This window comes from Streptomyces sp. MUSC 14, assembly GCF_001866675.1.
Classification (GTDB): domain Bacteria; phylum Actinomycetota; class Actinomycetes; order Streptomycetales; family Streptomycetaceae; genus Streptomyces.
The window spans coordinates 1-55,738 of sequence record NZ_MLYN01000013.1 but is presented as its reverse complement, the minus strand read 5'-3'; the positions used below and the strand labels follow the sequence as shown (position 1 = coordinate 55,738).

The following is a 55,738-nucleotide window of genomic DNA, read 5'->3' as shown; positions in this document are numbered from 1 at the left end:
GTCGCGCCCGAACGCCTCGACGACGGGGTCGTCCTGCCCGTCACCGAGCGGGAGGGCACGGCCCTGCTCGACAGTGCGCTGCGCCGTGCGGAGCCGGTGCTGGTGCCGATCCCGCTGGACCTCGCGGCGGCGGACGGCGGCCCGGGCACGCCGGCCGTCCTCGCGGACCTGCTGCCGGAGCCGGCCGGCCGACGTGAGGGGACTGGCACCGGCGTACCGACCGCGGCGGCCGTCGCACAGGTGCCGGGTGCGTGGCGCGAGCGGCTCGCGGGCGTCGCGGCGGGCGAACGGGAGGCGGTGCTGGCCGAGTTGATCCGTGTCGAGGTGGCCGCGGTGCTGGGTTTCCCGGACCCGGCCGCGCTCCCCTCCGACCGGGCCTTCACCGAGCTGGGCTTCGACTCCCTCACCGCCGTCCAACTCCGCAACCGGCTCGGCGCGTTCACCCGTGTACGGCTGTCCCCGACCGCCGTGCTGGAGCATCCCACCCCGACCGAGCTGGCGGCGCACGTCCATACCGCGCTGGTCGAGGCGGGCGCGCTGCCGCGCGCCGAGACCGGCGGCGCCGAGGACGCCGAAGCGGCACGGACCGGTGCCGGCTCCCCTGCCGCCGGTGTCGGCGCGTCGTACCGCTTCAGCCGCCTGTACCACCAAGTCCTGCGTGAGAAGGGACCGTTGGAGGCGATGGGGCTGCGCTACCTCGCGTCGTACGCTCTGCCCGCCTTCACCGAGGCCGAACGCGCCCGGCACACGGTGGCGCCGGTCCGGCTCGCGCGGGGCAGCGGCACCCCGCTGGTGTACCTCCCCGACTACCTCACACCGCGGCACCGCGTGCCCACCGCGGTCGCCGACCGGTTCGACGGCGAACGCGACCTGTTCCTGCTGGAGCATCCCGGCTTCGGCACGTCCCGGCGGGCCGTTCCGGACGGCATGGCCACGCTCGCGCGGACGCACGCCGACACCGTACGGTCCCTGCCCCTCGGCTCGGCCCCCGTCCTCGTCGGCTACTGCGCGGGCGGCGCGGTCGCGCATGCCGTGGCCCGGCGGCTCGCGCGGGAAGGACAGCCGCCGGCCGGTGTGATCCTGATCGACTCCCACGCGGGACTGCTGCGCCGCGACGACCCGCGCGGGCTGGCGCTCATGTCGGCGGGTGCCGATCTGCCGGACGAGCTGGTGGACCTGCTGGACGACGCGGTGCTGATCACCGGGGGCGGTTACGCCCGCGTCCTGGAGAACTGGCGGCCCGAGCCGTCACCGGTCCCGGCGCTGCTGCTCCGCGGCCGCCCCACCGCGCACATGCGGCGGATCGACCCAGACGGGGACTGGCGGCCGCACTGGCCGCTCCCCCACGACAGCGCGGACCTCCCCGGCGACCACTACTCGGCACTGCACCGCGACGCCGACGGCACGGCCGCGGCGATCCGTGCCTGGCTGACCGACCGGCCGGCCGCGTGACCGGCCCGGTGACCGCGGACGAACAACCGGACATGAAACCCGGACACGAGAACAGGAGCCTGCGGATGACCTCCGAGTACGACCTCGTCGTGGTGGGCGGCGGGCCGGCCGGCGCGACCGCCGCGACCGCCGTGGCCCTGCGGGGGCACCGCGTGCTCCTGCTGGAGCGGGACACCTTCCCCAGGTACCAGATCGGCGAGTCGCTGCTGCCCGCCACCGTGCACGGCGTGTGCCGCCTCCTCGGCGTCGCCGACGAGGTCGCCCGGGCGGGCTTCACCCCGAAACGCGGCGGCACCATGCGCTGGGGTCGCGACCCGAAGCCCTGGCGGTTCTCCTTCTCCATGACGCCACGCCTGCCCGAACCCACGGCGACCGCCTTCCAGGTGGAGCGCTCCCGGTTCGACGAGATACTGCTGCGCAACGCCGAGCGGGTCGGCGTCGAGGTCCGCGAGGGCAGCCCCGTGCGCCGCGTGCTCAGTGTGGGCGGGCGGGTGCGCGGCGTCGAGTACACCGACCGGGACGGGACCGCGCACACGGCACAGGCCCGGTACGTCGTCGACGCGTCCGGCAACACCAGCCGGATCCACAGCCGGGTCGGCGGGGCGCGGGTGTACTCCGACTTCTTCCGCAACCTCGCCGTGTTCGGCTACTACGCGGGCGGTCGCCGGCTCCCCGAACCGGACAGCGGGAACATCTTCTGCGCCGCCTTCGACGCCGGCTGGCTCTGGTACATCCCGCTGCGCGACGACCTGACCAGCGTGGGCGCCGTGATCGCGCCCGAGCACCTCGCGGCCGTCCAGCGCGATCCGCGCGGCGCCTGGCAGGACATGATCAAGGCCTGCCCGGAGGTCGGCCGGCTGCTGACGGACGTACCGCTCGCGACCGAGCCGCCGTACGACCGGATCCGGGTCCGCAAGGACTACTCCTACTGGAAGACGTCGCTGTGGGTCCCGGGGATGGCTCTGGCCGGCGACTCCGCCTGCTTCGTGGACCCGGTGCTGTCGTCGGGTGTCCATCTGGCGACGTACGGCGCCCTGTTGGCCGCCCGCGCCGTGAACTCCGCGCTGGACGGCAGCGTTCCCGAGGAGCGCGGCTTCGCCGAGTTCGAGGCGCGCTACCGCCGCGAGTACGGCGTGTTCTACGAATTCCTCATCGCCTTCTACGACATGGAACGCGGCGAGGACTCGTACTTCTGGTCGGCGAAGAAGGTCACCCGGGTCGACCTCGACGAAGCCGCCGCCTTCGCCGAACTCGCCGGCGGACTGGTGTCCGGCGACGCGTCGGTGCTCGCCGCCGAGCGCGGTGCCGCGGTGGCCGAACTGGGCGAGGCGGTGGCCCGGTTGGCGGTCGGCCCGGAGCGCGTCAACCCGCTGCTGTCCACCCGGATCGTCGCGGACACCTTCCGCACCGGCAACGACCTCCAGGAACAGGCCCTGTACGGCGGCCCCCTCGACGCCCCGGCCGCGGCCGGTTCCCTGACGGTGGCGACGGACGGACTGTCCTGGCTCGGGCCGGCAGCCTACTGAACCGCCGGGCGGGTGAACCCGTGGGCACGCTCGACCTTGGCCACGTGGAGCGAGAACGAGGAATACCAGTGCTCGCGTCCGCGGGCACGGGCCAGGGTGTGCTCCGCGTGGTCCCGCCACGCGGCGATCGAGTCCTCGTCCCTCCAGTACGACACCGTGATCCCCAGGCCGTTCGCACCGCGGGCGGAATCGACGCCGAGGAATCCCGGCTGGTCGGCTGCCAGTTTCCACAACCGCTCGTCCGTCTCCGCATAGCCGTTGTCGCCGGCGGTCCGCACGGCGGTGAACACCACTGCGTAGTAGGGCGGGTCGGGCAGCGCCGCGGGCGCGGGTTCGGTCACGGAGGTCCTCCACCATGCGACACCAGCAGTATCACCTCGAACGATCTCGTACCCCGCCCGAACGCACAACCCTGCCGGCAGGCGGGTTTCGCAGTGACCGGCGATGTGCGGTTCCGGCTCGGCCCGCGGCATGACGCGCTGCGGGCCGCGATCGGCGTCGAGTCGGACGGACTGACGGGCCGCGGTCAGCGGACTGTCGGCCGTCGTCGGGCGAGCGGCTCACTCCGGACGTGCCGCCCGCCTTCCTTCGGCCCCCACCAGCCCGCGTCTCACAGCGACGCAAGCGTCTCGGCCAGGTCCGTGAGGCCGAGCGAGCCCAGTGTGAGTGCCTTCGTGTGCCAGGCCCGCAGGTCGAAGGCGGTGCCGAGGCGGCGCCTGGCGGCTTCGCGGCCCTGGAGCCAGGCGCGTTCGCCGAGCTTGTACCCGATGGCCTGGCCGGGCCAGCCGAGGTAGCGGTCGATCTCGCTGGTGCGGCGGGCGGGGCCGCTGCCGTGGTGTGCGGCCATGAACGCCGTCGCGAGCTCCGGGGTCCAGCGTTCGCCCGGATGGAAGCCGGAGCCGGCCGGGACGGTCAGTTCCAGGTGCATGCCGATGTCGATGATCACGCGGATGATCCGGAGCATCTGCTTGTCCAGGTACCCGAGGCGGCGGGCGGGGTCGGTGAGGAAGCCCAGCTCGTCCATCAGCCGTTCGGCGTACAGCGCCCAGCCCTCCTTGTCCGCGCTGACCGCGCCGAGGGTGATCTGATAGGTGCTGAGCCGGTCGGCCTCGGCGGTCCAGCGGGCGGTCTGCAGGTGGTGCCCCGGCACGCCCTCGTGGTACCAGGTGCTGACCATCTCCCAGGTGGGGAAGGTCTGTTGGCCGAGGGTGGGGAGGTAGGTGTATCCCGGGCGGCTGAAGTCCAGGCTGGGGCCGGTGTAGTAGGGGGCGCCCGAGCTGCCCGCGGGTGCGATGCGCGTCTCGACCCTGCGGATCGGTCCGGAGAGGTCGAAGTGGGTGCCGTCGAGGGCGTCGATCGCCTCGTCCGTGATCTGCTGGAGCCAGGCGCGGATGTTCTCCTCGCCCGTGACGGTGTGGCCGTGCCGGTCCAGGTGGTCCATGGTCGCGCGGACGTCGGCGCCCGGGAGGATGCGTGCGGCCTCGGCCCGCATCTCGGCGCGCGTGCGGTGGAACTCCTCCCAGGCCCAGGCGTAGGCCTCGGCCGGGTCCGGGGCGGCGCCGACGGCCCAGCGCGCCGCGCGCAGGTAGCGCTCGCGGCCGACGGGATCGGGGGTGCCGTCGGCGGCGGGCAGGTAGGCGCCGCGCAGCCAGTCGCGGAAGTCGGCCACGGCGCCCGTCGCCCGCTCGGCGGCGGCGTCGAGTCCGGGCCTGAGCCGGTCGGGTGCGGCGGCCACGAAGGCGGCGAACCAGCCGGCCCCGCCGCCGTCCTGGCCGGTCCAGGCCGCGAGCTGGCCGAGTACGGCGGTCACCTGGCGGGGCGCGCACAGCAGCCCGCGCGCGATGCCCTCGGACAGAGTGGCCCGGTACCCGTCCAGGGCGTCGGGCACGTGCCGCAGCCGGCCCGCGACGGCTGCCCAGTTCTCGTCGGTCCCGGTGGGCATCAGGGTGAAGACGCCGCGCACCTGGTGCAGGGGCGAGTTGACGTTGCGCAGTTGGCGGAACTGGTCGCCCGCCTCGTGCAGGGCGAGTTCGGCGGTCAGCCGTTCCCGCAGGAGACGGGCGCAGTTCCGCTCGGCGTCCGCCCACACCGTGCCGTTCTTCTCGCCGTACCGCTCGGCCGCGTCGAGCGCCGCGAGCGTGCGCCGGGCCACGTCGGCCAGTGCCTCGAAGCCCTCGGGCGACAGGTCCGCCTGCCGGTCGTCCCCGGGGTGGAGGCCGAGCCGGGTCGAGGTCACGGGGTCGAGGGCGGCGACCTGTGCAACGTGGTCGTCGGCGATACGACGCGGAGTACTCGGTGTGCTCGGTGTGCTCGGTTCGTCGGCCATGCGGACCATGCTGACGTCCCGTCACGAGGACTGTCAGCAGGGCGTGTTCCCTTTCGGCCGCGGTGGCTGGTCGCGGTGGCTCGGTCGCTCCGGCCGGCTCAGCAGTACGGCGGCTGGTTGGTCAGGGACGCCGCCACCCGCATCCACACGACGAACTGCCGGTAGAGACCGGGCAGCGGGCCGCGTGCCTCGACGGTGCGGGAGTCCGTCGAGACGACTCCCGGAATTCCCGGCAGGGTCGCGGCCACGGAGGCCGACTGCCAACGAACCCTGAGTGTCGCCGGGTCGGCCGTCACCGCCGGTGTGGGCAACGGCGCGGAGAGTCTCGCGGTGACCGCCTCCTGGATCGCCGCGCGTGCCTCCTCGGCGGGACGCAGCTCGGCCGCGAAGCGGTCGCGGGCGTACTTCACCGGCACCGTGGTGACCTCCGGGTCCCACTCGGCGGTCTCCGCGCAGGCGCGGTCGTCGCCGGTGAGGACCACCGTGGGAACGCCGAGGGCCGCCGCGGTGGCATGGGCGAGCCCGATCTCGCCCACCGGCCTCCCGTCCAGCCAGATGTCCTCGATCTCGTGCCCCATGAAGCTGTGGCTCAGCACGCCGAGCGCGCCGGCCCGTGCGTGATAGCCGACGCAGACCATGGCGTCGTGCTCGGGCGTGAGGCCTTCGAGCATGCTCATCTGCTTGGGCTTGCCCCGGATCAGGCGGGCCGCCGGGTCCAGGTCCTCGGGGTGGATGTTGCGCATGGGGCCGTGCGCGTCGTTGACGAGGATGTCGGTGGCCCCGGCCGCGACGGCGCCCCGTACGGCGGCGTTGACGTCCTCGGCCATCATCCGCCGGCCGCGCTCGTAGTCCCGGCCGCCGGGCTGGACGTCATGGGCGTCCACGAGTCCGGTGACGCCTTCCATGTCCACGCTGATGTAGATCGGCACCGTGTGCACTCCTCAGGCTTGATCGTTCGGGAGACGTCCGCGGACCGGCCTTCGGTTCCCCCCTCCTGTCAATCGGCCTCCGGCGCCTCGGCCGTGGACTGCTCCAGGACCCGCCGGAGCCAGCGTGTGCGGGCCTCGCGCGCGTCTCGGCTGAGGGCCGCCCGGGGTGCGAAGGTGTCGAACCCGTGGCACGCGCCGGGCCATACGTGCAGTTCGGCCTGGCCCCCGGCCTGCCAGAGGGCCTGCGCGTAGGCCACGCCCTCGTCCCGGAACGTCTCGGCGGCACCGACCTCGATGTAGGCCGGGGGCAGTCGTGACAGGTCGGTGGCGCGGGCGGGCGCCGCGTACGGCGGCAGGTCCGCGGCGCCGCACCGGTCGCCCAACAGGGCCTGCCAGGCCGTCGCGTTGGAGGTCCGGTCCCAGAGGTCGACGCCGGCCATCTGGTGGCTGGAGAACGTGTCGTTGCGGTCGTCCAGCATGGGGCAGACGAGGAGTTGCCCGATCGGGGCGGGGCCGCCGCGGTCCCGGGTGAGCAGGGCGAGCGCCGCGGCCAGTCCGCCACCGGCGCTCTTTCCGCCGATGACGACGCGGTCGGCGTCGATGCCGAGTACGTCCGCGTGCCCGGCCGCCCACACGAACCCGGCGTAGCAGTCGTCCAGCGGTCCCGGATACCGGGTGTGCGGCGCCAGCCGGTACTCGACCGAGAGGACGGCCAGCCGCAGCGGGAGCGCCCATGCGCGCAGCACCTGCGGAAGCACGGACCAGGCGTTGCCCATGATCATGCCGCCGCCGTGCAGGTAGTACAGCAGCGGCAGCGGGCCCGTGAGCCCGGCGGGCCGTGCGCTCACGAGCGTGACGTCCGGTGCGCCGGGCGCTCCCGGCACCCGTAGCTCCGCCACCTCGAAACGGCCGCCGTCCGCAAGGTCCCGGACCGTCGGCCGGGGCCGGTTCGCGGCGTCCCGCGCCTGCCGCGCAGCCAGGTTCTCCGGGGTGAACGGCTCCCTCGCCGCCTGCCCCAACGCGGCGATCGCCGCGCCCAGTTCGGGGTCGAGCGGCGGTGCCGTACCGGGCGTCGAGGCCGAAGTGAAGTCCATGCGGCCCAGTCAACCACCCGCCCTGGGGCGCTGTTACGGACCTGTGACACCGAGCGGACCGTCCGAAGATCGAAGCCTGTCAGCCTCTGTCGTACCCGTCCTTATTTCTGGGGGATTCAGCCATGACCGACCGAACCCGCCTCATCACCGCCGCCATCGCCGTGGCCGCCTCCGTCACCGGCACGGCGCTGCTGGGCGCCTCCGGAGCCGCATCGGCCGCCACCGGGTCCGCGCACGGGACCCTGACCGTCAGCAACGGCACCGCGTACGTGCTGATCGGCGGTCACCGGGTGAACTTCGGTGTACCCGTCCGGGACCTCGCCTGGTCCCCGGACGGCGCCCACGCCGCGTTCATCGACGGCTCCGGGAATCTCGACATCGCCCGTCCGGACGGCAGTGGCCGGGTGGTCGTCGCGAAGAACCCCGGCAACCAGAACTGGTCCCACCCGACCTGGCAGGTGGCCGCGAAGGACGCGCAGAACGGCATCCCCGCCAAGGACAACCTCATCTTCGCGGCCCGCGACAAGGGCGTCTCGCGCCTGAAGTACGTCTCCGCCAAGGCCGTCCACGGCACGCCGAAGGCGCTGTCCCTGAACGGCGACCCGGGCCCGGGCGGGGCGCTCCCGCAGACCGGCAACGTCTGGCCCGACGCGGCCGGGCACTACGGCACGTCGGTCTACTCCAACGTCGACACCGGCGCGGTCTACATCCGTGACGACTACCTGCGCCAGCAGGGCGGCAAGCTCACCAGGGGCGCGCAGCCCGCGCTGTCCCCGAACGAGGAAGAGGTCGTGTTCGTGCGCTCGGTCGCCGGCCACGACCACGTCCTCGTCGAGGACTTCATGCACGGCAACCGCGTCAAGGACCTCACCCCGCACGCGACCACCGACTACACCGAGCCGGCCTGGTCCCCCGACGGCAGGACCCTGGCGGTGCGCACCCCGTCGGGCACGGTGACCCTGCCGGCCGACGGCACGGGCCGCCCGGCCAGGGTCACGTCGACGGCGGGCCTGGCGGCGTACCGCCCCTGACGGCGGCCGACGCGGCGGGCCGGGCGGGTCCGGGGCGCGCGGTGCGGGTCACGTCGCCGACCGGGCCAGTTCGGCCCGCAGCTCCTCCAGGTGTGTGTCGGCGGTGTCGTGCGGCAGGAACTCCACGACGTCGAGGAAGCGGAACAGCACCCGGCCGCGCGTGACGGCGTACTCGTACTCGGCGAAGCCCACCACCGCGCCCGTCGTGCCCCGGGCGGCGCCGCGCACCACGTGCTCGGTCATCTCGTCCGGGTCGGCCGCCGACAGCCCGCGCCGGGCGCCCGGCCGGGCCAGATACGGGCACACCATCGAGGCGTACAGCATGCAGGCACGGTGCCCCGGCCCTTCGAGGGTCGGGGCGAGATTGCGGTAGGGCCGCCCGGCGGCCAGCGCCGCGCCGATCGCCGCGCTCTCCGCGCTCCCCACCACGCGCCACACCGGCCCGTGCGGCATGGGGCGGTCGCACACGGAGCACCGCCGCCCGCGGGCGCACGCGGCGCTGCGGTCGTAGTCGGTCAGGGCGAACTGCGGCTCGTCGTTCTCCCACGGAGTGATCGCGGGCACGGGATATCCGCGGGCGTCCCGGGGGCGCGCCTCGACGCCCGCCGGCATGGGTACCCTCTCGAATCGCACAGGCCATGCCTATCAGGCTCGGCCCGGCGGCACCACCAAGGGCCTGTTCGGGGCGGGTCATTCGCGTGCGATGCGGGTCAGGTCGGTCGTCAGCGACGCCAGCCAGGACACGGTGGCGTAGTACAGGCGCGGCGCGCCGGGCGGTTCGGCGGCGAGTGCGGCGGGTGCCGGTTCGATCCGCGGCACCGGTCCGGCCGGGGTGTCGCCGCCGGGGTCCAGGGCCGCCGAGACGAGCAGCATCCGCGCGGCCACCCGGTCGCCGAGCCCGCTGACGGACTCGGCCGGCGCGGGTCCGAGTGCGGTGAGCGGGGGTTCCAGCAGGCGTTCGGAGCCCCACAGGGTGTGGTGGCCGGCCATCAGCGTGGCCTGCCAGTCCACATGGCGCGGTACGGTCCCGCCCTGTGGCCCGCCGAAGGGCGCCTGTTCGCACTGGAACTGGGCGTAGGCGGACTCGGCGAGGACGATCGCGCGTTGCAGCGAGCGGTGTCCCGGTGCCCCGGTCGGTGCGTTCGCGGCGCCGGTGCCCGCCACGGTGGCACCGGTCGCGACGACGATCTCGGCCGCCCGGCGCAGGAGTTCGGCCGCGGCGCGGTGCATCTCGTGATGGGCGCCGCGGGGCCAGGCGAGCACGCCGAAGACAGCTCCGATCGCGCTGCCGATCAGCACGTCCAGCAACCGTTCCTCCGCCAACTGCCAGGTTGGTTCGGCGAGTTGGGCGAATACCAGGGCCACGAGCACGGTGAACAGTCCCTGCGCCCAGCCGACGCCCTTGACCGGCCCCACCGTGAAGGCGAACAGCATCCAGGCCGGCAGGACGACGGCGTAGACCGCGGTGTGGGTGCCGGCCAGGGTCAGCGCCCCGGCGGTGACCAGGGCTCCGGCGAGCGTGCCCACGAGGGCCGCGCGGATGGTGCTCCAGGTCTCGCCCATGGTGGTCCGGGTGAGGCTGAGGGTCGCCAGCATGGCCCAGAATCCGTGGGGCAGCGTGTCCACCCCGGCGACGAGCCGGGCGGCGGTCAGGGCCAGGGCGATACGGACCGCGTTCTGGAAGAACACCGACCGGCGACCGGCGTGATGGCACACCCGGTGCCACCACAGCACGGGTGCCCGGCTCCTGGCGTACCAGTAGCGGCTCTGCCCGGTCTCCACCGGCGCGTGCCGGCCGTGCACGGCCAGATCGGCGGCCGTGCCGAGAGCGAGGGTGGCGTCGGCGATCTCCAGCACGGCCGCGTGCCGGCGCAGCACTGCGGGCGGAAGGTCCGGTGGCGCGGCACCGGGGGCACATGCCGCGGAGGCCGCCGCCACGCGGGCGCGTGCGGCGGCCAGTTCCGTGTACGGCGTCACCGGCGACTGCCCGGTGTGCAGACAGGTCGCGGCCGCCGCGGCCAGCCCCGCCACCGCGCGCAGGACGGAGATCACCTCGGGGCCGGGCCGCCCGTCCGGCGCGCCGGGCAGGTCGGCGAGGCGGCTGAGAAGGGTGCGCGCGGCGAGGCCGGTGTGGGCGAGGGCGCGGTCGCGCACCCCCGGCCCGGCCGGGCGTTCCGCCGCCGGCACGGACAGGGACCGCAGCGTCCGGCCGGCCTCGCGGGCCAGGCCGACGTCGGTGTCGGTCAGGGTGTGGGGCGCGGTGGCGAGGAGCGTGGCGCAGTGCGCGGCCACGCGTGCGGCGTGGGCGGCCCGCTCGCGGTACGGCGGCGGGGCTGGCTCGGGGAAGAGCAGCGCCTCGGCGGCGACGAGCAGGACGAGCCCGGTCGTCGTACCGGCCAGGCGCTCGGCGAGCGTGCCGGGCGCGTAGGGCGGGAACGACGGGAGGATGTAGAGGAGTTGCAGGCCCGGGGCGGCTCCGGCGAGGCGTGGTCCGCCGACGGCGGCGAAGGCCAGCGCGAAGCCGACCGCGAGCATGCCGACGACGGCGCTCCAGGTCCGTACCGACAGCCAGGTGCCGATGACGACCAGCAGCCAGCACACCGGCAGCAGCCGCAGTACCAGCGCGGCCCGCTGCCGCCCGGTGCCGGGGATCCTGGCGAGTCCGCCGAGGGCCACGGCGGCGAACAGGGCGTAGGTGGCTCCGACCGGGCGGTCGAGGCCGTAGCGGAAGAGGTAGAACCCGGCCGCGGCGACCAGCGTCACACGGACCGCCCGTCGGCCCGAGGCTGCGTAGTCCGCCAGGGCGTGGCGGGAAGGGACTCGACGGCCCACGCCTCCAGAATCGCCCCGCGCCGGTCCCCCGGCATGTCGCGACCGCTCCGGCGCACCGGCGGGCCGGGCGTCAGCCCGGGACGAAGCGGACCGGCGTGCCCGCCGCGGCCTGGGCGGCCGCCGCGAGGGCGGGTTCCGCGACGACGCCGACGACCGGGTAGCCGCCGGTGGTCGGGTGGTCGTGCAGGAACACCACCGGGCGGCCGTCGGGGGGCACCTGCACGGCGCCGAGCACCATGCCCTCGCTGGGCAGTTCACCGCCCGGCACGCGTGCCAGCGGCGGCCCCTCGGTGCGCAGGCCGATACGGTTGCTGTGCTGCGAGACGCGGTACGTCGCCGAGGTGAGGGTGCGCAGCGCTGCGGCGGTGAACCAGTCGGCGCGGGGGCCGAGCCGCAGTGGGAGCGTCAGTTCGGCGGGCGGCGCGGGCCAGGGGGCGAGGTCGGTGCGGGGCGGGTGCGGGACGGCGGCGCCGAGCGGGAGGACGTCACCGGCACGCAGCGGGTCCGGGCCCAGTCCGGAGAGCAGGTCGGCCGAGCGGCTGCCGAGGACGGGCGTGACGGCGATCCCACCGGGGACGGCGACGTAGGAGCGCACGCCCGCCGTCACGGCACCCACGTCGAGGACGGCACCCGCGGGCACCCGCACGGGTGCCCCCCAGGCCGCCGCCCGTCCGTCGACGGTCACCGGGCAGGGCGCGCCGCCGACCACGACGGTCACGGCGCGGTCGGGGCGCAGGGCACAGCCGGTGAGGGTGGTCTCCAGTGCGGCCGCGTCGGGGGTGTTGCCGAGCAGCCGGTTGGCCAGGACCAGTGCGGGGGCGTCCAGGGCACCGGAGCGGGGGACGCCGAGGTGGGCGTGGCCGCGCCGGCCGGCGTCCTGGACCGTGGTGAGGGCGCCGGGGCGTACGACGGTGAGCGTGCCGGTCACGCCGTACCGCCGCCTTCGGCGACGAACCGGACGCGCGTGCCCGGTGTGAGCAGGGCGGGTTCCGCGCGGGTGAGGTCCCACAGCCGGGCCGGGTCGGACATGGTGCCGATCAGCTGCCAGCCGCCGGGCGTGGCACGCGGATACACCGCGCTGTACGGACCGGCCAGGGCGACCGCGCCGGCCGGGACGCGGGTGCGGGGCGTGTCGTGGCGCGGGACGTGCAGTTCGGCCGGCAGCCCGGTGAGGTATCCGAAGCCGGGGGCGAATCCGCAGAAGGCGACGCGGTAGGTGGCGGCGGAGTGCCGTGCTGCGACCTCGTCGACGCCGACCTGCCAGAGGTCGGCCACCCGGGCGAGGTCGGGGCCGTCGTAGCGCACGGGGATCTCGACGGCCTCCCCGTCGTCGGCGGTGCGGGCGGGTACCGTCCAGTCGGCGAGGCGGCGGGCGAGTTCCGCGGGGCGCGGCACGCCGTCGAGCAGGACGGTCCGTGCACCGGGCACGATCTCCTCGACGGGCAGGGTGCCGGCCGCGCGGCGCCGCAGCAGTTCGGCGTGGAAGGCTCCGGTGCGCTCGGCGTCCGGGAGTTCGACGAGCAGGGCGTGCCGTCCGGCGGGGCGCACGGTGAGGAGCCGGTTCCCGGTCATGCGAAGGCCCCGACCTCGACCCCGGCCGCGTCGAGGGCCGCGCGCACGCGGGCCGCGATCCGGGCGGCACCCGGGGTGTCGCCGTGCACGCACAGGGAGCGGGCGGCCACGGCGACGCTCGTCCCGTCCACGGCCTGGACCGCGCCGTCCAGGGCGAAGGCGAGCGAGCGCCGGACCACCTCGGCCTCGTCGGTGACCACGGCGTGGGGCTCGCGGCGCGGCACGAGCGTGCCCCCGGGGGTGTAGGCGCGGTCCGCGAAGGCCTCGGGTACGGCGGTGAGGCCCGCGTCCGCGGCGGCGGCGAGCAGCCGCGACCCGGGCAGGCCGAGCACGGGCAGCGCCCCGTCGGCCAGTCGGACACCCGCGACCACGGCGGCGGCCTGTTCGGCGTCGTGCACGGTGCGGTTGTAGAGGGCGCCGTGCGGCTTGACGTACGCCACCTCGGCCCCGGCGGCCCGGGCGAAGACGCGCAGCGCCCCGATCTGGTAGGCCACCTCGGCCTCGAGTTCGTCCGCGGGGACGTCCATGGCGCGCCGGCCGAAACCGGCCAGGTCGCGGTAGGACACCTGGGCGCCGATCCGTACGCCGCGCCCGGCGGCGAGGTCGCAGATGCGGCGCATCACGGAAGGGTCTCCCGCGTGGAAGCCGCAGGCGACGTTGGCACTGGTCACGACGGCGAGCAGGGCGTCGTCGTCGGTGAGGGTCCAGCGGCCGAAGCCCTCTCCGAGGTCCGCGTTGAGGTCGATCACAGAGGGGAACGTAGTCGATCGTTGAACGATCCGACAAGGATTCAATCAGTCCTGGTACCAACCCTTGTTCGATCGTTGAACGATCCCCTAGGGTCCGTGCATCCGTCACGGCTCCGGACCTCCCGGATCCGCACCACCCGGGCGTCCTGCCCCGTCCCCCGCGAAGAAGGCCGCCGCATGATCGTTCTCCTCGGCGTGGTCGTGGTGATCCTCGGCTTCGTCACGCGCCGCAATCCCGTCCTCGTGGTGGGCGTCGCCGGTGTCTTCACCGGGCTGGTCGGCGGGATGGACCCGCCGGAGGTCCTCGCGGCCTTCGGCCGGTCCTTCGCCGACAGCCGCTCGGTCACCGTCTTCGCCGTCGCACTGCCCGTGATCGGCCTGCTGGAGCGCTACGGCCTGCGCGAACAGGCCCGCCGCCTCATCGGCCGGCTCACCGGGCTCAGCACCGGCCGGTTCCTCACCGTGTACCTGCTGGTCCGTCAGGTCACCGCCGCCCTCGGCCTCACCAGCATCTGCGGTCCCGCGCAGACCGTACGACCGCTGGTCGCGCCCATGGCCGAGGCCGCCGCCGAGCGCACGACGGGCGCCCAACTGCCGGAGCGCCTGCGCGAGAAGGTGCGTTCCTACGCCGCGTCGACCGACACCGTGGGCCTCTTCTTCGGCGAGGACTGCTTCATCGCCGTCGGCTCGATCCTGCTGATCACCGGGTTCGTGAACTCGACGTACCACCAGAACCTCGAACCGACCCAGCTGGCCGTGTGGGCCATCCCGCTCGCCGTCTGCGCCTTCCTCGTCCACGGTGCCCGACTCCTGCTCCTGGACCGGCAGTTGGAACGCCAGATGGCCCTCGCCCACGCCGAGCACGATCTGCCGCTGCCGAAGGGAACCGACAAGTGATCAAGGTCGAATGGCTCTACTGGCTGGTGGGCCTCGTCTTCGTCGTCATGGCCGTGCAGATGGCCGCCGACCGCAGCAACCCCAGGCGGTGGACCTCCGCCGCCTTCTGGGGCCTGCTCGGACTCACCTTCCCCTACGGCACCGGAGTCGCCAACGCCACTGCGCACAACGGCGGTCGGACCCTGCCCGCCGAGCCGCTCGGCGTCGCCGTCCTCGCCCTCATCGTGCTCGCCGGGTTCAACTTCCTCGGCAAGGGCGAGCCCGTCACCAGCACTGCTGCGGAGCGCGAGGCCTCCGCGACCCGGCTCGGCAGCAGGATCTTCATCCCCGCGCTGACCATCCCGCTCGTCGCGATCGTGTGCGCTTCCGTGCTCGACACCTCCGGGCTGTTCGAGACGGGCAAGGCCACCCTGATCGGACTCGGGGTCGGCTGTCTGGTCGCCCTCGTGGTCGGCATGCTGGTCACCGGCGAGCGCAGGCTGTCGGTGCCGCTGCACTCCGGCCGCTCCATGCTGGAGGCGATGGGCTCCGCCCTGCTGCTGCCCCAGCTCCTCGCCGTGCTCGGCTCGATCTTCGCGCTGGCCGGAGTCGGCACGCAGGTCGGCAGGATCGTGCACGACATCCTGCCCGACAACTCCAAGTACCTTGCCGTGGCGGCGTACTGCGCCGGCATGTTCCTGTTCACGGTGGTCATGGGCAACGCGTTCGCCGCGTTCCCGGTGATGACCGCGGCGATCGGCTGGCCCGTCCTCGTCGAGCAGATGCACGGCAACGAGGCGGCCGTCCTCTCGGTCGGCATGCTGGCCGGCTTCGCGGGGACCCTGTGCACACCGATGGCCGCCAACTTCAACATCGTCCCGGCCACCCTGCTCGAACTGAAGGACCAGTACGGCCCCATCAAGGCCCAGCTCCCGACGGCGCTGCCGCTGCTGGTCTGCGCCACGGTGATTATGGCGCTGTTCGCGTTCTGACGTGCCGACGACGTACCGATGCCGTGCCGATGCCGTGCCGACCGCAGACGAATCGCCCGATGGAGGAAGTGCCATGACCCGCGTGCTCATCACCGGCTTCGCCCCGTTCGACGGCGCGCGCGTGAACCCGTCCTGGCAGGCGGCCTCCCTCGTGGCCGCCGAGCCGCCCGCCGGGCTCACGGTCACCGCCGCCGAACTGCCGTGTGTCTTCGGCGAGTCCGTCACGGTCCTGTACGACACCGTCCGCGCGGCCGACCCCGAGCTGGTCGTCTGCCTGGGCCAGGCGGGCGGCCGCCCCGGTGTGACGGTCGAACGCGTCGCCGTCAACCTCGACGACGCGCGCATCCCCGACAACGCCGGCCACCGGCCCGTCGACGAACCCGTGGTCCCGGGCGGCCCCGCCGCCTACTTCTCGTCGCTCCCTGTAAAGGCCTGCGTCGCCGCCCTGCGCACGGCCGGCGTGCCCGCCGCCGTCTCGCACACCGCCGGTACGTTCGTGTGCAACCACGTCGCCTACGGTCTGGCCCACCTCATCGCCACCGAACTCCCGCACGTCCGAGGCGGTTTCGTCCATGTCCCATGGGCGCCGGAGCAGGTCACCGACGGCAGCGCCCCGGCCCTGGAACCCGCCACGGTCGCCCACGGCCTGCGCGCATTGCTGGTCACCGCGGCCGCCACCCCCGCGGGCCAGGACCTGAAGGTCTCCGAGGGGGCCACCCACTGACTCCGCTCACCACACACAGCCGCCTTGGCCCGCTCAGATGCCGAACGGCGCGGCGTAGCGGACGGTGCCGGCGGGCAGGGGGTGACGTGTGTCGAGGGCGAGGGCCATCAGGGCGTCGTCCGGGACGTCGATGCTCAGGCCGATCCCGTGGGCCGAGGCGCGGGTGAATCCGAAGCGCGGGTAGTAGTCCGGGTGGCCGAGGACGACCACATGGCGCTCACCCCGCTCCCGGGCGGCCCGGAGCACGGCCTGGACCGCGGCGGAGCCGGCGCCGGTGCGCTGCCGGTCGGGACGTACGGCGACGGGTGCCAGGCACAGCGCCGGGACGTCGCCGATGTGGCAGCGGGTCAGCAGGGCGTACCCGGCCGGTGTGCCGCTGTCGCCGGCGGCGACCACGGACAGCCCGTCGATCCACGCGGGATCACCCCGCAGGGCGTCCACCAGGTCGGCCTCCTCGGCGGTGGGAAACGCGGAGAGGTTGATCTCGCGGACGGCAGGGATGTCGGCGCCGGTCTCGGCGCGGGTGGTCCAGTGGTGCGGCATGAGGGACGGGGGCTCCGTTTCCCGGTGGGGTCCGTACGAGCGGAGCGCCGACCGCCGCCGGGAGGGCGGGGCTGCCCGGAACGCTCCGAAATGAGCTCTTGACGTCCGGAATGCAAGCACACGGCGCCCGCGCACGGCCACTCTTTTACGTACGGACCCCACGCCCTCCTTCACAAACGCTTCCCCGGCGCCCGCTAGGCCGTGAGCAGCGGGCGCAGCGCGCCGGTGCGGAGCCGGTCCACCAGGGGCGGCGCGAACCGGCGCGCCGCGAGCACCGTGACGAGAGCGACCACGCTGCCGACCAGGGCGCCCACGGCGACGTCGTGCGGATAGTGGGCGCCGACGTAGACACGCGAGGCCCCCATCACGACGGCCGCGAGCAGAGCGACGGAACCGAGCCACCTGCCGATGAGCAGGAGCGCCACCGCGAAGGCGAAGGCGACGGTGGTGTGGTTGCTGGGGAAGGCGTAGTCGTCGGGGGCCGGGCACGCTTCGATGAGGAAGTCGTGGGGCAGCGCCCGGCACGGCCGGGGCTCCTCGAAGACCATCTTGATCCCGCTGTTCACCACATAGGCGAGGACGACGGCGAACGGCGCGGCCAGCACGGCGGCCATCGCGGTGCTCCCCTGCCCACGGGCCCGCCACCAGGCGACCAGCAGGAGCAGCGCGAAGATGCCGGTGCCGTACGCGCTGTACGCGGCCGCGGTCCCGTTCAGCCAGTGCGTATGGCGGGCGAAGTCGGTGACGTCGGTGTAGAGGCCACCGTCTATGGCCGCGCCGTCGAGTGCCTGGGCGGTCGGGGAGGAAGTCGTCATCGAGCGGATCTCCGGGGCCGTGGTGCGCGTGCGGCGCGCTCCGGGGAACGTGCCGCGGCACTGAGTGGACGTAAAGATGACTCGTGGACGTACGCAACATGAACGTCTACAAGTGAGTAGACGTTATCAGGTGGAGATCGGTTCGCTCACCGGAAGATCCCTACGCGCTGGGCGACGTCCGTGCGCAGGACCACGCGGCGCCCGTGCAGCTCGCCCCGCTCCAGCCGGGCGTGCACCGCACCGGCCGCGTCGAGCGGGAGGATTTCGGTGCGGCGCGCCCGCAGGACACCCCGGCCGAGCAGGTCGTTGATGTACCTGGCGGCCTCGGCGAGCTCGCCGGTGGTCGCGTGGGAGATGACGAATCCGACGACGGAGCGGTCGTTCATGTACAGGGCCCCGGCGGGCAGCACGGGCCGGGTGCCGGCACCGGCCAGCAGCACGACGCGACCCCGCCGGGCGAGCAGCCCGACGGAGGTCTCCAGATCGTTGACGCCCGCCGTGTCCAGGTAGAGGTCGACGCCCGCCGGCGCGGCGCCCCGGATCGTCCCGGCCAGGTCCGGATCGCGGTAGTCGAAGACCTCGGCCGCGCCCGACTCCGCGCAGTACGCCGCGTCCCGCGCGCCGGCCGTCGCGAGGACCCGGGCGCCGGCCCGCGCCGCCATCGCCACCAGGGCACTGCCCACGTTGCCCGCGGCCCCGGCGACCAGCACGGTCTCGCCCGCGCGCAGCCGCCCGTGCACGAACAGCGCGAGGTAGGCGGTCGCCGCCGGATGGACGACCGCGACCGCGGTGTCCGCATCGACGCCGTCGGGCAGGTGGTACAGCCGGTCGGCCGCCACCACCGCCCGCTCCGCCGCCGCGCCCTGGCGCCCCTCGTGCCCGAGGCTGTTGCACCACACCCGGTCCCCGGCCCGGAATCCGGTGACGCCGGGCCCCGTCTCGGCCACCGTCCCGACCAGGTCGCGACCGACGACGAACGGGAAGGTCAGATGGGTCGGGAAGAGCCCCGAGCGGACGAGGGTGTCGACGGGGTCGACCGCCGTGGCCCGCACCGCCACCAGCACGTCGGTGGGACCGGGCACCGGCGCGGGAATCTCCCCGTACCGGATGACGTCGGCGGGACCCAGCTCCTGGATGTACGCGGCACGCACACCTCACATGGTCGCACCCCGGCCCGCCCGGCGAAGGACGAGAGAACTCAGTGTCATGCCGGTCGCGCCGATCCACAGGGTCGTCCCGGCTCCCCACAGCGCACCGGAGACCCCGCCCAGCACTCCGCCCAGCGGAACGCCGCCCCAGGACACGAACCGGGCCGTGGCGTTCATACGGCCCAGGAGCCGGTCCGGGGTGAGGGCCTGCTGGAGGCTCGACTGGGACACCACGCGGACGACACCGCCCAGGGAGAGCGCCGCGAGCCCGACAGCCGCCGCGTACAGGCTCCAGCCCGGCCGCGCGTGCGGCATCAGGGCGGTCGGCGGACAAGTGACCAGCGGCGCGAGCCAGATCACCCGCCCCTGTCCGAGCCGCCGTGCGCTCGCGCGGGCCACGAGGGCACCCAGCAGCGCGCCACAGCCCATCCCCGACAGGACGAGGCCGATCCCGAGGGGACCGAGACCGATCGTCCGCTCCAGGAAGACCAGGAGCATCGTCTGGTACAGGACCAGGAAGAAGTTGAACATCGCGTCTCCCGCGATGGTCGCGCGCAGGACCGGCTGCCCGAGGACGAAGGTCAGCCCCTCCCTGATGTCCCGCGCCAGAGGTCGTCTCCCGACCGCCTCCAACCTCTCCTCCCGTCTGCGGATACCGGTCGCGAGGAGCCCCGACGCGGCCATCCCCGCCGAGCTCGCCAGCAGCGCGGCGGGGGCTCCCGCCCAGCCGACCAGCGGCCCCGCCACCGCCGGTCCGCCGATGCCGGTCACCGACCGGACGGCCGAGAGTCGCGCGTTTCCCTCGACCAGGTTGTCCCGTCCCACCAGCTGCGGGAGATAGCTGACGTAGGCGACGTCGAAGAAGACGGTCAGCAGTCCATGCAGCAGGGCGGCCGTGCAGAGCCACTCGATCGTGAGCAGGCGGGCCCACCACGCCGCCGGAATCGACAGGAGGATCAGCGCGCGCACCAGATCGGCGGCGATCATCACGGGCCGCTTTCGTATCCGGTCCACCCACGCACCGGCCGGCAGTCCGATCAGGAGCGAGCCCACCGTGGTCGTCCCGGTCAGCAGTCCGACCTGTAATTCATCGGCGTGCAGCGCTGTGATCGCGACCAGCGGCAGCGCCAGGAAGACGATGCGGTCGCCCAGCTGTCCGAGGGCGGTTGCGGCGAAAAGGCGCCCGAAATCAGGATCACGCAGCAGACCGGGCCGCGAGGGAGTTCCCTTCGGTATCACCTGTTGCACCGCTCGACGCCGAATTCGTACACCACGGCCCGACGCGCGTCCGGTATGACGATGTCGGCGGTTTCCACCGGGCGGCCGTCGGCGGCGTGGAGGGTCCGCTCTATCCGGAGCACGAGGTCTCCGGCGCTGATGCCCAGCAGGTTCGCCTGTGCCGGGGTGGCGCGGGCCGGGCGCGGCATCTCGACCACGGTGTCGACGACGACCCCGATGGAGCGCATGCGCTCGGGCACACCCTTCCCCGCGAGCGGGCCCGTCTCGGGCAGCACGATCGGCGTTCCGCCGGTGAGGGCCATCGGTTCCCAGGACTCGGAGAGCTGGACGGGATGCCCCTCGGCGAGGAACTCGTAGCGCGTGGTGACACAGAGGTCTCCGGGGCGTATGCCGAGCCGCTCGGCGATGGCCTCGGGGGCGGGCACCCGCACCTGGCTGTCCGCGTCCCAGGCGTCGGCCCGGCCCCGCTCGCGCAGATCGGGGTATACCCCCGCGTACGAACCGGCGGGGCGGGGTGAGCCGCCCGGGCGTTCATGGTGCCGCGAACGGACCAGCCGCAGCCGCTCGCGCGGTGTGCGCACATAGGTGCCCGATCCCGCGCGCCCTTCGAGCAGTCCTTCGGCGATCAGCCGGTCCATGGCCCGCTGCACGACATTGCGTCCGACCCTGTACTCCTCGGCAAGCCGTGCCCGGGAGGGCAGGCGTTCACCGACGTCCCACTCCCCCGAGAGAACGCGGGCGTGCAACACGTCGGCCAGCGCACGGTACGGCGCTTCTCGGGGCATGGGCGACTCTCCAGCGGTGATTCCAGGCGGAGTTGAGAAGCTAGTGCACCGCGGGAAAGCTACTGGAGCAGAAACACGCTCGGCGCTCGCGCCTCAGCGTCCGCGTTCCGCGCCCTCGGCGCCGAGGACCCAGGCACCGAAGGCCGCGCCGGTGGTCTCGAAGTCGAAGATCACATGGGACGCGGCGGTGTTGACGTCCCGCCAGAAGCGCTGGAGGGGGTCCGCCTCGAAGTGGGACGTGGTGCCGCCGGCCTTGAAGATCCGGTCGACGGCCGACACCAGAAGTCCGACAGCCAGCGCGAGGTCCCGCGGGCCGCGCACCGCCGCCTCGCCCTCCCGGGCCTGCTCGGTGCCGTCGGCGACCCGGGCGGCCCGCTGCATGAGGAGCTCGGCCGCGTCCACCTCGCCGGCCGAGCGGGCCAGCTCGATCTGGACCGGCGGCTTCTCCCGCACCGGGGCGCCGCGCCGGTCGACCCGCCGCATGGTCTGCTCGCCGCCCACACGCAGCGCCCCGCGGGCGGCACCCAGCACGGGAACGGCGAGGGGCAGGGCGTTCAGGGCGTCCACGGGGACGGTGTGGCAGCGGGCCACGGAGGCGGTCGCCCGGCCCGCGTTGATGTCGAACCTCGACAAGGTCCGGTGCTCGGGCACGAACACGTCGTCCAGGGCCATGGTGTCGCTGCCGGTCCCGCGCATGCCCATCGTGAACCAGGTGTCCCGCACGATGACGTCCGTCCGCGGCACCGCGAAGAACCGCACCTCGGGGCGACCGTCGGGGCCCGTCCGGCCGTCGGGTACGGCGGAGCAGGCGAAGACCCAGTCCGCGAAGCGCACCCCGCTGATGTACCGCCACTCGCCGGTCAGCCGCCAGCCACCGGAGGCCGGCTCGGCCTTGCCGGCCGGCATGAGCGCGCCCGCCATCAGGGCGTTCGGGCCGTCGGCCCAGATCTCGGCCTGTCCCTCCAGCGGCAGGAAGGCCCCGTAGCGGGCCGCGTACGCGGACAGCGAGGCGCCCCAGGCCGCAGAGGCGCAGCCCTGGCCGACCAGCGTGACCGCCGCGGTCATGTCGGCGAAGCGGCCGTCCGCACCACCGTGGGCCGCGGGGACGAAGTGCCGGGCGAACCCGGCCTCCCGCACCGCCTCGACCGCCTCGGGCGCGAGCCGCCGGGCGGCCTCCGTCTCCTCGGCGCACCGCGCCGCGATCTCCGCCACGCGCGGCGCGCCGGCGACGACGTCCGCCACCAGCGGCCGCTCGGCCGCGATCGTCGTTGTGCTGTCGCTGAGCATGCTGTTCGCCACCTCCACTGGGGGATGGCGGCAGTCTCTCCGGCGCAGCCCACGAGAGGCCGCACCCGAGCCCGGGACCGGCCCGTCGATCACCCGACTGGCTTCACATCACACCGCGGCTCCGGGGGCCGCACCGCTCGCCAAAATACCCCCCGGGGTACCCGTGCTACTGTCGACGATATACCCCTGGGGGTAATTCATGGACGGGAGAGGAGTACGCGATGTTCTTCGTCGACACGATCGAGGTGCCGGGGCTGGGAAACCGCACGTACCTGGCGGGCGGCGCGCACACGGCGGTGGCGGTCGACCCGCCGCGCGACATCGACCACGTGATCGCGGCGGCGGCCCGGCGCGGCGTGCGCATATCCCACGTGGTCGAGACGCACCTCCACAACGACTACGTCACCGGCGGCCTGGAACTGGCCCGGCTCACGGGCGCCGCCTACCTCGTCCCCGCCGGCGCCCGGGTCTCCTACGCGCGCGTGCCGGTGCACGACGGCGACCGCCACGACGTCGACGCCGCCGCGGGACTCGTCCTGCGCGCGCTGGCGACGCCCGGCCACACCCCGCACCACACGGCGTACGCCCTGGAGCAGGACGGCTCGGCGGTCGCGGTGTTCACCGGTGGCTCGCTCCTGATCGGCACCGTCGGCCGCCCCGACCTGGTCGAACCACGCCTGACGCGGGACCTCGCCCGGGCCCAGCACGCCTCCGCGCACCGGCTGGCCGCGGAGCTGCCGGACGAGACGGCGGTGCTGCCCACGCACGGCTTCGGCAGCTTCTGCGCGTCGAACCAGGCGGGCCGGGCGGGCGGCGACGGCACGACGACGATCGGCAAGGAGAAGGCGAACAACGCGGCGCTCGTCCGTGACGTCGACACCTTCGTCGCCGAGCTGCTGGGCGGCCTGGACGACGTCCCCGCGTACTACACGCACATGGGCCCGGCCAATGCCGACGGCCCCGCCCCGGTCGACCTGACGCCGCCCGCCGTGGCCGACGCGGACGAGATCGCCGCGCGGCTCGCCGCCGGGGAGTGGGTCGTGGACCTGCGCCACCGTGTCGCCTTCGCCGCGGGCCATGTCGCGGGCTCGTTCAACTTCGAGGCCGACGGACAGCTCGGCATGTACCTGGCCTGGCTGATCCCCTGGGGCAAGCCGGTGACCCTGCTGGCCGAGTCCGCCGAGCAACTCGTCGCCGCACAACGGCAGTTGGCCCGGGTCGGGATCGAGCGCCCGGCCGCCGCGGCGACCGGCGACCCGGCGCACTGGGTGTCCGAGGGCACGGCGCCGGCGTCCTTCCCGCGGGCCACGTTCACGGACCTCGCCGGGCGCTCCCGCGACGGCGTCGTCGTGCTGGACGTCCGCCGGGACTCCGAGCGGGGGGCCGGCGGCTTCATCGCGGGCTCGGTGCACATCCCGGTCCACACGCTGCGCGAGCGACTCGACGAGGTGCCCGCGGGACAGGTCTGGGTGCACTGCGCCGGCGGCATGCGGGCCGCCATAGCCGCGTCGCTGCTGGACGCCCAGGGCCGCGACGTCGTGGCCGTCGACGACTCCTTCGACTCGGCAGCAGCGGCCGGACTCACCGTCCGCACCACCTCATGACCGCGCGTCGCCACAGCGCACCGCACCGAGACGAGCAACAGGAACGAGAACCACGATGAGTGTCGTCGCAGGACACCCCGGCGCCCCGGACCGGCTGACCGCGCCGGAGGCCGCCGAGCGCACCGGCCACCGCGGGGCCGGCGGGAACGCCGTACTGCTGGACGTCCGCCGGTCCGACGAGTGGCGGGCGGGACACGCCCCGGGCGCCGTGCATCTGCCTCTGGGGGCGCTGGCCGCCGGGGCCGGGCTGCCCGCGTCGGCACGGGTGCGGCCGCTGGTGGTGATCCGCCGCTCCCAGGAGGCCGCCGCACTGCTGCGGGCCAGGGACCCCGACGTGGTCGGCGGGATGCAGGCCCGGGCCGGTGCAGGGCGACCGGTGGTGGGCCCGGCCGGTGCGGGCGGGACCGTCGCGTGAGCGCCGTGCTCCTCGCTCTGGCCGCCGGGGCCGCCATCGGGCTGACGCTCGGGGCGCTCGGCGGCGGTGGCAGTGTGCTGGCCGTCCCCGCCCTGATCTACCTGCTCGGATTCACCCCGGTCGCGGCCACCACGGCCGCGCTGGTCATCGTCTCCGTCACCTCGGCGACCGCGCTGTCGGCGCATGCCCGCGACGGTCATGTGCGCTGGCGTACGGGGCTGTTGTTCGCGGCGGCGGGCATCGGCCCGGCCATGCTGGGCGGGGCGCTCGCCTCCCGCCTGCCGGCGACCGTGCTGACCGTGGGCTTCGCCGTCGTGGCGGGCGCCGCCGCCCTGCGGATGATGCGCCGGCGCGCGCCCGCCGAGGAGGCGGTCGCACCGGTACGGCCGGGCCGGGCGGCGGTCGCGGGGGCCGGACTCGGCGCGGTCACCGGCGTTCTCGGCGTGGGCGGCGGCTTTCTCGCGGTCCCGGCGCTGGTGAGCGTCCTCGGGATGCGGATGCGGACGGCCGTGGGCACCAGCCTGCTCGTCATCACGGTCAACTCGCTGGCCGCGCTCGTGACGCGCACCGGTACGGCGAGCGGCCTGGACTGGGGCCTCATCGGACCCTTCGCCGGAGCTGCCGTCCTCGGCGCGTGGGACGGCAGGCGCCTGTCGGCGAAGCTTCCCGCGCGCACGCTTCAGCGGGCCTTCGCCGTGGTCCTGCTCGCGGTGGCCGGCCTCATGCTGGCCGACGCGGTGCTGTGACGGCCCGCCGCACGCGCCGGTGCGGGGACCGCCGGGAGCTCAGGCCAGGGACAGGAACAGCTTCTCCATCCGGGCGCGCATCGCCTTGGCGTCGTCGCCGTTCGTCCGGCCGGACTCGATGTCGGCCACGCACTGCTGGAGGCCGGTGGCGATGATCGCGAACCCGGCCCGGTCCAGCGCCCGCGAGGCGGCGGCCAGCTGTATGACGACGTCCTCGCAGTCCCGGCCCTCCTCGATCATCCGGATCACCCCGGAGATCTGGCCCTGCGCCCGCCGCAGCCGGTTCAGCACGGCCTTCAGGGACTCGCCCTCGAGCTCCAGCTCCATGATCAACTCCTCAACCGAATACCCCTAGGGGTAACTGTACGTCCCCCCGCGGGACGCCGACGCACAGCAGACGAACAGCAAAGGACCGACTCCGGCATGACCAGCCCCCTCTCCCCCGTCGCCCTCGGCACCGACCAGGCCGGCGCCCGGCTGCACGAGTTCACCGTCATCGACGTGCGCACCCCCGGCGAGTACGCCGCCGGCCATCTGCCCGGGGCCCTGAACATCCCCGTGGACCAGCTGCGGCGCGCACTGCCCGAGCTGCGGGACGCGGCCGAGCGCGGCGCCCTCCTCATGGTGTGCGCTTCGGGCGCCCGCTCCGGCAACGCCTGCGCGTTCCTCGCCGAGCAGGGCATCCCCGCGGCCACGCTCACCGGCGGCACCACCGCCTGGGCCGGCGCCGGACACGACCTGGACCGGCCCGTGGCCTGCGACACCCGGTCCGGCTGGGCCATGGAGCGGCAGGTGCGCCTCACCGCGGGCACGCTGGTCCTGCTGGGGCTGCTGCTCGGCCTGCTCGTCCACCCGGCCTTCGCGCTCCTGTCGGCGGGCGTCGCCGGCGGCCTGGTCTTCTCCGCCCTGACGGACACGTGCGGCATGGCGGTGGTCCTCGGCAAGCTGCCGCACAACCGGCCGCGCCCCGCCGACCTCGCCGCCACGCTCGCCGCCCTGCGCGCCCGCTGAGCCGGGGCGCCACGCGGTCCGGGCCGGTGCCGGTGAGGTCCATGGCGACGGCCGGGACACATGCGCCGCCGACCAGGGCCGCAGGGGCGCACGGCCCGGCAATGCACCGCACACGGTTCGACCATGTTTCAGGCAACGTGCGCCGTTTTCACACATCACCCACGGGCGACAGGTCACACTCGGTGGCGGAGGGGGGACGCGTGCGGCGGCGGTCGCACCATCCCGACGTGTCGCGCTGCCCGGGGGAGGGCGGCGAGCGGACCAGCAGGGGGATGCATGACGCAGTCGCTTCCAGGTCGACACCCCGCCCCCGAGCGGGCGCCGGCCGGGCGCGGGGAGCTTCCGGTCGTCGTGGTCGGGGCGGGGCCGTACGGGCTCTCCGTGGCCGCGCATCTACGTGCGGCCGGGGTGCCGGTGCACATCTTCGGGGAGGTGATGGGCAGTTGGCGGCACGCCATGGCCACCGGGATGTTCCTGAAGTCGACACCGGCGGCCACCGATCTGTCCGCACCCGGGCCGGGCGCCCGGCTCGCCGACTTCCGCCGGCTCCAGGGCGAGCCGGAACTGACCGAGCTGACGCCGATCCCGTGCGACGTGTTCGTGCGGTACGGGCAGTGGTTCCAGAAGCAGTACGTCGGTGACGTCGACCCCGCCCGGGTCGTGTCCGTCGACCGGGACGGCGCGGGTGCGGGCTGGACGGTCCGGCCGGCGGACGGGCGGGTCGTGGCCGCCCGCGCCGTGGTCGTGGCCACCGGACTGAACGGACTCGCCCACATACCCGACCAGTTGGGCCGGCTGGCCCCCGAGGGGGCCGGGCCCGGGGCGCTCGTGTCGCACACCAGCCACCACACCGACCTGTCCTGCTACGCCGGGCAGCGGGTCGCCGTGATCGGCGGCGGTCAGTCCGCGCTGGAGAGCGCCGCGCTGCTGCACGAGGCGGGCGCCGAGGTGCGGGTGCTGGTCCGGGAGAACCGGGTGCGGTGGGGGACGACACCCGTGCTGTCCCGCCCCTGGCCCACGCGCCTCGCCCGGCCGGCCTCACCGCTGGGCACCGGCTATGTGCTGGCCGCGGTGTGCAGAGCACCGCAGGCCGTACGGCAGTTGCCCGCCTCCGCGCGGCTCCTGCTGTTCCGGCGCGCACTCGGCCCCTCCGGCGGCTGGTGGTTGCGGGAGCGGGTCGAGGGCGTCGTACCGGTGCAGACCGCGAGCCGCGTCACGGACGCCGAGGTGACACCACGGGCCACGGCCGGCCTCCGGCTCACCGGGCCGCACGGTACGTCCGATCTCACCGTCGACCACGTCCTCGCGGCCACGGGATACCGGCTCGACCTGGACGCGCTGCCGTTCCTCTCCCCCGCGCTGCGACGGGAGCTGGTGTGCGTGCCGGGCTCCAGGGCCCCCGAGCTGGCGGGCACGCTGGAGTCGTCCGTACCCGGGCTGTACTTCACCGGGTCGCTCGCGGCGCCCGTGTTCGGACCCATGATGCGGTTCGTCGCCGGGACGGAGTTCGCGGCCACCCGCGTCGCCCGGGACATCCTGCGCCGGATCCGGGCCGCCCGCTGACCGCGGCAGCCGCGCGGGCCCGACGCCGGACGCTACTCCTGCCGGTCGCCCGGCCGGTGATGACAGCAGCAGAAGTGGAAGCGGGCGTGCGCGGGGCGCCCCGCCGCGTCCACGTGCGCGACCGCCTCCGCGCACTGGGCCCGCTGTGCGTCGTCGACCATCTTGTCGCTGTCGGAGGCGGCGTTGGCGAGGCCCACGCAGCACAGGGTCAGCAGCAGGGCACCGCCGGCGATGGGGAGGGTACGGCGGGGCGGGGGCGGGCCGAGCAGGGCTCGGACCCGCTGGGGCACGGCGCCGCCGGTGACGGCGAGCGCGGGCGGGGCCGACGTGCGGGAGGAGGAGGCGAGGGCGGCTCGGCCGACGGCGCGGGCGACGACCCTGCGGCTGCCGACGTGCGTCGCGGCCTCCTCGTCGGCCCAGCGCTCCAGGACGTACCCGCCCGCGTCGGCCAGGGGCCGCAGCAGCGGATTGACGGCGGCGGCCAGGCGCCAGACGGCCTGGAACAGGTGGTGCCGACGGCGCAGATGCGCGCGTTCGTGCGCCAGCAGCGCCTCGCGCTCCGCGTCGTCCAGACAGCGCAGCATGCCCCGGGAGACGACGATGCGGCCGGGCGCGCCGGGCAGCGCGAACGCCTGGGGCGCATCGGTGTCGACGACGGCCAGCTCGCCGTCGCCGGGCACACGGGCGCACTCGCGCCGGGCCCACAGGACATGGCGGACCTGCCGTACGGCGGCGAGGACGAGGGAGGCGCACCCCGCGAGCAGCACGAGGGCGCCGACGACCGCGACGGTCAGGTCGACCGGGTTCTCGGCCCGCAGGACCGGCACCGACCAGCGGCCCTCCGCCGCCACCTCGGGTATCTGGGCGATCCCGGTGAAGGCCAGCAGGGCCAGCGAGCCCGTCCAGCCGACGGTCGTCACCAGCGCCGTGCAGGCCAGGGCCCAGGCGGCGGGGCGGGGGGCGAGCCGGCGGGCCGGCCGGGGCGCGAGGACGCTCAGGACGACCGTCACGACGAGCGGGACGTAGACGCTGATCAGCACCGGCTCACTCCCCCGTCGCCTCAGTGTCCGGCGCCGTCGGGGCCGGCGTGGTCCTCGGGCCCGGACAGCAGATGCTGGAGCAACTGCTCGTCCCGCTCGGACAGTTCGGAGACGAAGCGGGTCAGCACCGCCTCGCGGTCGGAACCGCCCTCCAGGAGCGACTTCATGCGGTGCGCGGTGTGGGAGGCCTCGTCGCGGGCGGGCTCGTAGGCGTAGCCGCGGCCGGCGCGGTGCCGGACCAGCATGCCCTTGTCGTACAGCCGGGACAGGATCGTCAGGACGGTCGTGTAGGCGAGGTCGTCCGGCAGTCCCGTCAGGACCTGGCGTGCCGTCAGCGGTCCGTCCGCGGACCAGAGGGCGGCGAGCACGTTGCTCTCCAGTTCGCCGCGCGCCCGCCTGCCGGGTGTGCCGCCGTCCCTGAAGCCGTTCACCGTTCGCCCTTTCGTTGCCTTGCCGCAGTCCAGGCTACCCGGCCGTCTCCTACTAGTTGTAGGAGGTATGCTCCGGGCTTTGAACCAGGAACTACTACAACTTGTAGTTTCGTACCTTCCTTACACCTGCGCAGAGGACAGCCCATGGTCAATCCCGGACGTACGCTGCCGAGGTCCGCGCCTGCGGCCGTCCCGCCGGTGCCCCGCGACGCGGCCACCGTCCCGCGCCGCGTCGCGATCGTCTCGGCGAGCGTCGGCGCCGGCCACGACGGCGCCGCCGCCGAACTGGAGCGCCGCCTCACCGCGGACGGCTTCACCGTCGACCGGCACGACCTGCTGGACCTGCTGCCCGCCGGGCTCGGCCGAGCCGTCCGGGACGGCTACCACCGCATGCTCGTCGCCGCCCCCTGGGCCTACCAGCGGCTCTACGCCGGAACCGAGCGCGTCGGCGGCAGCGGTCCCGCGGCGCGGGCGCTGCTGCGCGCCGCCGAGGACCGCGTGCTGCGCGCGCTGCACCCGGACGCCGGCGCGATCGTGTCCACGTACCCGGGCGCCAGCCGCGTGCTCGGCAACCTGCGGCTGGCCGGCCGCCTCACCGTCCCGGTCGCCACCTACCTGACCGACTTCTCGGTGCATCCGCTGTGGGTCGCGGACGGAGTGGACGTCCACCTCGCCGCCCACGCGGTGCCCGCGGCGCAGGCGCGCGCGGCCGGAGCCCGCGACGTGCGGGTGCGCGGGCCGGTCACCGACCCCCGCTTCCACCCCTGCGACGCGCTCGAACGCGCCCGCGCGCGGGCGCGGTTCGGGCTGCCGGAGAACGCCCCGCTCGCCCTGCTGGTCGCCGGGTCCTGGGGAGTGGGGCCGGTCCGGCAGGTCGCCCGGGAGCTGCGCGACTGCGGGGCCGCCGTCCCGGTCGTGGTCTGCGGCCGCAACGAGGCCCTGGCCCGGCAGCTGCGGGCGGACGGGATCACGTACTCCTACGGGTGGGTCGACGACATGCCCGGCCTGATGCACGCGGCGGACGTCCTGGTGCAGAACGCCGGCGGGCTGACCTCCCTGGAGGCGTTCGCCGCGGGCCTGCCCGTGGCGAGCTACCGCTGCATACCGGGTCACGGACCGGCCAACGCGGCCGCCCTGGACGAGGCGGGCGTGGCCGTGTGGATCCAGGACCCGGCCGACCTGAAGGGCGTGCTGGGCGAGCTGGTCGGCGGCCCGCTGGGGCAACGGCAGCGCGAGGCCGGACTCGCGCTGTTCGCGCCCGGTCCGGCCGACGGCCCCGCGGCCGAGATAGCCCGCCTCCACCACCCGGGCCCGCCGCCCCCGCCGCCGGGACCGGGCCGACGGCGGCGATTGCGCACCCGGCGGCTCGCGGTCACCGGCGCCGCGGCCTGCGCGGTGTGGGCATGCGCCGTCGGAACCGGGGTCGTGACGACCTATGACGGACCCGCGCTGATGCACACCCTGGGCCATGGCCTCGACCTGGACCGGCCCGCGCCGGCCTTCACCGAGGAGGGGCACCACTCGTGACGAGCTCCAGCCCGCTGCGCACGGCCGCGCTGGCCGCACTGCCCGCCGCCGCACTCGCCGCGGTCCACTGCGCGCCCGTCGTCTCCACCTTCGGACCCCTGCGCAACCGCACCATGCCGCGCCTGTCCGGCCGGGGCCGCGCGGACCACGTCGCCCTCACCTTCGACGACGGACCCGACCCGCTGTCCACCCCGTTCTTCCTGCGGCTGCTCGACCGGCGCGGGGTGCGCGCCACCTTCTTCCTGCTGGGCAACGAGGCGCACCGCTCCCCCGGTGTGGTGCGCGAGATCGCGGCGGCCGGCCACGAGATCGGTGTCCACGGCTGGCGGCACCGGCCCCTGCTGCTGCGCGGCCCGCGCGCGACGTACGACGACTTCGCCCGTGCCCGCGACACGGTCGCCGACATCACCGGAACGCTGCCGACGCTCTTCCGGCCGCCGTACGGGGTCATGTCCACCGCCGCCCATGTGTCGGCCCGGCGCCTCGGGCTCACGCCCGTGCTGTGGACCTGCTGGGGCGAGGACTGGACGGCACGGGCCACACCCGATTCGGTCCACCGGACGGTGACCGCGGACCTCGACGGCGGCGGCACGATCCTGCTGCACGACTCGGACTGCACCTCGGCCCCCGGCGCCTGGCGCTCGGCCCTCGGCGCGGTGCCCCGTATCCTCGACACCTGCGCGGAGCGGGGCTACGAGGTCGGCCCGATCCGCGATCACGGGTGGCCGGGCCTCGCCACGGTGCCCGACGTTCACCCTGCCGATGCCGGTGCCCCGGGCCGCTCCGGCCGTTAGACACCGGGAACGCCGCAGCGCGCGCCACTCGTCCCGATCAGTATCAGTTCACGGATCAACTACATGCTTCGCATGCTTGTCGTCACCCTCATGGAGGCTCGGGGTCTATGACCACACCCACGCATCTCGCCGCGCAGCTGGCCGTCAACGTCCTGGACGCCCATTCGCTGCTGGCCGCGTTCGGCGTCCTCGGCGTCGGCGTGGTGATGTTCGCCGAGACAGGGCTGCTCATCGGCTTCTTCCTGCCCGGGGACACGCTGCTGTTCACCGCGGGCCTGCTCTGCACGGGCTCGTCCGACCAGAGCCTGCACCTCTCGCTCGGTCCGCTGCTGGTCTCGGCCGCGGTCGGCGCGCTGGCCGGCGCCCAGGTCGGGTATCTCCTCGGCCGCAAGGCGGGCGGGGCCCTGCTCGCCCGCAGCCGCTCGAAGCGACTGCAGGAGGGTGCGCAGCGGGCCGAGGAGCTGCTGGAGCGGTACGGACACGCGAAGGCCGTCGTCCTGGCCCGTTTCGTACCGGTGGTGCGGACGGTGCTCAACCCGATGGCGGGCGCCCTGGGTGTGCCGGTGCGGACGTTCACCGTCTGGCAGGTCGCCGGCGGGCTGGTGTGGAGCCTCGGCCTCACGCTCGGCGGATACGCGCTCGGGTCCTCGATCCCGAACGTCGACCGCTATCTGCTCCCGCTGGTCGCCCTGATCGTGGTCCTCTCCCTGATCCCGCTGCTCGCCGAGGTCCTGCGGGCCCGCCGGGCGACACGCACGCAGGAGGAGCGCTGACCGCTGCGCACGAGCAGCGCGAGGCGCCGTCCGCGGGTCCGTCGTGCCTCGTCGAGCGTCTGCGGGGGTGCCGGCTGTTCTCAGCCTGCTCTTACTCCCGGGGGCGAAGCTGGTGAGCACCGGGGCCGGCACCCGGCCTCCGGGACGGAAGGAGCAGGACATGTCCGGCTTCCGCCACGGGCTTCTTCCCCGCGTGCTCGTTCCCCTGGCGGCCGTCGGGCTGCTGTCCGTGGGCATGGCCGCACCCGTCGCCGCGGCCGGGCCGGCCCACCGGGTGGACTGCCGGGTCACCCGATGCGTCGCCCTGACCTTCGACGACGGACCGACGCCGTACACGGCCTCGATCCTGGACACACTGCAACGAGCGCACGTCCTGGCCACGTTCTTCCTCATCGGGCCGCACGCGCTGCGCTACCGGGCGGACGTGCTCAGGGAGTACCGCTCCGGGGACGCGATCGGCGACCACACCGTCACGCACCCGCATCTCACCCGCCTCCCGCTCGCCCGGATCGAGTACGAGATCGGCACCGCCGCACGGCAGATCGCCTCCGTCACCGGGCAGCGGCCGACGCTGTTCCGGCCGCCATTTGGGGCGTGGGACGCGCGGGTGCGGGCGGCAGCCGCCGCGGAGGGTATGTCGGTGATCATGTGGAGCGTCACCGCCCGGGACTGGAAGTTCCACGATCCGCCCGTCATCGAGCACCGGGTGCTGAGCCTGGTACGGCCGGGAGCGATCGTCGTCCTGCACGACCGGTACGCCACGACCCCGCCGGCCGTCCCCACGATCGTCCGCGCACTCCGGGCCCGCGGCTACCATCTGGTCACGGTCCCCCAACTGTTCGGCCCAGCAGCAGACCTGAGTCCCGGACGGGTCTATCACCACGGTCCCTGGCTACCACCCGCAACCACGCGGTCGACCGGCGAGTGACCCCGTCGCGCGCGGCCCGCTCGACGTTCCGCACACCCGGCCCGACGTGGCCGCCCGGCACTCCGCCCCACCCCGAGGCACTGGCCCTCGTCCGGCCCCGCTGCGGGAGTCCGGGCAGCTCACCCGGTTCCGGACGGCGTCCGCCGATCTGGACGGGATCCTCTTCGCCGGGATCCGAAGAGCCCTGGTCGCGGCACCACTCCCGGTCCCGATCGACCGGCACGCGGTCGGGCGGCGCGCCTCCACGAGAACGCGGGCACCCCTGCCCGTGCCGTCCACACTCCCCTCGACCACGCCGTGCGCCACGAAGACAACAAGATCCACTTCGCCGGGAGGCCCGGAGCCCGGCGCCACCCCCAGCCCCGACCGACCGGCACACGGTCAGGGCGGCGCGCCTGCGCGAGAACGCGAACACCCCCGCCCGCGCCGTCCACACTCCCCTCGACCACGCCGTGCGCCAGGAAGGCAGCCGCGTGGCCGGCGCCCGGTGTCCCGGATTCCGGCCGCGAGGACGTCTTCGGCCGCTCCGGCCGCTCGGCTCGGGGCTACTGCGGAGCGGCCGGGCCGGCGGTGCTGCGCAGGGTGCTGATCATCTCCTGGACGACCGGGCCGGCCGGCGGCCGCAGGCGCTCCCCGCCACTGTGGGTGAAGAGGCGCTCAAGGACCGAGTCGGAGGCGAAGTCGCGCAGGTGCTCGGGGAGTTGAAGGGTGTTCTGCCGGGCGATCGGATTGATCTGGACCTGCTCGAACCACCGGACCAGCGTCTGCCAGGACTCCGGATCGACGCTCAGCGTGTGGAAGAAGCCACGGTGCAGCGTGCGGATGATGAGCAGCACCGCCAGTTGGAGGCGGTATTCCCGGTCGATCCGGCCGGCCGGCAACTGGGCGCGGGAGACGGCCAGTGCCATGTTGAAGACGTTGACGTAGCGCTTGAGCCGGCGCGGATTGGCGCCCAGGCCGCGCTGGAGCAGCTCCCAGAAGAGGGGGTCGTCCGCCAGCTCCGAGACATAGGGCCTGAAGGCCTCGCGGAGGGTGCCGAACCCCACGTCCGGCAGGAAGAACGGCAGTTGGACGATCTTGTCGAGGTAGGCCATGCCGGAGGCGACGTCGGCCGGCGCCCCTTTGAGGGACTCGCCGAACTTGTTGGTGGCGATCGCCGCCAGTACGTCCACGTCCATGGCGAGGACGAAGACACACTGCGAATGGGCCAGAAAGAGCTTCAGCGACTCCAGCACCGTCATCGCCGACTCGGGGGTGCAGCGGTCGAGGTCGTCCACGAAGACCACCAGCCGCCCGTCCTCGCCGACGAACTCCCGTACGGCATCGGCGAAGTCGGTCTCGAAGTGGTTCACCTGCCGGTACTGCTCCGCGTCGCCCTCGGACAGGCCCTTGAGCAGGTCGTCGACGTCCTCGCGCCTGATGACGCCGCCGGTGCCGAGCGCCGCCGCGGTGCCCAGGCCGGCGCGGATCGAGAGCCAGGTCGCGGCCTTGGCGAGCCGGACGGCCTTGTCCCGGAGGGTCGGCACCTGCTCCATCTCCGCGAGGACGGTGTGCAGCAGCGCGGCCCAGACCTCGACCTTGCGGTCGTACTTCCAGGGGTTGAACCAGATCGTCCGGGTGCGGCCGGCCTCGAACCGCCGCTCCCACAGCCGCAGGAAGCTCGACTTGCCCGCACCCCAGGAGCCGAACACGCCGACGGTCAGGGGCAGCGGTGCGGCCTGCTCCACCGCTGCGTGCAGGACGTCGACGTACGGCCCGAAATGGAACGAGTCGTCCTGCGGAGCGGTGACGGGGTTGTCGGTGAGGGGACGCAACGAGGCTGCTCCTGTCTGCGGAAGTCGCTTGCCCTGAGGGCGAGTTCGGCTGTCCAGTCTGTCAGGAGAGCAGGAGATCCGGCGCCCCCCTTCGCGCAGCGCAGACGGGGAGGGGGGCCGGGCGGCCGGTTCCGTCAGACGTTGACGCCGAAGTCCTGCGCGATGCCGCGCAGACCGGAGGCGTAGCCCTGGCCCACCGCGCGGAACTTCCACTCGGCAGCGTGCCGGTACAGCTCGCCGAAGACCATCGCGGTCTCGGTCGAGGCGTCCTCGGAGAGGTCGTAGCGGGCGATCTCCTGGTCGTTCGCCTGGTTCACGACGCGGATGAACGCGTTGCGCACCTGGCCGAAACTCTGGCCCCGGACGTCGGCGTCGTGGATGGAGACGGGAAAGACGATCTTGGCGATCTCGCCCGGCACGGCGGCCAGGTTCACCTTGATCGACTCGTCGTCGCCCTCGCCCTCACCGGTGAGGTTGTCTCCCGTGTGCTCCACCGAGCCGTCGGGGCTCTTGAGGTTGTTGTAGAAGACGAAATGCTGGTCGGAGACCACTTTCCCGGAGGCGTCGCAGAGCAGGGCGGAGGCGTCCAGGTCGTAGTCCGCGCCCGTGGTGGTCCGGACGTCCCAGCCCAGTCCGACCACCACAGCGCTCAGTCCCGGCGCCTGCTTGCTCAGCGACACGTTGCCGCCCTTGCCCAGGGAAACTCCCACGACTCGTCCTCCCGACTGCCGTCCTCTGTCCGTTCACTGGGTTGAACGTCCAGCTCACCGTCGCGGTTCCACGATTTGCGCAAAGGTTGAATTGTCGCGGCGGGGGCGTCACCGGTGCGGGAGGTGCAGCCGGCCTCTTCAGTGCGCCGCGCGGTTCTCAGTCGCCGGTGCGGTGGCCTCCGTCGCTTCGGAGGCTGCCTTGGTGAGGCGGGGGGCCGTCGCACCGGTCGCAGCCGTGTCCGTATCCTCGGCGGGAGCGGCGGCGGGCGCGGGGGCATCGTCCTCCTTCATGGCCTTGGCCTCGCTCTTGAGGATGCGCATGGACTTGCCCAGGCCCCGCGCCGCATCCGGCAGCTTCTTCGAGCCGAACAGCAGAATGATGATGATCGCCACGACCAGCAGATGCCAGGGTTCCAGTCCGTTGCGGAGCATCGCGCCCACCCCTCTCTAGATTGCCTTTTTGCGCAACTGTACAACCGTGCCCATGCCGTCGTCCCCGGTCGGGCTCCGGAGATCGGCCATCGCGTTCAGCCCGCGCCGACAGCCTTGCCCGCCTTGGCCCAGTTCGCGTGCAGACGGTCCAGGTACGAGCGGGCCTGGCCGCCGGGGACCGCGCCGCGGGCGAAGGCGAGCATGTTGCCCGCGCCCGCGTTGTAGCCGAGCGCCAGCAGGTCGTCCTTCGAGTATGCGGCGGTCCGTGCGGTGGGCAGCTGGGCCGCCAGGTCGTGCACGTACCAGGCCTCGGCCTCGATCGCGAGGCCGCGGTCGTCCGGCAGCTCGTTCCAGTTGCGGTGTGCGAAGTCCCGGCCCTGCTTGACCTCGTCGAAGGCGGCACGGTGCATGTTCGCGATACCGAAGGCCGCGTCCGGCTTGTACTTCTGCCAGGCCCGCTCGAAGGCCGGGTCGTGCGGTTTGTAGGCCTCGTTGTAGAGGATCGCCATCAGCAGCTGGGCGCTGACGCCGGCCTGCCGGGCCCGGGTACGGACCTGCGCGGCGTACTGGGCGGGGTCGTACGACGAGGCGGCCGCGGCCGACGCGGTGGCAGCGGGGGGCGAGGCGCCGGACGAGGGGGTCGGCGCGGTGGCCGACGCCTTCGCCGGCGGCGGGGTGTCGTCGCCGTCGTCGTCACCGAAGAGCCCCGCGGCACGCAGGACGACGTACAGCGCAAGGGCGAGGACCGCCACGGCGAGCCAGCGGTGGCGCCTCGGTCGCACGGAATCCGGCATGCCCGTCCCCTCCGGGAGTCGGCCGCGCGCGCCGATGCGACCACCTGGCGGACCGCCCGGCGCACACGCGCCGGATCAGTCTAGGCACCACCCCCCGACAGCCGGTCGCGCAGCACCGTGTCCATCGTGACCGGTTCACGGCCGAGGAGGGCCGGGAGGGCCGGGTCGGCCACGGCGAACTCACCGGCACGGCTCGCGGCGAATATGCCCAGCAGCTGGTCGGCGACCTCGGCGGGGGCGCCCTGACCCGTCATCCGCTCCCGGAACTCCTCGTCGGACACGACGGTCCTCTTCACGGCACGGCCGGTCAGCTCGGCGGCGAGGGCGGCGATGTCGGCGAAAGTCAGGGCCTGCCCGGCAGTGAGGGACGGCGTCGGGCCGTCGAAACGGCCCTGGTCGGCCAGGACGACGGCGGCGGCCTCGGCGAGGTCGTCGTGCGTGGTCCAGCACACGGGCCCGTCCTCCGGGAGGGCGACCTCGCCGGTTTCCAGGGCGTCACCGAGGAACATCAGCGCACTGGCGGCATGGAAACCGTTGCGCAGCGACGTGAACGGCACGCCGCAGGCGCGCAGGGCGGACTCGGTGGCGTCGTGGTCACGGCAGGCCTGGAAGCGCGAGGTGGCCGAGGCGCCCATCTGGCTGGTGTACAGGATGCGGCCGGCGCCCGCCGAGACGGCCGCCCCGATGGCGCCGCGGTGCTCCCGCACGGTCTCTTCGCCCATCTTGTCGACGGAGACCAGCAGCACCTGGGTGGCGCCCTCGAAGGCGTGAGCGAGGCTCGCGGAATCGGTGAAGCTGCCCTGGCGCACCCGGACTCCGCGGTCGGCGAGGGCCTGCGCCTTGCGCGGGTCGCGGACGCTCACGCCGACGCGCTCCGCGGGGATCCGCGTCAGCAGCCGGTCGACGACGCGGCGTCCGAGTTGTCCGTTGGCTCCGGTCACGATGATCACGATGCACTCCAGAGGGTGGGAGTTCCAGTGGAATCACATTTACGATACCACCGATACTAACGAGGGAAACGAAAATTCGATATCGTTGATACATGCCGTCCTCTTCACACGGTGGCAGCGGTGCCGCCGCCATCGGTCCCGCTCCCGCTTCCTCCGGTCACGAGCAGCCCCGGCAGCGGATCGTCGAGGCCGCGATCGCCCTGCTGGAATCCGGCGGCCGCGACGCGGTCACCACCCGTGCGGTCGCCGACGCCGCAGGCGTCCAACCGCCCGCCATCTACCGCCTGTTCGGCGACAAGGACGGACTGCTGGAGGCGGTGGCCGAGCACGGCTTCGCCACGTTTCTCGCGTCCAAGCGCGTCGACCCGGACCCGCCGGACCTCATCGAGGACCTGCGGGCCGGATGGGACCTCGCGGTCGAGTTCGGCCTGACCCACCCCGCGCTCTACACACTCATGTACAGCGAGCCCTCGGCGACGGCATCAGCCGCCTACCGGACCGGCATCGAGATCCTGCGGGGCCGCATCCGGCGCCTGGCCGCCGGCGGCTGGCTGCGCGTGGACGAGGAACTGGCGGCCGCGATCATCCATGCCACGGCGCGCGGCGCGGTGCTCACCTGGCTCTCCCTGCCTGAAGGCGACCGCAGATCCGCCCTGTTGACGGCCCTGCGCGAGGCCATGGTCACCGCCGTCACCCACGCGCAGCCGGCCGTGCGCAAGCCGGGCCCGGCCGGCGCGGCCCGGGCTCTGCGCGCCGTGCTCCCGGACCAGACGGCCCTCAGCGGCGCGGAACAGCATCTTCTGCGCGAGTGGCTCGGCCGTCTCGCCACCGAGGACTGAGGCGCTGCAGGCGACGGGATCGAAGGTCGAGCAGTGCCGGCTGCGGCCCGGCCCGGAGGCCAGTCGCAGTTCAGCGCGCGCCCGGTGACCCGGCACGCCGACGACTCCGCCGCACGGCAGGTGATGGACGCCGTGCCGAGCGACCCGGCCGGTGATCATGATCTGCACGCGCTCGCCCGGTGCGCGAACCTCAGTCCCCGGCGCCTCGGGCGGCTGTTCCGCGGTCGGACCGGGGTGACACCGGGGCAGTACGGCGAGGCGGTGCGCGCCGAGGCCGCGCAGGCGCTGCTGGAGGGCGACGCGCACAGCGTCGAGGAGGTCGCGCGGCCGGCCGGGTTCGGCTCGTCGGAGACGCTGCGCCGGGTCCTACCAGCAGCGCCTCGGGGTCGCCCCCGCCACCTGTCGCGCCCCCTTCCGCACCACCGGCATGGCGCCGGGGTGACCGGTGGACCGGGTGTCAGCCGCCGTTCGGGCGGGCGAGCCCGTGGTCGTAGGCGAAGATCACGGCCTGGACGCGGTCGCGGGCGCCGATCTTGGCCAGGACGCGGCCGACATGGGTCTTGACCGTGGACTCGGACAGGACGAAACGGGCGGCGATCTCGCCGTTGGACCAGCCCTTGCCGACGGCGACGAGGATCTCGCGCTCGCGGTCGGTGAGGGACCGCAGCCGGGCGTCGTCGGTTCCGTCGTCGCCGGGTACGGGGCCGTAGCGGGCGAACTCGTCCAGGAGGCGGCGGGTCAGGGACGGGGCGATGACGGCGTCACCGGCGGCGACGGCGCGGATCCCGGCGAGGAGCTCCTCGGGACGCGCGTCCTTCAGCAGGAAGCCGCTGGCCCCGGCCCGGAGCGCGGCGTGGACGTACTCGTCCAGGTCGAAGGTGGTCAGCACGAGGACCCGGGAGCGGTCGCCTGCGGCGGTGATGCGCCGGGTGGCCTCGATGCCGTCCATGCCGGGCATCCGTACGTCCATCAGGACGACGTCGGGGCGCAGCTCGGCGGCCTTGCGGACGGCCTCGCCGCCGTGCGCCGCCTCGCCGACGACCTCCGTCTCGGCGACGGCGTCGAGGAGCATGCGGAACCCGAAGCGCTGGAGCGGCTGGTCGTCCACGACGAGCACGGTCGTCACCGGGCACCGCCCTCGGGGGTCAGGTCGAGGGTGGCCGTCACGGCCCAGCCCCCGCCGGGCGCGGGTCCGGCGCTGATGTGTCCGCCGTAGAGCGCGGCTCTCTCTCGCATGCCCACCAGGCCGTGCCCTTCCTCGTTCGGCGGCGCCGGATGCCCGGCCACCGGTCCGTCGTCCCGGACCCGGACGAGCAGGCGGGTGTCCTCGACGACGACCGACAGTTTCACCCGGGTGTCGGCCCCGGCGTGCTTCAGGGTGTTCGTGAGGGCCTCCTGGACGATGCGGTAGACCGCCAGCTGCACCCCGCTGTCCAGGGCGTCCACGTCACCGGCGGTCCGGTAGACGACGTCCAGGCCGGCCGTGCGGACACCGTCGCACAGTGTCTGGAGGTCCGCGATGCCGGGCTGGGGACTGAGTTCGGGCGGCCGGGGAGTGCCGTCCGGGTCCTCGCGGAGCACGCCGAGGACGCGCCGCAGCTCGCCGAGGGCCATACGGCCGGTGTCACCGATGAGTTCGAGCGCCTCCTTGCCGCGCTCGGGAGCCGCGTCCGATGCATACGCGCCGGCGTCGGCGAGGGTGATCATGACGGAGAGGTTGTGCCCGACGATGTCGTGCATCTCACGGGCCACCCGAGCGCGCTCGGCGGCGGCCGCGAGCCTGCTGCGCTGGTCGCGCTCGATCTCCAGACGGGCCGCGCGGTCGCGCAGCCCGGCGAGCTGGGCCCGCCGGATCCGCACCGTCAGCCCGAGCGCGAGGGCCGCGATCGCGGTGCTCAGCAGGAAGAACAGCGCGTCCCAGACGGACACCGCGACCGACGCGCGGACCGCGACCAGGACCATTCCGGCGGCCATCACCCCGCAGGCCCAGGGCAGCTGCCGCGGTCTGCCGTGCAGGGTCAGGCTGTACAGGGCGATGAACAGGGCGATGTCCGCGCGCAGCACGGCGCCCAGGGACCACTGCACGACGAACACGGCCGCGATCGCACCGAAGGCGGCCATGGGCCGGCGCCGCCGCCACAGCAGCGGCAGCACGAGCCCCGCCTGCAGGGCCAGCATGGCCGCCGGCGGAAGCCGGGTGAAGGCGAGCCAGAGGCGGCGTGGGGCGTCAGCGTCGCCCTCGCCGCCGTCGTGCCCGTGCAGCAGGTCCGGCAGGCAGAACAGCAGGAAGACGACGACCACCACCGCGGTGTCCAGCACCCAGGGGTGGGCGCGGTCGGCCTGCCGCAGCCGCTGCCCGCCCCGGGAGATCCGGGCCAGCAGCGGCCCCATGCCGCCGATGTCGTCGGTGGTGGTCGTCAAAGGTGTCACCTGCCCATGGTGCAGGGCGGTCAGACGTCGCTGCGCACCAGCCGGTACGCCGCACCGGCCAGCGCGAGTACCGTCCAGCCGAGGAAGACCAGCAGTCCGGCCGTGGGCGACAGGGTGGTGCTGTCGTGGGTCAGGGCGAACATGGACTCGCCGGCGTTGCTCGGCAGGTACGGGTTGATGTTGTCCTGCCAGGAGCTGGGCAGCAGCGAGATCAGGCCGGGGATCAGCATCAGCGTCGCCACCAGGACGGAGATACCGCCGGCGACGGAGCGCAGCAGCGCGCCCAGGGCGGTGCCGATGACGCCGACCAGGCCGAGGTAGAGCCCGGCGCCGAGCAGGCTGCGGGCGACACCGGCGTGCGAGAAGCCCATCGCGGCGGGTGTGCCGGAGATCATGCCGCTGCCGATCCCGAAGGTGACGAACGCGCCGAGGGTCGCCACCACGAGCGCGACGAGCCCGTAGACGGCAGCCTTGGACCACAGCACGGGCAGCCGGCGGGGTACGGCGGCGAGCGTGGAGCGGATCATGCCGGTCGAGTACTCGCCCGCGGTGACGAGCACGCCGAGGACGCCGAGGGCGAGCTGGGCGAAGTGCGTGCCGAAGAGGGACAGGCTGACGGCGGTGGAGCGGGCGAAGTCCCCGTCCATGTGGTGGCCCGAGTCGATGTTGGACTTGTAGCGGGCGGAGGCGATCAGCCCGAACGCGACCATGAACAGCAGGGCCAGGCCGAGGGTGATCCAGGTGGAGCGCAGCGTCCAGAGCTTGGCCCACTCCGAGGAGAGCACGCGCCGGCCGGTGACCCGGTAGGCGGGGCGGGCGGGGGCGGAGGCGGGTGCCTCGGTCTCCGCCGTGGTCGTCAGGGTGCTCATGCGGTCCTCCCGGCGGCTTCCGGCGTCTCGGTGGCGGTGGTGGATCCGTGGTACTCGACGGCGTCCCTGGTCAGGTTCATGAAGGCCTCCTCCAGCGAGACGGTCCTCGGGGTCAGCTCGTACAGCGCGATGCCGTGCTCGGCCGCCGTCGACCCGATCTCGCGGGCGCTCAGGCCGGTGACCTGGAGTTCCTCCGAGCCGATGCGACCCGTGATGTCGACGCCGGGCCCGGCCAGCACGTCCCGCAGCCGCCCCGCCTCCCCCGTGACGACCTTGACGGCGTCGCCGCCCGCCTCGGCGATGAGGTCCGGCACGGTGGTGTCGGCCAGCAGCCGGCCACGCCCCACGATGATGAGGTGGTCGGCCACCAGGGCCATCTCACTCATCAGGTGGGAGGACACGAACACGGTCCGGCCCTCGTCGGCGAGCGCCTTGAGGAGGTTGCGGATCCACAGGACGCCCTCGGGGTCGAGCCCGTTGACCGGCTCGTCCAGCATCACCGTCTGCGGGTCGCCGAGGAGCGCGGCCGCGATGCCGAGCCGCTGGCCCATGCCGAGGGAGAACGCCCCGGCGCGCTTCTTCGCGACGCTGGCGAGACCGGCGAGGTCGATGACCTCGTCGACCCGGCTCCGGGGGATCCCGTGCGTCAGCGCGAGCGCGCGCAGGTGGTGGTAGGCCGAGCGGCCCGGGTGGATCGACTTCGCCTCCAGGAGCGCGCCGACCTCCTGAAGGGGTGCCCGGTGCCGGGCGTAGGGCTGCCCGTTGACCGTGACCGAGCCGCTGGTCGGGGCGTCGAGCCCGACGATCATGCGCATGGTCGTGGACTTCCCGGCGCCGTTGGGGCCGAGGAAGCCGGTCACGGTGCCGGGTTTGACGGTGAAGTCCAGCCCGTCTACGGCCGTCTTCTCGCCGTACCTCTTGGTCAGCTGCTGTGCCTCGATCATGCGCGTTCTCTCTGTCGGACGCGGCGCCCGCCGATAGCCGCCGACGCCTCACCGCCCACGCTAGGATCCGCGCACCCCGGATCCGGTGGTACCGGGGACTGAACCCGGCCCGGGGCGTGGTACCCGGGTACTACGACCACCGCCTCTTCCGGCAGGCCAGTCGCGCGCCGAGCGACGAGACCCGCTCGGGCCGGACGTCACTCGTCCCCGGCGGCCTCCCGGGCCACGCGCTCCAGCCGGCTTCGGTACTCCTCCCACCACGCCGATTCGTCCGACGGCAGGGCGGTGTTGTCCTGGTTCATCCCCACGGCACCGTCGAGGAGTTCCCTGACGACGTCGGCGTGCCCCGCGTGCCGGTGCGTGTCGGCGATCACGCGCACCAGGGCGTGATGCAGCGTCACCTCGTCCCTGCCGTCCGGCCACCACGGCACCCGGCCGATCGTGTCCAGTGCCAGCGCGTCGATCGTGGCGTCCGCGTGTGCCCACGCCAGGCGGTAACGGTCCACGACGTACGCGCGTGACTCGTCGACGGTGGCCCACATATGGGCGTTGGGCTCGGTGCCGTCTCCGAACCAGGCCGATTCGCCGGAAGGCCGTCCGAACGTGTCGCCCAGGTAGCCCAGTTCGGCGCAGGCCGCATGTTTCACCAGGCCCAGGAGATTGGTGCCGGTCGGCGTCAGCGGGCGGCGGATGTCGTACTCGGAGAGTCCGTCGAGCTTCCACAGCAGGGCATCCCGTGCGGACTGGAGGTAGAAGCGGAGGTCGGCCTTGGCATCCGGGGTGGTCATGGGGCCAGTCTGGTGCTGGCGTGATCCTTGTCCACCGCTTTACCCGCCGCTCACGGCAGGCCGCCGGATCCGTTTCGGGTGAAACGCCGTTGCCGCGACCGGAGTTGACGCGGGTCAGCGGGCCGGGGCCGGGCCGGTACTGCGTCGGACGACCAGTCCGTGCGCTGGTCGTGTGCCGGTCCAGGGCCCGAACCGCGTCGCGTCGCGTCGTGTCGAAGGAGACGGCGGGACGGTCGTGGCGCACCCGGGACGCTGTCTGCTCGGACACCCCGGCCGGCTTCGCCACGTCGTCCATGGCGGGACGGCTGCCTGCGAAGGTGCGCCGACCGCGGTGTGGGGGGCCGGGCCGTCGGTGTTGTGTGTGCTCATGCGGGTGTGTGGCCTCCGGGCGCGTGACGGCGGTCGCCCCGCCCGCCGGTCTCGGAGTTCCGGGACGGGGCAGGCGGGCGGGACGGTGCAGGGCGGCTCAGCCGCTGCGGGTGGCGCGAAGCCGGGGAAGGTCGCCGGGCAGGGGCCGGCACCGACCGCGCCGGCCCAGGGCGGGGCCGAGGATCGCGCCGATACCGACGTGCGCGTCGAGGATGTCCGGCATGGCCGTCGAACGGTGGTCGAAGCCGACGGCGATGAGCTGGGTCAGGCCGCGGACGCTGCCGCCGGCATCCAGCCCGGCGAGCGGTGCGACGGCCGGCGCCACGGGCCGGTCCCGCGCACACGAGACCGGCCGCGCCGATGGCCACCAGCAGGCACGAGGCGCCGGAGACCTGCCGGTTGCCGGGTCGTGCGTACGGCCGGCCCAAGAGCGGCACGCCCGGCACACCGCCGACGAGGTCGGCGCTCAGGCCCGGTCCTGCGGGAGCCGGGGCCGCGCCCGTGTCGCGCGCCCTGGTCGAGGGTTCACTCACGCCGGCTCCCGTCGACGGCCCGCGCGCCATGAGTGCTCCTGGTGACATCGCCGCCCGTCGGGGTCGCCCGAGAGCAGCGCGTCTTCGCAAGTACAAGGCCCGGACCCCCTTCCGGTATGGGTACGCCGCGGGATACCTCTGGAGAGTCGGCGACAGGGGCGGCGAGCGCCGCGAGGAGAGGAACGGGCCATGAGCGATGGACAGTTACAAAACGGCTGGTACGTGGACGACCGCTGCACGAACTGCGACGTCGCCCGGCAGCTGGCCCCCGGCCTGATCGGCGAGGTCGACGGCCGCTCGGCGGTCCTGCGCCAGCCGCGCGACCGGGACGAGGTGCGGCTGATGCACATGGCCGCGAACGCGTGCCACACCCGGTCCGTGCGCCCTCCGTCCGGACGGCTGGACGCGGCCCAGGATCCCTTCCCGCTGGCCCTGGACGACGCCGTGTTCCTGTGCGGGCACAACTCCCCGCGCACCGCGGGCGCCAACTCCTACCTGCTGCGCCGCCCCGACGGCACCGCGATGCTGGTGGACACCCCGCGCTGGAGCACGACGCTGGCCGATCGCTACGAGGAGCTGGGCCCCGTCACCGACGTCCTGCTCACCCACCGCGACCACGTGGCACACGGCCGCCGGTACGCCGACCGGCTGGGCGCGCGGCTGTGGATCCACGAGGGCGACCTCGATGCGGCGCCGGACGCCGATCAGGTGCTGCGCGGCACCGACCCGACGCAGATCGCCGACGGCGTGACCGCTTTCCCGCTCCCCGGACACACCAGGGGCAGCGTGCTGTTCGTCGCGGACGAGCGGTACTGCTTCAGCGGCGACAGCTTCTACTGGTCGCGCGGCACCGGGGACGTCGAGGTGGCCGAGACCGTCACCTGGTACTCCATCGGCGAGTTGGCCTCCTCGCTGGCCCGCACCGTCGGCCGGCTGCGCTTCGAGTGGCTGCTGCCGGGCCACGGCGACCGGTGCCACCTCCCGGCCGACGACATGGCGGCGCGGCTGCGCCGTCTGGCGGTGCGCACCCGCGAACTGCGGCCCCGGTCCATCGACTTCACGGCGGTGCGCTGGTAACCGCGTCCTCCGTCACGGGGGCACGGCACGAGTCGTCCGCCCCCCCCTGGGCGGGGGCCGCGTTGCCGACCGGCGCCGCGTCTTGTGCCGGCATGGCGAAGGGGAGTCCTGCCGGGCCGGTGTGGCCCGGCAGGACTCCCCCGTGATCACGCTGCCGCTAGTTGCGGTGTCCGCCGACGGCGTCCCGGTCGGTGCCGGGAGCCGGTACGGAACCGTAGCCGGCGGTGCCTGCCGCGATCGTCGGCTGCTCGGCCTGGTCGCCGTGGCCCGGCCACCAGGCCGCGTGGCCGATCAGGGCGGTGAGGCTCGGCGTGAAGAACATCGCCATGACGAACGCGGCGACGATGATGCCGAAGGAGACCGCGAAACCCATCTCCGTGAGCAGCGAGTTGCCCGCCAGCATCATCGTGGCGAAGGTCGCCGCCAGGATGAACCCGGCTGCCGCGACGGTCGGTCCGGCATACTTCAGCGCCATGCCGGCCGCCTCGCGCGGCTCGCGGCCCTCGCGGGCCTCCTCGCGCAGCCGGGCAATCATGAGGATGTTGTAGTCGGTACCGATCGCGACCACGAACAGATACATGATCACCGGGAGCATGAACATCAGCCCCGAGTGCCCCTCACCGTTCTGGAAGATCCACACGGTGGCGCCGAGGGTGGCACCGAAGCCGAGGCCCACCGAGGCCATCAGGTACAAGGGGGCGACCACGCTGCGCAGCAGCAGGCCCAGGATGACCATGATGAGCAGCGCGGCCACCGGGAAGACCGTCTTGTAGTCGTGGTTGACGGCGGTGTTGATGTCCTTGTAGATCGAGGAAATACCGCCGACGACCGCCTTGGTGCCCTCGGGCGCGTCGGAGTGGGCGACGTCGCGCACCTTGCCCACCGCGTCTATCGCCTTGTCCGTCGACGCCTCGTACTTGAGCGTGACGGTGAAGTCCGCGGTGGTGCCGTCCGTGCTCACCTGGCTCATCCGGACGTTCGCGACGCCGTCCACGGCCCCGAGCTTCTGCGCGTACGCGGTGAAGCCGGACTTGTCCAGCGGTTTGCCGTCGCTGCTGGACAGATAGACGTCGGTGGGCGCGGCGGCGCCCGCCGAGTACGCCTTCTGCATCTGGTCCTGGACGACCATGGACTCCTTGGTCTTCGGCATGGAGCCGGACGCCAGGTCGAAGGTGGCCTTGAAGCCGAGCGTGCCGAGCGACAGGGCGACCAGGACGAGACCGGAGACGACGGCGGTCAGCGCCGGGCGGCGCCGCACTCCGCGGCCGAGGGCGGCGAACCGGGCGTTCTCCGGCTCCCGCTGCCAGGACTTCGACGGCCAGAAGACCTTCGGTCCGATGAGCGAGACCACGGCCGGGATCAGGGTCAGACCGGCGAGCAGGGTGACGCCGACCGCGATGGCGAGCGCCGGGCCCATCTGCTTGAGGAAGCCCAGCGTGGACAGCACCAGCGCCAGGAAGGCGATGATGACCGCGCCGGCGGCCGAGGCGATGGCTTCGCCGACCCGGCCCACGGCGTTGATCATGGCCAGTTTGGGCTCGTCACCGGCGCGCAGGCGTTCGCGGTAGCGGAACATCAGGAACAGGAAGTAGTCCGTACCCACACCGAAGAGCACGACGATCAGGATCGACGAGATCGAGCTGTTGGCCTGGAGGCCGAACAGCTTGGTGGCGTACGCGATCAGTCCGTTGGCGATGCCCGCGACCAGGCCGATGAGCACCAGCGGCAGTATGGCCAGGATCGGCGCCCGGAAGATGATCAGCAGGGTCACCAGGATGATCGCGAAGGTGCCGAAGCCGATCAGCGCCTGGCCTCGCTGGGACGAGTCCTGCTGGTCGAGGGCCTGTGCGGCGGAGCCGCCGAGCTTGACGTCGAGATGTGTGCCCTTGGCCAGTTGCTTGACGTCGTCGCGCAACACCTTGGCGGCGTCGGCCTGTTTGGGCTGGCCGGCGTTCTTGTTGTCCATCTGGACCAGGGTCATGGAGTACTTGCCGTCCTTGGACGGCGGGCCGGGGACGACCTTCTGCACCTGGTCGATGTGCTTGGCGCCCAGCTCGGTGGTGATCCGGGCGATGTCCTTCTGGTCGGCGGCGGTGAGCTTGCCGCCGTCGGTGCGCTGGTAGAGCGCGATCGCGGACGGGGTGAAGGCGCTGGGGAACGCCTTCTCCTGGGTGACCGAGGCCTTGATGGACTCGTAACTCTTGGGCAGGAAGCTGCTCTCGTCACTGTTCGAGGGCAGACCGGGGGCGGTGGCTATGACCGCCACCGCGGCGATGAGCCATGCCACGATCGTCCACACGGGATGTCGGACGACTGTGTTGCCAATACGTCGGAACATGCGGAAGGTCCTCCTGGACAGGAAGATCACCGCAGCCCGGGGAGCGGTCCCTGGCATCGGCGACCCCGACCGGAACGCACTGTGCGAACCGGCCGATCGGTTGTCTTGGGGCCACATGGTAGTGACCCGATACGAACGTCATCTCAGCAGATGACAAGTGTGGTGCTCAGCCTAGAAAGAAGGGGAGATTCCCGGCCAGTTCACCCAGTTCGTCGCGCTCGGCGTCGGTCGGCTCACGCCGGCCGGTGCCGATCAGCAGGGCGTCCGCGTCGGAGATCGAGGCGGGGAACGCGGTTCCCACGATCTTCTCCAGTGCGGTACGCGCCGCCGCGAGGGTCTCGGTGGGCGGCCGGGGTGCGGACGGCAGGTGCGCTATCAGGTCGAGGTGGTGGAGGGTCCACTCGACGACGTACGCGGACAGGTAGTCGCCCACGGTCAACACCTCGCCCCGGGTGCGCACGCGCGCGGCCGGATCGGCGAGTCCGGCGGCCCGGCCCGCGGCGGAGCCGACGTCGTCCAGATGGAACGCGAGCAACCGGGGTTCGCCGTAGGCGGCGGCCAGCCGGGGGATCAGTGCGTCGAGCGGGTCCTCACCGGTCGGAGGTTCGACCGGCTGCCAGTAGCCGGCCGCGTCCACGGTCGGCTCGCCCGTGGCGGGCGTGACCAGGGTGATCAGCACATCCTGGGCATCGATGACCAGGTGGCACACCAGGTCCCGCACCAGCCAGCCGGCGCAGCCCGAGGGCCGTTCGAAGTCCTCGTCCGGGAGTGCGGCGACCGCCGAGCGCAGCGCCGTCCAGGAACGTGCGAAGAGATCCACCGTGGCAACGTAGTGCGGGAGCGGAACGGCACTCAAGCGAATTCGAGCGGGTCTCCAGGACACGTCGTTCGAGCGGGTCAGGGGACGGAGGTCACGCCGCCGGGAGGCTGGGACCAAGCCGTGCGCTCAGCGGGCGGACGGCGACAGCCGGTAGGAGGCGGCGAGGTCCCGCACCTCCACCGAGAGGACCGCCTCCGGCGGCACACCCTCGACCCGCAGATGCTTGCCCAGCAGTGCCAGCACCGCCTCGGACAGCCGTGTCCTCTGTGTCTCCGGGCGGCCCGGCATGAGCCCGACCTCCACGTGCACGAAGACCGTCTCCTCGCTCGGCCGGTCGCCCACGAACGTCACCACCGGGCGCAGCAGCGTCTTGCACACCCCCGTCGTACCGGACTCCTCGGCCACGAGCGGGTGCAGCTCCTTCACCAGGGCCGCCGGGTCGAAGGATCCGGCCAGGTGGGAGGAGTAGTCGATGGTGAGGTGCGGCATGGAGGACCTTTCACATGATCCCAGTGGTTTCACTAGGCAACTATTTTCCCCCATGCGCTTCCGGGGCCGCACCGCACCCCCCGGGAAGCCACTCGGCTACAGTGATCGCCGACCCACGACCAGGGTCTTGCATCGGGGGATGAGCTGCGTGAGCGCAATTGCTTTCCATGTGACGACGGCCGTGCTGATGGTGCTGATGTTCAGGACCGGGGTGCTGCTGATCGGTGAGGACACGATCCGCCGGCGGCCGGTGCCGTACGCGGCCGTCGCGGTCACGGCCGTGGCCGTCGGCGCGGTGGTCCTGCAGCTCTGCTGGTCCGGCGCGATGGACGCGCTGGACGGCGATCCGCGCCAGTCCGGCTGGTGGCGGGTGGTGACCTCGGTGTTCATGCAGAACGGCGGGGTGTCCGGCGCCGTCTGGAACATCATCACGCTCGCCGTGATCGCCGCGCTGGCGCAGTGGTTCTGGGGCTCGCCGCTGATGCTGGCCCTGTTCGCCGCCGGCATCCTGCTTCCCGAGCACGTCGACGCGCTGTTCGGCGAGACCGCCCGCAGCACCGATCCCCGTAATTTCGCCGGGAGTTCGGGCGCGACGTACTTCCTCGCGGCGACGCTGGCGGCCGGGCTGGCGCTGACCGCGCCCGCCGCGAAGGAGCGGGCGCTGGCCGTGTGCGCACCCGCGGCCGGGCTCGCGATGTGGCTGGCCCAGGAGAACGGGCACGGCCTGGTGGCCTGTTACGGCTTCGTCCTCGGCGGCGCCGTGCTGCTGATCGGCCGCCGCCTGCCGTTCCGGTTCGTGCCGGGAACGGCGGCGACGGCCGTACCCCCCTCGGCCGCCACCGAGGGATAGCGCCGTCGGCCGGGGCCGCCCACCGCCGTGGTGCGGCCCCGGCCGACGGCGCGCGCTCAGGACGCCCCGGCGGACGGCCCTTTCCGTGCTCACGTCATCTCCGTGCGGACTCCGCACCACGACGGGATGAGCGGGCGGACGAGCAGGTGACACGGGAGACGGACCCGGGACGGCGGGAGCGCAAGAAGGCCGCCACGCGCAGCACCCTGCTCCGGACGGCGACGCGGATGTTGCCGAGCGCGGCTACCAGGACACCACGGTCAAGGACATCGCGGCGGCCGCCGGCATCACCGAGCGCACCCTCTTCCGGTACTTCCCCTCGAAGGAGGACCTGGTCTTCGCGGAGACTCTCGACTTCGTCCCGCTCCTACGGCGCGGGATCCTGCGGCGGCCCGCCGACGAGCCGCCCCGCGCGCTGAGCGGCCTGGCCCGGCGTACTCATGTCCTGACCGACTTCGAGGACGGCATCACCGCCGCCCTCACCGTGCGCTTCGCCGGCCTGGACCCCGAAGGGCCGTACCGCCGACGGGTGTTGCGCGGCCTCGGTCCTGGCCCGGTCCTCCGTGGCCGCCGTACGCGGCGCCCCGCTCATCCACACGCGGAGCGAGGCCGAAACCTGCGCACCGGGTGACACCGCGAATGGTTCGCGCGGCGCCGCGGAGGCCGGTTCGGCCGGGGTGGACGACTTCGGCGCGCTGCTCCAGGACGCTTTGGACGTCCTGCGGTCGCCGGAACACCGAGCGTAAACCGGCCAATTCTCCCGCTGGCCTCGATTATTCTGTTACGACCGGCCTGACCAGCACGGACGCCGTAACTCGGGGACGCACGGCGCGATACGAAACCTGATGTTCACCTGCACCCCCATGTCGGTTTTCGGCCGGAGTAAGAGTCACCTCTTCCTCTCTCGCAGCACGAGGCGAACGATGTACGTAGGAACCACCTCACCGTGTGACATCACTGAGCACACCACTCACGTTCAGGACCTCATGACACTGCGCCGCCTGCTGACCGGTCGCCGGCGTGCCCGGCTTCGCGCAGTTCACGTTCATGGTGACGGTGGCGTCCGCGGGGATCTTGATAGGGGTGACCCAGTGGTAGTCCTGGTTGCGGAAGGTCTCCAGCGCGATCGTGGTGATCTTCCGGTCCCCGAAGTTGATCGTCAAAAGACCCTCGTCGCCCTGGAAGTTGGCGACCACGATGTCCGTGATGCCGAAGATCTTGCCCTTGGGGACCACATAGGTACCGGTCTTGTTCGCCCCGCCCGCCGTCTGAACGTCGATGGTGGTCGAGCTCTGCTGCCCGTTCCCGGACTCCGTGCCGCCGGTGCCTCCGGTACCTCCTGTGCCACCAGTGCCACCGGAACCGCCGTCGCCCTGCTGCTTGCCCGTACCCTTGCCGGTGCCGCTGCCCGGGGACTGCCCGTTCTGGCTGTTGCCGGGGGTCGGCCGGGGCTGGACCACCTCGTCGGCCGCCTGCTTGGCGGCGCTGCGCACCGCCGGGCGGACCAGCGCGAACCAGGCCAGGATGAGCGCGATCAGCGCCGCGAGCACCGCCAGCAGCCACTTCGGGAAGATCGGGATCTGGACGAACTCCGCCTCCAGCGGCGGACGTACGAGGGCTCCCGGCCGCTCGGCCTCGGCCGCCGCCTCGGCGTCCGTCGCGTGCACGGTGAATGGCCAGACCACCGGTTTGCCGAACCACACCGGTTTGCCGATGCGCGTCCGCAGCCGGGTCTCCGCCGACTCACCGGGTTCCAGGATCAGTTCGGGAGGCGTGAACCCGAACTTCAGCTCCTCTCCCGGCTGCTCCGGTGCGAAGGAGACCCGGGCCGGGGTGTTGCCCTCGTTGCGCACCGCCAGCCGGTAGCGGCCGCGGAGCCAGCCGCGCCGACGGCGCGGAAGCACCTCGGTGCGCAGCTCGTGGAACGCCTCGATGTGCACCGTGGTCTCAGGCACCGTGACCGATTCGGGGTGCTCGGTCGGCAACACCCGTACCGCCAGCGGCACATCGCCCGCACGGACGTCGGGGGAACGCGGCGGGGCCAGCCGGATGGTCACCGTCTCGGAGGTACCGGGGTAGAGCGAGACCCGCGCGGGTTCCACGGTGGTCCAGGCGGCGCAGTCGCCCACAACCTCCAGGGTGTACGCCTCGACGATGTCGCTGTCGTTGCGAACGGTCAGGCTGGTGGAGGCGGTACCCCCCGGTGTCACGGTCACGGCAGGGATGTCGAGACCGGGCGCTCCGGGGCCGGAAGAGGCAGCAGATGGCGTCACGCCATGACCGTAGAACCGGATCCGGAGCCTCGCGAGAGATGCGAGGGCAATTCCCGGGCAGTCGGCGTGCCCCCAGCGGTCAAGGTCAACTCCGTCGTGCGGCAGGACAGTTGACCCCCTTCCCGCGCGGCGCGCGCGCCGCCCTCCGGTGTCACCCGTACCGCGCGCCTCCTTGGCTCGGTGCGTCCCTCTCCGTTCTTCTCGTCCTGTTCCTCTCGTCCTTGTGAAACGGGTGCCCAGTATGTCCGGCTCCGTGAAGGAGAACCCTCTGATGCCAACCCGCACGACGCTCACCATCCATCCCCCCGCGACGACGCAGCGCACCTCTCCCGAGGACCGCACGCGCCGGGTCTCCGTGGCGGTGTACGCACAGGATCTGGTGCTGCGCATCGGCGTCGTCCACCAGTTGCGCCAACGTCCCGAGGTGGAGCTGGTCGACGAGGCCGAGGCGGACGGGGCACGGACGTCGCTGGTGATCGTCGACTCCGTGGACGACGATGTCATCGCCCTGCTGCAACGACTGCAGCGCAACGCCGGCACCCGTACCGGGCTCGTGGTCGGTACGTTCGAGACCGCGGCGCTGCAACGGGTCATCGAGTGCGGTGTCGCGGCGGTGCTGCGGCGGGCCGAGGCCGACCAGGACCGGCTGCTGCATCTGGTGCTCGCCATGGCCAAGGGCGAGGGGGTGCTCCCCGGTGACCTGCTCGGCAAGCTGCTGACCCATGTGGGCGGTCTCCAGCGCTCGGCCCTCGATCCGCGCGGCCTCGCCCTGTCCACGCTGACCGCGCGGGAGGCGGACATGCTGCGCCTGGTCGCCGAGGGGTTCGACACGTCGGAGATCGCGCAGAAGACGGCGTACTCCGAGCGGACCGTCAAGAACGTTCTGCACGAGATCACCACCCGGCTGCAACTGCGCAACCGGGCCCACGCGGTGGGCTACGCGCTGCGCAACGGGCTGATATGAAGGACCAGTTGCGCACCGGGGCAGGCTCCGGACCGCTCCTCGTCCGCGGCGGGCTGATCTGACGAGCCGGCCGGGCACCCGGGCGCGCTGCGGGAATCCCCCCGCCCGCAGCGCGCCCGGCACCCGGCGGCTGCCCGAAAGCGCAGCCCGCGCTTCCCCCGGACACGGCCCCGCCGCCCTGCCGCGCGGCACCCGTGCGGGTGCACAGTGGCCGGGCACACCCTGGTGTTCCAAGACTGCGAGGTGGAACCGTGAACGGCACCGCTGGCCCCGGCGAGCAACGTCGGCTGGGGAGATTCGGCGCGTCGTTGCTCCTGTTGGTCCCGCTGCTCGCGGTGACCGCCGCCTCCGGGCCGAACAGCGCCGAGGCCCGGCCACAGGCGGCCGACTCCGCCGCCACCCGGATCGTCTACGCCGGCACCGGGCACCGCAGCCTCGGCAAGGTGATCGACCCCAAGCTGAGCGACCCGCTGTTCGGGACGGGTCCGCAGCACTACGACGTCGAACCGTCGGCACTCGGGGACACCATGGTGTTCGCGAGCCGCCGCGACGAGAAGAACCCGCAGATCTATCTGCGCGCCGCCGACGGTTCGGTGCGCAAGCTGACCAGCGGCCGGGACGCGGCACACCCCCGGCTGACCCCGGACGGCAGCTCCGTGGTCTTCGACTCGGCGGAGCCCGGCGGGACGAACGGCAAGAAGCAGCGCGACCTGTGGCTGGTGCACACCGACGGCACCGGACTCACCCGGCTGACCGACACGCCGTACGACGAGGAGGACCCGACCGTCTCGCCGGACGGCACGCGGATCGCGTACTCCAGCAACAGCAACGCGGTGCTCGGGTTCCAGATCTACGAGCGCCCGCTGGCCGCGGGCACCGAGACCCGGGTCACCAGCGTGGTCGGCACGGCGACGGAGCCGGTGTGGAACCCGGTGAACGACGCGGCGCACCGCGACCTCATCGCGTACACCTACACCTCGGACTCCGCCACCGGCCCACGGCTCCACCTCGTCGGCGGCGCGGGCGGGGACCAGCAGATGCTCTCCGGCACACCTGTCAACTGGCGTACCCACGGGGCAGCCTGGATGCCCGATGGGGAGGGCGTGCTGTTCCTCAGCCCGGACCGCACCTGCGGCTGCGAGGGCGACTGGGACCACGTGTACCAGGTGCAGAACCGCACGACGGCCCCGAACCTGGTGCTCCAGGAGGACCGCGCGGTCGGCCGGCCGACCTGGTTCGGCCCGCAGAACGGCGGTTACGTCGTGGTGGACCGCACCACGGCGAAGGGCACCAACACCGCGGACGGTGTGCACGGCCCGCACGTGGTGACCCTCCAGGACGTGCGGTCGGACGGCGCCGACCCGCGTGACCTCGGGGTGACCATCCTGAACGAGGACCCGGCGGCCGACAGCAACACCGATCCGGCCAAGGACCCGCTGTTCAACCCCGCGGCCGGATACGACCCCTGGGACGAGCGGCAGAACTACACGCCGGACGGCCGCCGCATCGTGGTGACGCGGTTCACGGGCGATGCGAACAACCGGATCGAGCAGATCTACACGGTCGACGCCGACGGGAACAACCTCCAGGTGATGCCACTCGCCGGACGCGGGCCGAAGGACTGGGACACCGACCCGACGTTGTCGCCGGACGGCAAGTACCTCGCCTTCACCCGGACTTCGCCGGGCGGGGTCGGCCCCGCCGCGGGTCCGAGCCGGGTCCTCGTCGCCGACGCGACGACCGGCGCGATCGTGCACGAGATCGTGCCGCCGGCCGGGCAGCAGACGGGCGGCGACGCCCAGCCCACCTGGTCATCGGACGGCACCCGGCTGGCGTTCACCCGGAACATGACCATCGACGGGGGCGGCGGCAACAAACACATCTGGACCGTGCCGGTCGACGACCTGAGCCGGCAGCGGGATCTGAGCGCGCAGATCTGCCCGGGCAACTGCACGGTCATCGACGACAGTCCCGCGTTCTCCCCGGACGGACGGCAGATCGCCTTCAACCGGAAGGACGGTGGCGGCCGGGTCGACGAGAACAACGGTCTGCTGCTCACCTCGGTGTCCGGCGACAGCTGCCGGGTGCTGCTGCCCGAGTCGGCCCGCTCCGCCGCGGACGGCTGCCACCAGGAACTGCCCGACACCACCACGACCGGCCCGCACCAGCCGCGCGACGCGGCCTGGACGGCGGACGGCACCGGCATCGTCTACAGCTCCCGTACCGACTCTCCGGCCAACTGCCCCGAGAAGCTGCATCTGTTGAACGTCGCGAGCGGTCACCAGACGCCGCTTACGCTGGGGCTGCCGGGGCGTCAGAAGGAGCCCGGCGTCCAGCAGTCGGTGGACCTGTCCGTGCACGCGCCGGGCACCGTGCCCGCCGTCACCGTCGACCACACCACGGACGTCCGCGTCGACGTCACCAACAACGGCCCGGCCCCCTCGCCCGGCACCCGGCTCACCGTCGCCCCGCCGATCGGACTCACCGTCACCCGGATCCGCTTCCCCGGCGGCACCTGCGACGCCGCCTCCCTGCAGTGCGACCTCGGGGTGGTGCCGCCCGGCAGGACCGTGCCCGTGACCGTGACGGTCACCGGGCGGGTCGTCGGCGACCAGACCATCGGCTGGTCCGTCGCGGGCAGCGTCATCGACTGCAAGCCGAACGACAACACCGCGCAGACGCTCGTCCCGGTCGCCGACCCCG

At 73.2% G+C, this 55,738-nt stretch carries 55 protein-coding genes and 1 pseudogene (1 of these 56 cut by a window edge); 22 read left to right on the top strand and 34 right to left on the bottom strand.

Annotated features, from left to right (window positions below):
* On the top strand, positions 1-1,452 hold the 3' portion of the coding sequence (locus tag BIV25_RS06390; protein WP_256255633.1) for a type I polyketide synthase. Its footprint begins 6,372 nt before the window's first position; the window shows 1,452 of its 7,824 coding nt (coding positions 6,373-7,824); the start codon falls outside the window, past its left edge; it ends in the stop codon at positions 1,450-1,452.
* Between the two features lie 65 nt (positions 1,453-1,517).
* Positions 1,518-2,978 (top strand): tryptophan 7-halogenase, encoded by a 1,461-nt coding sequence (locus tag BIV25_RS06385; RefSeq protein ID WP_071371365.1) that lies wholly within the window; start codon positions 1,518-1,520, stop codon positions 2,976-2,978.
* Here BIV25_RS06385 and BIV25_RS06380 read toward each other — a convergent pair.
* The 4 genes from BIV25_RS06380 to BIV25_RS06365 all read right to left on the bottom strand — a co-directional run bounded on the left by BIV25_RS06380 (position 2,972) and on the right by BIV25_RS06365 (position 7,327).
* The gene (locus BIV25_RS06380) at positions 2,972-3,319 is read right to left on the bottom strand and encodes an antibiotic biosynthesis monooxygenase (protein WP_071371167.1); all 348 of its coding nucleotides are present in this window, start codon (positions 3,317-3,319) and stop codon (positions 2,972-2,974) included. The genes BIV25_RS06385 and BIV25_RS06380 overlap by 7 nt on opposite strands.
* Before the next feature lie 269 nt (positions 3,320-3,588).
* The gene (locus tag BIV25_RS06375; protein WP_071371364.1) at positions 3,589-5,304 is read right to left on the bottom strand and encodes a DUF885 domain-containing protein; all 1,716 of its coding nucleotides are present in this window, start codon (positions 5,302-5,304) and stop codon (positions 3,589-3,591) included.
* Positions 5,305-5,402: 98 nt separating this feature from the next.
* Positions 5,403-6,233, bottom strand: coding sequence for a M55 family metallopeptidase (locus BIV25_RS06370; RefSeq protein WP_071371363.1), 831 nt, complete (start codon positions 6,231-6,233; stop codon positions 5,403-5,405).
* A gap of 68 nt (positions 6,234-6,301) precedes the next feature.
* Positions 6,302-7,327, bottom strand: a complete 1,026-nt coding sequence (locus BIV25_RS06365; protein ID WP_071371166.1) for an alpha/beta hydrolase — start codon at positions 7,325-7,327, stop codon at positions 6,302-6,304.
* A 122-nt stretch (positions 7,328-7,449) separates the two neighbouring features.
* Between BIV25_RS06365 and BIV25_RS06360 the strand changes: the two genes are divergently transcribed.
* Complete coding sequence (locus tag BIV25_RS06360; protein WP_071371165.1) at positions 7,450-8,358, top strand: PD40 domain-containing protein; 909 nt, start codon at positions 7,450-7,452, stop codon at positions 8,356-8,358.
* A 48-nt stretch (positions 8,359-8,406) separates the two neighbouring features.
* Here the strand turns inward: BIV25_RS06360 and BIV25_RS06355 are convergent, their stop codons facing one another.
* From BIV25_RS06355 to BIV25_RS06335, 5 genes are all read right to left on the bottom strand, one after another.
* The gene (locus tag BIV25_RS06355) at positions 8,407-8,991 is read right to left on the bottom strand and encodes a hypothetical protein (RefSeq protein ID WP_256255632.1); all 585 of its coding nucleotides are present in this window, start codon (positions 8,989-8,991) and stop codon (positions 8,407-8,409) included.
* Positions 8,992-9,048: 57 nt separating this feature from the next.
* Positions 9,049-11,190 carry an FUSC family protein gene (locus BIV25_RS06350; RefSeq protein WP_256255631.1) on the bottom strand — a complete coding sequence of 714 codons (2,142 nt, stop codon included), beginning with the start codon at positions 11,188-11,190 and terminating at the stop codon, positions 9,049-9,051.
* A 70-nt stretch (positions 11,191-11,260) separates the two neighbouring features.
* The gene (locus BIV25_RS06345; protein ID WP_071371163.1) at positions 11,261-12,118 is read right to left on the bottom strand and encodes a biotin-dependent carboxyltransferase family protein; all 858 of its coding nucleotides are present in this window, start codon (positions 12,116-12,118) and stop codon (positions 11,261-11,263) included.
* On the bottom strand, positions 12,115-12,762 hold the full coding sequence (locus BIV25_RS06340; RefSeq protein ID WP_071371162.1) for an allophanate hydrolase subunit 1: 648 nt from the start codon (positions 12,760-12,762) through the stop codon (positions 12,115-12,117). The genes BIV25_RS06345 and BIV25_RS06340 overlap by 4 nt, the downstream gene beginning before the upstream one ends.
* Complete coding sequence (locus tag BIV25_RS06335; protein ID WP_071371161.1) at positions 12,759-13,511, bottom strand: LamB/YcsF family protein; 753 nt, start codon at positions 13,509-13,511, stop codon at positions 12,759-12,761. The genes BIV25_RS06340 and BIV25_RS06335 overlap by 4 nt, the downstream gene beginning before the upstream one ends.
* Positions 13,512-13,688: 177 nt before the next feature.
* Here BIV25_RS06335 and BIV25_RS06330 point away from each other — a divergent pair, with 177 nt between their 5' ends.
* From BIV25_RS06330 to pcp, 3 genes are all read left to right on the top strand, one after another.
* Positions 13,689-14,408, top strand: coding sequence for a DUF969 domain-containing protein (locus tag BIV25_RS06330; protein WP_071371160.1), 720 nt, complete (start codon positions 13,689-13,691; stop codon positions 14,406-14,408).
* Entirely contained in the window at positions 14,405-15,379 is a 975-nt protein-coding gene (locus BIV25_RS06325; protein ID WP_071371159.1) for a DUF979 domain-containing protein, read from the top strand. The genes BIV25_RS06330 and BIV25_RS06325 overlap by 4 nt, the downstream gene beginning before the upstream one ends.
* A 73-nt stretch (positions 15,380-15,452) precedes the next feature.
* Positions 15,453-16,103: a pyroglutamyl-peptidase I gene (pcp, locus tag BIV25_RS06320; protein WP_071371158.1), complete on the top strand. Its 651-nt coding sequence runs from the start codon at positions 15,453-15,455 to the stop codon at positions 16,101-16,103.
* Positions 16,104-16,136: 33 nt separating this feature from the next.
* Here pcp and BIV25_RS06315 read toward each other — a convergent pair whose 3' ends face one another.
* The 6 genes from BIV25_RS06315 to BIV25_RS06290 form a co-directional block, all read right to left on the bottom strand.
* Positions 16,137-16,646: a GNAT family N-acetyltransferase gene (locus tag BIV25_RS06315; protein WP_071371157.1), complete on the bottom strand. Its 510-nt coding sequence runs from the start codon at positions 16,644-16,646 to the stop codon at positions 16,137-16,139.
* Between the two features lie 194 nt (positions 16,647-16,840).
* Positions 16,841-17,461, bottom strand: a complete 621-nt coding sequence (locus BIV25_RS06310) for a phosphatase PAP2 family protein (protein ID WP_071371156.1) — start codon at positions 17,459-17,461, stop codon at positions 16,841-16,843.
* Positions 17,462-17,607: 146 nt separating this feature from the next.
* Complete coding sequence (locus BIV25_RS06305) at positions 17,608-18,612, bottom strand: NADPH:quinone reductase (RefSeq protein WP_071371155.1); 1,005 nt, start codon at positions 18,610-18,612, stop codon at positions 17,608-17,610.
* 3 nt (positions 18,613-18,615) lie between these two features.
* Positions 18,616-19,857, bottom strand: a complete 1,242-nt coding sequence (locus tag BIV25_RS06300; RefSeq protein ID WP_256255627.1) for an MFS transporter — start codon at positions 19,855-19,857, stop codon at positions 18,616-18,618.
* Positions 19,845-20,633, bottom strand: coding sequence for a GntR family transcriptional regulator (locus BIV25_RS06295; protein WP_071371154.1), 789 nt, complete (start codon positions 20,631-20,633; stop codon positions 19,845-19,847). Before BIV25_RS06295 ends, BIV25_RS06300 begins: the two co-directional genes overlap by 13 nt.
* Before the next feature lie 93 nt (positions 20,634-20,726).
* On the bottom strand, positions 20,727-21,920 hold the full coding sequence (locus BIV25_RS06290; RefSeq protein WP_071371360.1) for a hydrolase: 1,194 nt from the start codon (positions 21,918-21,920) through the stop codon (positions 20,727-20,729).
* Positions 21,921-22,141: 221 nt separating this feature from the next.
* Between BIV25_RS06290 and BIV25_RS06285 the strand changes: the two genes are divergently transcribed.
* The 3 genes from BIV25_RS06285 to BIV25_RS06275 are packed head-to-tail and all read left to right on the top strand — an operon-like array spanning position 22,142 to position 24,685.
* Entirely contained in the window at positions 22,142-23,524 is a 1,383-nt protein-coding gene (locus BIV25_RS06285) for a rhodanese-like domain-containing protein (protein ID WP_071371153.1), read from the top strand.
* A gap of 55 nt (positions 23,525-23,579) precedes the next feature.
* Positions 23,580-23,939 carry a rhodanese-like domain-containing protein gene (locus BIV25_RS06280; protein WP_071371152.1) on the top strand — a complete coding sequence of 120 codons (360 nt, stop codon included), beginning with the start codon at positions 23,580-23,582 and terminating at the stop codon, positions 23,937-23,939.
* Positions 23,936-24,685 carry a sulfite exporter TauE/SafE family protein gene (locus BIV25_RS06275; protein ID WP_071371151.1) on the top strand — a complete coding sequence of 250 codons (750 nt, stop codon included), beginning with the start codon at positions 23,936-23,938 and terminating at the stop codon, positions 24,683-24,685. Before BIV25_RS06280 ends, BIV25_RS06275 begins: the two co-directional genes overlap by 4 nt.
* A gap of 39 nt (positions 24,686-24,724) precedes the next feature.
* On the opposite strand, the gene BIV25_RS06270 is transcribed toward BIV25_RS06275, so the two are convergent.
* On the bottom strand, positions 24,725-25,012 hold the full coding sequence (locus tag BIV25_RS06270) for a metal-sensitive transcriptional regulator (RefSeq protein WP_071371150.1): 288 nt from the start codon (positions 25,010-25,012) through the stop codon (positions 24,725-24,727).
* Positions 25,013-25,108: 96 nt separating this feature from the next.
* Between BIV25_RS06270 and BIV25_RS06265 the strand changes: the two genes are divergently transcribed.
* A complete protein-coding gene (locus BIV25_RS06265) occupies positions 25,109-25,696 on the top strand; it encodes a rhodanese-like domain-containing protein (RefSeq protein ID WP_071371149.1) in 588 nt (195 codons plus the stop codon).
* 276 nt (positions 25,697-25,972) lie between these two features.
* A complete protein-coding gene (locus BIV25_RS06260) occupies positions 25,973-27,259 on the top strand; it encodes an FAD-dependent oxidoreductase (protein WP_071371148.1) in 1,287 nt (428 codons plus the stop codon).
* 32 nt (positions 27,260-27,291) lie between these two features.
* On the opposite strand, the gene BIV25_RS06255 is transcribed toward BIV25_RS06260, so the two are convergent.
* Positions 27,292-28,299, bottom strand: coding sequence for a M56 family metallopeptidase (locus BIV25_RS06255; RefSeq protein WP_071371147.1), 1,008 nt, complete (start codon positions 28,297-28,299; stop codon positions 27,292-27,294).
* A gap of 20 nt (positions 28,300-28,319) precedes the next feature.
* A complete protein-coding gene (locus BIV25_RS06250) occupies positions 28,320-28,730 on the bottom strand; it encodes a BlaI/MecI/CopY family transcriptional regulator (protein WP_071371146.1) in 411 nt (136 codons plus the stop codon).
* Between the two features lie 144 nt (positions 28,731-28,874).
* On the opposite strand from BIV25_RS06250, the gene BIV25_RS06245 reads away from it, so the two are divergent.
* The 4 genes from BIV25_RS06245 to BIV25_RS06230 all read left to right on the top strand — a co-directional run bounded on the left by BIV25_RS06245 (position 28,875) and on the right by BIV25_RS06230 (position 32,752).
* Positions 28,875-30,257: a glycosyltransferase gene (locus BIV25_RS06245; RefSeq protein WP_079176460.1), complete on the top strand. Its 1,383-nt coding sequence runs from the start codon at positions 28,875-28,877 to the stop codon at positions 30,255-30,257.
* Positions 30,254-31,051, top strand: a complete 798-nt coding sequence (locus tag BIV25_RS06240; RefSeq protein ID WP_079176459.1) for a polysaccharide deacetylase family protein — start codon at positions 30,254-30,256, stop codon at positions 31,049-31,051. Before BIV25_RS06245 ends, BIV25_RS06240 begins: the two co-directional genes overlap by 4 nt.
* Positions 31,052-31,158: 107 nt before the next feature.
* Positions 31,159-31,824: a DedA family protein gene (locus tag BIV25_RS06235; RefSeq protein ID WP_071371145.1), complete on the top strand. Its 666-nt coding sequence runs from the start codon at positions 31,159-31,161 to the stop codon at positions 31,822-31,824.
* 160 nt (positions 31,825-31,984) lie between these two features.
* A complete protein-coding gene (locus tag BIV25_RS06230; protein WP_071371144.1) occupies positions 31,985-32,752 on the top strand; it encodes a polysaccharide deacetylase family protein in 768 nt (255 codons plus the stop codon).
* A 545-nt stretch (positions 32,753-33,297) separates the two neighbouring features.
* Here BIV25_RS06230 and BIV25_RS06225 read toward each other — a convergent pair.
* From BIV25_RS06225 to BIV25_RS06205, 5 genes are all read right to left on the bottom strand, one after another.
* Positions 33,298-34,566, bottom strand: coding sequence for a P-loop NTPase fold protein (locus BIV25_RS06225; RefSeq protein WP_071371143.1), 1,269 nt, complete (start codon positions 34,564-34,566; stop codon positions 33,298-33,300).
* Positions 34,567-34,700: 134 nt separating this feature from the next.
* Entirely contained in the window at positions 34,701-35,276 is a 576-nt protein-coding gene (locus BIV25_RS06220; RefSeq protein ID WP_071371142.1) for a TerD family protein, read from the bottom strand.
* A gap of 138 nt (positions 35,277-35,414) precedes the next feature.
* Entirely contained in the window at positions 35,415-35,708 is a 294-nt protein-coding gene (gene tatA / locus BIV25_RS06215) for a Sec-independent protein translocase subunit TatA (protein WP_071371141.1), read from the bottom strand.
* 95 nt (positions 35,709-35,803) lie between these two features.
* The gene (locus BIV25_RS06210; RefSeq protein WP_071371140.1) at positions 35,804-36,502 is read right to left on the bottom strand and encodes a hypothetical protein; all 699 of its coding nucleotides are present in this window, start codon (positions 36,500-36,502) and stop codon (positions 35,804-35,806) included.
* Positions 36,503-36,582: 80 nt separating this feature from the next.
* Positions 36,583-37,452 carry an NAD(P)H-binding protein gene (locus BIV25_RS06205; protein WP_071371139.1) on the bottom strand — a complete coding sequence of 290 codons (870 nt, stop codon included), beginning with the start codon at positions 37,450-37,452 and terminating at the stop codon, positions 36,583-36,585.
* Between the two features lie 92 nt (positions 37,453-37,544).
* Between BIV25_RS06205 and BIV25_RS06200 the strand changes: the two genes are divergently transcribed.
* Positions 37,545-38,291 (top strand): TetR/AcrR family transcriptional regulator, encoded by a 747-nt coding sequence (locus tag BIV25_RS06200; protein WP_079176457.1) that lies wholly within the window; start codon positions 37,545-37,547, stop codon positions 38,289-38,291.
* A gap of 123 nt (positions 38,292-38,414) precedes the next feature.
* Positions 38,415-38,855, top strand: a complete 441-nt coding sequence (locus tag BIV25_RS54210; RefSeq protein ID WP_371272999.1) for a helix-turn-helix domain-containing protein — start codon at positions 38,415-38,417, stop codon at positions 38,853-38,855.
* On the opposite strand, the gene BIV25_RS06195 is transcribed toward BIV25_RS54210, so the two are convergent.
* The 6 genes from BIV25_RS06195 to BIV25_RS49115 form a co-directional block, all read right to left on the bottom strand.
* On the bottom strand, positions 38,749-39,417 hold the full coding sequence (locus BIV25_RS06195; protein ID WP_071371138.1) for a response regulator transcription factor: 669 nt from the start codon (positions 39,415-39,417) through the stop codon (positions 38,749-38,751). The two genes, BIV25_RS54210 and BIV25_RS06195, sit on opposite strands and share 107 nt — an antisense overlap.
* Positions 39,414-40,682, bottom strand: a complete 1,269-nt coding sequence (locus BIV25_RS06190) for a sensor histidine kinase (protein ID WP_071371357.1) — start codon at positions 40,680-40,682, stop codon at positions 39,414-39,416. Before BIV25_RS06190 ends, BIV25_RS06195 begins: the two co-directional genes overlap by 4 nt.
* Positions 40,683-40,741: 59 nt before the next feature.
* On the bottom strand, positions 40,742-41,590 hold the full coding sequence (locus BIV25_RS06185) for a hypothetical protein (RefSeq protein ID WP_071371137.1): 849 nt from the start codon (positions 41,588-41,590) through the stop codon (positions 40,742-40,744).
* On the bottom strand, positions 41,587-42,534 hold the full coding sequence (locus BIV25_RS06180) for an ABC transporter ATP-binding protein (RefSeq protein WP_071371136.1): 948 nt from the start codon (positions 42,532-42,534) through the stop codon (positions 41,587-41,589). The genes BIV25_RS06185 and BIV25_RS06180 overlap by 4 nt, the downstream gene beginning before the upstream one ends.
* 197 nt (positions 42,535-42,731) lie before the next feature.
* Positions 42,732-43,322, bottom strand: coding sequence for a DinB family protein (locus tag BIV25_RS06175; RefSeq protein WP_071371135.1), 591 nt, complete (start codon positions 43,320-43,322; stop codon positions 42,732-42,734).
* 466 nt (positions 43,323-43,788) lie between these two features.
* Complete coding sequence (locus BIV25_RS49115) at positions 43,789-44,016, bottom strand: hypothetical protein (RefSeq protein ID WP_071371134.1); 228 nt, start codon at positions 44,014-44,016, stop codon at positions 43,789-43,791.
* 397 nt (positions 44,017-44,413) lie between these two features.
* Between BIV25_RS49115 and BIV25_RS06165 the strand changes: the two genes are divergently transcribed.
* Positions 44,414-45,301: an MBL fold metallo-hydrolase gene (locus BIV25_RS06165; protein WP_071371133.1), complete on the top strand. Its 888-nt coding sequence runs from the start codon at positions 44,414-44,416 to the stop codon at positions 45,299-45,301.
* A 157-nt stretch (positions 45,302-45,458) separates the two neighbouring features.
* On the opposite strand, the gene BIV25_RS06160 is transcribed toward BIV25_RS06165, so the two are convergent.
* The 3 genes from BIV25_RS06160 to BIV25_RS06150 form a co-directional block, all read right to left on the bottom strand.
* Positions 45,459-47,639, bottom strand: a complete 2,181-nt coding sequence (locus BIV25_RS06160) for an MMPL family transporter (RefSeq protein ID WP_071371132.1) — start codon at positions 47,637-47,639, stop codon at positions 45,459-45,461.
* Between the two features lie 166 nt (positions 47,640-47,805).
* Positions 47,806-48,459, bottom strand: coding sequence for a maleylpyruvate isomerase N-terminal domain-containing protein (locus BIV25_RS06155; protein WP_071371356.1), 654 nt, complete (start codon positions 48,457-48,459; stop codon positions 47,806-47,808).
* 126 nt (positions 48,460-48,585) lie between these two features.
* Positions 48,586-48,948 carry a 5-carboxymethyl-2-hydroxymuconate Delta-isomerase gene (locus tag BIV25_RS06150; protein WP_071371131.1) on the bottom strand — a complete coding sequence of 121 codons (363 nt, stop codon included), beginning with the start codon at positions 48,946-48,948 and terminating at the stop codon, positions 48,586-48,588.
* Between the two features lie 139 nt (positions 48,949-49,087).
* Here BIV25_RS06150 and BIV25_RS06145 point away from each other — a divergent pair, with 139 nt between their 5' ends.
* On the top strand, positions 49,088-49,798 hold the full coding sequence (locus tag BIV25_RS06145) for a hypothetical protein (protein ID WP_079176454.1): 711 nt from the start codon (positions 49,088-49,090) through the stop codon (positions 49,796-49,798).
* A 244-nt stretch (positions 49,799-50,042) separates the two neighbouring features.
* Positions 50,043-50,129 (top strand): annotated as a pseudogene (locus tag BIV25_RS52400) (helix-turn-helix domain-containing protein); the annotation flags it as partial.
* A gap of 36 nt (positions 50,130-50,165) precedes the next feature.
* Here BIV25_RS52400 and BIV25_RS52395 read toward each other — a convergent pair.
* Complete coding sequence (locus BIV25_RS52395) at positions 50,166-50,390, bottom strand: hypothetical protein (RefSeq protein WP_256255623.1); 225 nt, start codon at positions 50,388-50,390, stop codon at positions 50,166-50,168.
* 349 nt (positions 50,391-50,739) lie between these two features.
* Positions 50,740-52,071 carry a hydrolytic protein gene (locus BIV25_RS06135; protein WP_256255621.1) on the bottom strand — a complete coding sequence of 444 codons (1,332 nt, stop codon included), beginning with the start codon at positions 52,069-52,071 and terminating at the stop codon, positions 50,740-50,742.
* 271 nt (positions 52,072-52,342) lie between these two features.
* Between BIV25_RS06135 and BIV25_RS06130 the strand changes: the two genes are divergently transcribed.
* Positions 52,343-53,035, top strand: coding sequence for a LuxR C-terminal-related transcriptional regulator (locus BIV25_RS06130; RefSeq protein ID WP_256255620.1), 693 nt, complete (start codon positions 52,343-52,345; stop codon positions 53,033-53,035).
* A 251-nt stretch (positions 53,036-53,286) separates the two neighbouring features.
* A partial coding sequence (locus BIV25_RS06125) for a DUF11 domain-containing protein (RefSeq protein WP_218158441.1) occupies positions 53,287-55,738 on the top strand: 2,452 nt, incomplete at its 3' end.

What these genes read in the sequence shown, in the direction of transcription:
- BIV25_RS06185 (WP_071371137.1), bottom strand. Translation starts at nt 41,590, where the DNA reads ATGAGCACCCTGACGACCACGGCGGAGACCGAGGCACCCGCCTCCGCC.
- BIV25_RS06270 (WP_071371150.1), bottom strand. Translation starts at nt 25,012, where the DNA reads ATGGAGCTGGAGCTCGAGGGCGAGTCCCTGAAGGCCGTGCTGAACCGG.
- BIV25_RS06200 (WP_079176457.1), top strand. Translation starts at nt 37,545, where the DNA reads ATGCCGTCCTCTTCACACGGTGGCAGCGGTGCCGCCGCCATCGGTCCC.
- BIV25_RS06295 (WP_071371154.1), bottom strand. Translation starts at nt 20,633, where the DNA reads ATGCCCCGAGAAGCGCCGTACCGTGCGCTGGCCGACGTGTTGCACGCC.
- BIV25_RS06285 (WP_071371153.1), top strand. Translation starts at nt 22,142, where the DNA reads ATGTTCTTCGTCGACACGATCGAGGTGCCGGGGCTGGGAAACCGCACG.
- tatA (WP_071371141.1), bottom strand. Translation starts at nt 35,708, where the DNA reads ATGCTCCGCAACGGACTGGAACCCTGGCATCTGCTGGTCGTGGCGATC.
- BIV25_RS06280 (WP_071371152.1), top strand. Translation starts at nt 23,580, where the DNA reads ATGAGTGTCGTCGCAGGACACCCCGGCGCCCCGGACCGGCTGACCGCG.
- BIV25_RS06230 (WP_071371144.1), top strand. Translation starts at nt 31,985, where the DNA reads ATGTCCGGCTTCCGCCACGGGCTTCTTCCCCGCGTGCTCGTTCCCCTG.
- BIV25_RS06365 (WP_071371166.1), bottom strand. Translation starts at nt 7,327, where the DNA reads ATGGACTTCACTTCGGCCTCGACGCCCGGTACGGCACCGCCGCTCGAC.
- BIV25_RS06130 (WP_256255620.1), top strand. Translation starts at nt 52,343, where the DNA reads ATGCCAACCCGCACGACGCTCACCATCCATCCCCCCGCGACGACGCAG.
- pcp (WP_071371158.1), top strand. Translation starts at nt 15,453, where the DNA reads ATGACCCGCGTGCTCATCACCGGCTTCGCCCCGTTCGACGGCGCGCGC.
- BIV25_RS06260 (WP_071371148.1), top strand. Translation starts at nt 25,973, where the DNA reads ATGACGCAGTCGCTTCCAGGTCGACACCCCGCCCCCGAGCGGGCGCCG.
- BIV25_RS06160 (WP_071371132.1), bottom strand. Translation starts at nt 47,639, where the DNA reads ATGTTCCGACGTATTGGCAACACAGTCGTCCGACATCCCGTGTGGACG.
- BIV25_RS06360 (WP_071371165.1), top strand. Translation starts at nt 7,450, where the DNA reads ATGACCGACCGAACCCGCCTCATCACCGCCGCCATCGCCGTGGCCGCC.
- BIV25_RS06175 (WP_071371135.1), bottom strand. Translation starts at nt 43,322, where the DNA reads ATGACCACCCCGGATGCCAAGGCCGACCTCCGCTTCTACCTCCAGTCC.
- BIV25_RS06165 (WP_071371133.1), top strand. Translation starts at nt 44,414, where the DNA reads ATGAGCGATGGACAGTTACAAAACGGCTGGTACGTGGACGACCGCTGC.
- BIV25_RS06235 (WP_071371145.1), top strand. Translation starts at nt 31,159, where the DNA reads ATGACCACACCCACGCATCTCGCCGCGCAGCTGGCCGTCAACGTCCTG.
- BIV25_RS54210 (WP_371272999.1), top strand. Translation starts at nt 38,415, where the DNA reads ATGGACGCCGTGCCGAGCGACCCGGCCGGTGATCATGATCTGCACGCG.
- BIV25_RS06150 (WP_071371131.1), bottom strand. Translation starts at nt 48,948, where the DNA reads ATGCCGCACCTCACCATCGACTACTCCTCCCACCTGGCCGGATCCTTC.
- BIV25_RS06385 (WP_071371365.1), top strand. Translation starts at nt 1,518, where the DNA reads ATGACCTCCGAGTACGACCTCGTCGTGGTGGGCGGCGGGCCGGCCGGC.
- BIV25_RS06375 (WP_071371364.1), bottom strand. Translation starts at nt 5,304, where the DNA reads ATGGCCGACGAACCGAGCACACCGAGCACACCGAGTACTCCGCGTCGT.
- BIV25_RS06310 (WP_071371156.1), bottom strand. Translation starts at nt 17,461, where the DNA reads ATGACGACTTCCTCCCCGACCGCCCAGGCACTCGACGGCGCGGCCATA.
- BIV25_RS06315 (WP_071371157.1), bottom strand. Translation starts at nt 16,646, where the DNA reads ATGCCGCACCACTGGACCACCCGCGCCGAGACCGGCGCCGACATCCCT.
- BIV25_RS06245 (WP_079176460.1), top strand. Translation starts at nt 28,875, where the DNA reads ATGGTCAATCCCGGACGTACGCTGCCGAGGTCCGCGCCTGCGGCCGTC.
- BIV25_RS52395 (WP_256255623.1), bottom strand. Translation starts at nt 50,390, where the DNA reads ATGAGCGGGGCGCCGCGTACGGCGGCCACGGAGGACCGGGCCAGGACC.
- BIV25_RS06330 (WP_071371160.1), top strand. Translation starts at nt 13,689, where the DNA reads ATGATCGTTCTCCTCGGCGTGGTCGTGGTGATCCTCGGCTTCGTCACG.
- BIV25_RS06180 (WP_071371136.1), bottom strand. Translation starts at nt 42,534, where the DNA reads ATGATCGAGGCACAGCAGCTGACCAAGAGGTACGGCGAGAAGACGGCC.
- BIV25_RS06265 (WP_071371149.1), top strand. Translation starts at nt 25,109, where the DNA reads ATGACCAGCCCCCTCTCCCCCGTCGCCCTCGGCACCGACCAGGCCGGC.
- BIV25_RS06340 (WP_071371162.1), bottom strand. Translation starts at nt 12,762, where the DNA reads ATGACCGGGAACCGGCTCCTCACCGTGCGCCCCGCCGGACGGCACGCC.
- BIV25_RS06290 (WP_071371360.1), bottom strand. Translation starts at nt 21,920, where the DNA reads ATGCTCAGCGACAGCACAACGACGATCGCGGCCGAGCGGCCGCTGGTG.
- BIV25_RS06190 (WP_071371357.1), bottom strand. Translation starts at nt 40,682, where the DNA reads ATGGGGCCGCTGCTGGCCCGGATCTCCCGGGGCGGGCAGCGGCTGCGG.
- BIV25_RS06210 (WP_071371140.1), bottom strand. Translation starts at nt 36,502, where the DNA reads ATGCCGGATTCCGTGCGACCGAGGCGCCACCGCTGGCTCGCCGTGGCG.
- BIV25_RS06145 (WP_079176454.1), top strand. Translation starts at nt 49,088, where the DNA reads ATGAGCTGCGTGAGCGCAATTGCTTTCCATGTGACGACGGCCGTGCTG.